The sequence below is a fragment of the Gemmatimonadales bacterium genome (assembly GCA_036265815.1).
In the GTDB taxonomy this organism is placed as follows: domain Bacteria; phylum Gemmatimonadota; class Gemmatimonadetes; order Gemmatimonadales; family GWC2-71-9; genus CAVVWJ01.
Genome location: DATAOI010000052.1, coordinates 225,086 through 281,960 on the forward strand (window position 1 = coordinate 225,086; position 56,875 = coordinate 281,960).

Here is a 56,875-nt window from a genome sequence, read left to right on the forward strand (position 1 = left end):
CAGCTTGAGGCAGAGCTCCTCGATCGAGAGCTTCCCGCCGAGCACGCCATGGGTATAGGTGACCGGGAGCAGCGTCTCGAGTCCCGGCAGGCCCATCGGGATCTTGGTCCAGTCCCCGTTCCACATGGCCTTCTGCTCCCGGTTGAAGGTGCAGGTATCGGTGGAGATGACCGAGACCTCGCCCCCGCGGAGCCCCTTCCACAGGCGCTCGACGTCCTTGGGCTTCTTCACCTGCGGGCAACAGGCGAAGAGGTGCCCGTCCTCCCGCTCGAACACCGAGTCGTCCAGCACCAGGTACTGGGCGCAGGTCTCCGCCACGACCGGCGCGCCGCGGGCCTGCGCCGCGCGCACCAGATCCGCTCCCTCGCCGGTCGACATGTGCACGATGTAGAGCTTGCCGCCGGTCACCTCGCACCACTGGATGGCGCGCTGGATGGCCTCCGCCTCGACGAAGTTGGGCCGGGTCATCGGGTGCAGCCGGGCGCCATAGCGGGCCATCAGCTCCGGCGTGTGGTGCCGTGCGATGAGCTCGTCCAGCACCCGCGCCGACTCCGCGTGCACCAGGAGCATGGTGCCGTACTCCCGCATCAGCTCCAGGGTGCCGAAGAGGGCGCGATCGTCCGACTGCCACCCCTCGGACTCGTAGATCATGAACTCCTTGAAGGTGGTGAACCCGCGCTCCACCATCCCCTTCACCTGGCTCTTATGCTCGGCAAAGCGGGTGATGCAGATGTGGAAGGTGTAGTCCACCAGCGCCTTTCCCTCGGCCTTCCGCATCCAGTTGTCGGCCGCCTGCTCCAGCGACTCGCCGGCGTAGGGGATGGCGAAATCGATCACGGTAGTGACCCCACCCCGGGCACCGGCGCGGGTACCGGTACGGTAGTCGTCGGCGGAGACGGTGCCGCAGAAGGGGAGTTCGAGGTGGACGTGGACGTCGAGCACGCCGGGCAGGACATGGTGCCCGGCGGCCTCGATCACCTGGGTGCGGGCACCCGGCACGAGATCGCTGCCGAGCGCGGCGATCTTCTCGCCCACGATTCCGACGTCCCCGGTGAAGCTCCCGGCGGGCGTCACCACGTTCCCGCCCCGGACGATCCGGTCGAAGTCCATCGGCTACTCGCTGACCGCGGCCTGCGCGGGCGGGGCCGGCGGCGCGTATCCCTCGACCGCCTCGTAGCCGGCGTGATAAGCGGTGGCGTCGGGCCGACGAATCTCCGACTGCGCAACGATCCGGTCGCGCCGGAGCCCGCGGAAGTCCTCGATCCGGGTCCAGCTCTCGGCGGCGTGGCGCAGAAGAAACTCGTCCAGTCCGGCGAGGAGCCGCTTGATCACGTTGGGGCCCACCGCCTGATCCAGCATGGCGGCGGTGCAGACCTGCACTGTCCCGCAGCCGAGCAGGATGTAGGAGAGCGCCTGGCGGAAGTCGGAGATGCCGCCGATCCCGGAGAAGCTCCGGTCGGGGAACGCCTGGGTCATCTGGGCCATCTTGGCGAGCGAGAGCGGGAGGATGGCCGGTCCGCCGAGCCCGCCGCTCGACACCAGCCCATCCACGTTGATCTCGAACTCGAGGGTCTCGGAGTCGATCGGCGGCAGCGACGGGAAGGTGTTGGAGGAGACGATCGCATCCGCCCCGCCCCGGAAACACGCGGCGGCCTCGAGGACGATGTCTGACGTCGCCGGCGTCAGCTTGCACCAGACCGGCACCTTCGCCACCTCCTTCACCGCCTCGGTCACCACCGAGCAGAGCCCCTGATCTTTGCCGATGTTGGAGCCCATATCGCGCCGGTCCATGTGGGGACAGGAGAAGTTGAGCTCCAGTCCGTCCGCGCCCGCGTCCTGGCATTCACGGGCGAGCCGCTGCCAGTTCTGCAGCTCCTTGTCGTTTCCCGAGCCGGCCATGATGGAGGCGATGAGCCTCCGGTCGGGAAACGCCTCCTTGATCCGTCGGAGCCGCGGCAGCCACCAGTCGATGGTCTTGTCGGAGATGAGCTCCCAGTTCCAGGAGGAGTGCAGGGCCGCCCCGGGACGCTTCCGCATCGAGACGAAGGCGTCGTCGGGGGTGGTGCGGAGAAACTTCGCCTTGGCGCCGAGGACGTTGGTGACGGGGTGCAGTCCGATGGTCTTGGTCACCACCCCGGCCCAACCGGCCTCGAAGGCGCGCAGGATGTTGCTCTCCGACTCGGTGGGGGGTGCCGAGGAGAGGAGGAACGGGTTCTCGAAACGAATGCCGGTGAAATCGACTGCGCGATCGAGGGGCATAACGACTCCTGCAGCGTGCGGGGTGATGGTGAAGCATACGCCGCGGGCGGGTGGGGGGCAAACGGCATACGGGCCCCTGAGCGACCCCCGCCCGCTCGGGACGCCTATAATTCTCCTCGATCTCGTTCCGCGGGGACTTCCGTCCACCATACCGTCGACCTGATCCGGCAACCGGTAACTGGACCCAGGCATGAGCCAGACGACAGCCGATGCGTTTCTGGAGCTGGTCAGCAGCAGGCGGGGCCACTTCGAGTTCGAGTCCGGGTATCACGGCGAGCTGTGGCTGGATCTCGACCCACTCTTCGCCCGGCCCAGCCGGGTCGCGCCGCTGATCGCCGGACTCGCCGCCGCGCTCCGTTGCCACGACGTGGAGGGCGTGTGTGGTCCGCTGGTGGGCGGCGCCTTCCTCGCGCAGAGCCTGGCGGCCGCGCTCGACCTGGAGTTTCTCTACACCGAGCCGGTGCCCGCTCCGGCCGGGAGCGGGCTCTACCAGGCCCGCTACCGCCTGCCGGCGGCGCTCTCGCCGCGGGTTCGCGCGAAGCGGATCGCCATCGTCGACGACGTCATCAGCGCCGGCTCCTCGAGCCGTGCGACCTGGGCCGAGCTGCAGACCCACAGGGCCCATCCCGTGGCGGTGGGGACCCTGCTCCTGCTAGGCTCGGCCGGGGCGGATTTCTTTCGCCGGAACGGCCTGGCGGTCGAGGCGGTCTCGTGCCTTCCGTTCGAGCTCTGGACTCCCGCCAGCTGCCCACTCTGCGCCGGGGGCGTGCCCCTGGAGCGCCCCCGTGCAGGCGATCGAGCGATCGAATCCCGGCCCTGACCCTCCGGAGCCAGTTTCGGGCTGGCACTTTGGCCGGCCTGGACTCGTCAGTCTCCGATGCCAGCCGCCATCGAACGGCCGAACCCATCCTGAGGAGAGTGCCATGCGCGTGATTACCCTCATCCTGCTGCTCTCGTCCGCGCCAACGCTGGTCCGCGCTCAGGCCGGGCCGTACCCCGACCTCCAGGCCGACTGGCAGCGCAATCGTACGGCGGTGCTCGCCTACATCGACGCGATGCCGGATTCCGCCACCGGTTTCCGCCCCACGCCGGGCGTCCGGACCTTTGCCCAGCAGTTCGACCACATCGTGACCACCAATCTCGAGGTGGCGGCCATCGCCCTGCGCGGTCTCAAGGCGGCGCCGAGCCTGGGCGACAGCACCGTGTATCTCCGCGACAAAGCCGCCCTCCGTCGGTACGCCACGTCCACCTACGATTACCTGCTCGACGCACTCCGGCATGCCTCACCGGCGCAGCTGCGCCGTCCCGTCGCCATGTACGGTCAGCCCCCGCAGCCCGCCATCCGCCTCGCCGCGCTGTCGTTCGAGCACTCGGTATGGACCTTGGGACAACTGGTGCCCTATCTTCGGCTGAATGGGGTCACCCCACCCGAGTACAGTATGCCGTTCTGAGTCCCGAACGAGGCAGGAGGTCTTTCCCCCATGATCCGCAAACTGGCGTCCGGCGAGTACCGTCTGTATTCCAGGAAGAAGAACCCGAAGACCGGAAAGCGCCGCAACCTGGGCACCTTCAAGACACGGGCGGCCGCGGAGAAGCACGAACGGGCGGTGCAGTACTTCAAGCGTGGCGGCTGACGCCGCCGCCGCTGACGCCTGCCGATCCGCGGTGGATATCGAGCAGACGGCCGTCTGGTCCGGGCCCGCTGGACGGCGTATCTTGAGCCGTCCCCGTCCCGAGCCGTGATGGACTTCGACCTCGACTCCTCGACCACCGTACTCGCGCGCACGCCGGCCACGCTGCAGGCCCTTCTGGCCGACCTGCCCGAGCCGTGGACCCGCGGGCGAGAGGGGCCTGACACCTTCAATCCATTCGATGTCGTCGGTCATCTGATTGACGGCGAGGAGACTGACTGGATTCCCCGCGCGCGGATCATCCTTGCCCGCGGCCCGGACCCGCGCTTCGAGCCGTACGATCGCTTCCGCCATCGGGCTCGCAACGCGGGCCGCTCGCTGAGCGAGCTCCTGAAAGAGTTCGCCCAGCTCAGGACAAGGAACCTCGAGCTGCTGCACTCCTGGCGACTCACCGGTGCGGAGCTCGAGCTCACCGGCATCCACCCGACCTTTGGCCCCGTCACGCTCCGTCAACTGCTCGCCGCCTGGGTCGTCCACGATCTCGGCCACCTGGCGCAGATTGCCCGGGTGATGGCGAAGCAATATGGCGACGCGGTCGGCCCCTGGGTGCCGTTCATGCCTGTGCTCACCGACCGACTCTCGTCATGAGGAGCGCGTTCGGCCTGGCCATGGCGCTCGCATGGCTCGGCCACTCTCCCGGCCGGCTGCAGGGACAGGCGTCCGACACGGCGGCTGTCCACCGTCATGTGGTCATCCGCGCCGCCCGGCTGATCGACGGCCGGGGCGGCCCGCCGCTGCTCCATCCCGTCATCATCATCGACAGCACCCGCATCACCGCGGTCGGCAGCAACCTCGCAGTTCCGCCTGGCACCGAGGTCATCGACCTCGGCCGCGCCACCCTGCTCCCGGGCCTGATCGACTGCCACACCCACATCACCGGCGGCGATCCGGGAGACTACTACCAGAGCCTCTTCCGCCGGAGCCCGATCGACTACGCCGTGGCCGCTCCGACCTTCGCCCGCCGAACCCTGGAGGCCGGCTTCACCAGCGTACGGGACGTCGGGAGCGGCGAGTTCATCGACGTGGCGCTCCGCCGGGCGATCGACTCTGGCCTGGTGGTCGGTCCCCGGATGCAGGTGGCCACGCTCGCGATCGGAGCGACGGGGGGCCACAACGACCTGGTCGGCTTCTCGCCCTACATCAAGTTCGGCCAGTTCTCCGGGGTTGCCGATGGGGTGGACGAGATCCGGAAGCTGATCCGGTTCGAGGTGAAGAACGGGGCCGACGTGATCAAGCTGATCGCGAGCGCGGGCGTGCTCACCGAGGAGCAGTCGGCCGGGGCCCCGCAGTACTCCCAGGAGGAGATGAACGCGGTGGTGCAGGAGGCAGCGGCGTGGGGCCGCAAGGTGGCGGCCCATGCCCACGGGGCCGAGGCCATCAAGCGCGCCGTCCGGGCCGGCGTCGCCTCCATCGAGCACGGCAGCCTGATCGACGACGAGGGGATCCGGCTCATGAAGGAGCGGGGCACCTACCTGGTGGCCGATATCTACAACGACGATTACATCCTGGCCGAGTACAAGCGGCTCGGCTACCCCGACCTCATTCTCGACAAGGAGCGGCAGATCGGCCGCCTGCAACGGGAGAACTTCCGAAAGGCCGTGCGCGCCGGCGTGAAGGTGGCATACGGGACCGACGCCGGGGTTTACCCCCACGGCTGGAACGCGAAACAGTTCGCCTTCATGGTGCGCTACGGGCTCACCCCGATGCAGGCGATCCAGTCGGCCACCACCAGCGCGGCCACCCTGCTCGGCTGGGAGGACCGGGTCGGTGCATTGGCAGCGGGGCTCTATGCGGATATCGTTGCGGTCGATGGCGACCCGCTCCAGGACATCACCCAGCTGGAGCGGGTGACTTTCGTGATGAAGGGTGGCATCGTGTACAAGAACCTTCGCCCGGCGGCCGCGACCAGCCGCTGATCTCCCTCGGACGCACACCTCTGGAGCACCCGATGGCCGCGAAACTCGACAAATCGATCAAACGCGAGCTGGAGTTGGACGGCAAGCTCTACACGGTCACCATCTCGCCGGAAGGCGTGAAGATCACGCCCAAGGGGGCGCGCAAGGGGCCGGAGCTGACCTGGCGGACCCTCCTGGCAGGGGATGCCGAGCTGCACCGCGACCTCAACGTCTCGGTCGACGCCTACAGGACGCCGACGGAGTAGCCCGCCACCCCGTGGGAAGGGCGAGCTACCGGAAGGTTCCGGGACTCACCTCGTAGAGCACGTGATGCACCCCGACCTCGTCCTCGGGCGCCCAGAAGCCGAGCTGCTCGGTCCAGCGGGTGGTCTGCAGCCGCCGGCCCCTGAGCGTGAGAAATCCGCCGGCCCTGGTCGTGACCACGCCCAGGCCACGGAGATCCGACAGGCCCCGGAGGCTGGTGGACGCCCGCTGAGCGACGATGCGACGCGCCGCGAGCGGACCGATGCCTGGCACGCGCACCAGCTCCTCATAGCTCGCGCGGGACACCTCGACCGGGAACCGCTCGGGATGCGCCAGCGCCCAGGCGCTCTTGGGGTCCATCGCGAGCGGGAGATTGCCACCCGGTCCGAACACCACCTCGTCGGCCGCAAAGCCGTAGTCCCGCAGCAGGTACTCCGCCTGATACAGCCGGTGCTCGCGCAGGACGGGAGTGGCCGGCAGGTTTTCCATCGGTGTGTCGGTGATCGGCCGGAAGGCGCTGAAGTGCGCATGATGCAGCCCGCCACCGTGCTGCAACCGGCTCACCGTGTCGAGAATAGTCCGATCGGTGTCCGGCGTGGCGCCGACCACGAACTGCATGGTCATGCCGGAGACCCCGCCCGGGTGGAGCGGGTCGCGGGGCCGGCCGGCGCCCCGCGCCATGCGCTCCTGAAGGACCAGTGCCCGCACCCGCTCCAGATCGCCCAGCGTGACCGGCAGGCTCTTCTCCGGGGCAATCCGCGCGAGCGTGGCGCCACACGGCGCCTCGAGATTGAGCGAGACCCGGCTCGCCAGCGCGGTGAGCCGCTCGATCTGCGACGCCTCCGCCCCGGGCACCAGCTTCACGTGGATGTAACCATCGAACCGGTGCCGCTCCCGCAACAGCTCGAGCGCCTGGATCAGATCGTCCACCACCTTGACGGGCCGGCCGGGGATGCCGGTGGTGATGAACAGCCCTTCGCACCAGCCCCGCCGCCGTGCTTCCAGAAAGATGCGGACCAGCTCCTCCGGCTTGAGCAGCGTGCGCGGCATTTCCCGGTCGCGCCGCATCGGACAGTAGTGGCAGTTGAAGCTGCAGGCGTTGGTCATGAGGACCCGGAGCAGGGATGTCTGCCTGCCCGGTCCGGGCCGGAGATTCCGGATGTTGAGCGGACCCAGCGCCCCCACCTTCTGCGCGTGGCGCAGCCGGGGTGGCGGTCCATCCCGGTCTCCCGCCGCGAGAGCCATCAGGATCTGGAGCTTGCTCTTGAGGTCCAGCACACCCTTCATGGCGGCACCCCCGGTGGTGGTCACCGACACATTACCCGAAGATATCCCGAAGATCAAGAGCGCGCGGCGCCCCGGAATTCATCTCGACCCGTAGTGCCGTGAAGGTGAGCGCCGGCCTCCTGCTCTTTCGCCGGGGAAGCGGGGGTCTCGAGCTGTTTCTCGCCCATCCCGGCGGGCCGTTCTGGTCACAGAAGGATGCCGGCGCCTGGACCATTCCCAAGGGAGTGATCGAGCCGGGCGAAGATCCCCTCGCCGCGGCCTGCCGGGAGTTCGAGGAGGAGACCGGCGTACCACCCCAGGGTCCGTTCCTCCCGCTCGGAAGCATCCGCCAGAAGGCCGGGAAGGAGATCCACGCCTGGGCCTGGGAGGGCGATGCGGACCCCGACCGGGTCCACAGCAATCTGACCCGGATGGAGTGGCCCCGGGGCTCCGGCCGGTGGCTCTCTTTTCCTGAAGTCGATCGCTGCGGCTGGTTCGGTCCGGCCACGGCGCGGAAGAAGATCAACCAGGCGCAGACCGAGCTGATCAGCCGGCTGGAGGCGGCCCTGGGGTAGGCTATCGCCCTGTCCAGATGAGGGCTTACCTTGTTCGAGCACGACCTTGTTCGAGCACCAGCCACGCGGAGCTGACCACCATGCGCACGTCGCTGCCGGGGATCGCCGCCCTCGTCCTGTGCCTGTCCGCACCGGCACTGGCCCAGGATACCGCCGCGATCACCCGTGCCGACACGCTCCGCGGCAGCATCACACCGGAGCGGATCTGGTGGGACGTCACGTTCTACGACCTGCACGTGGCCGTGAGTCCGGCGGACAGCAGCATCCGAGGCTGGAACGGCATCGGGTACCGGGTGGTGGCGGGCGCGCGGGAGATGCAGGTCGATCTGATGACCCCGCTCCAGGTCGACAGCATGGTGCAGGACGGACGCACGCTCTCCTACCGCCGCGATGGCGATGCGTTCTTCGTCACCCTGGCCTCGCCGCAGCGGCAGGGAGACCGGAAGACGCTCACGGTGTACTACCACGGCCGGCCGCGCGTGGCCAAGCACGCACCCTGGGACGGCGGGTTCGTCTGGGGCGCAGACAGCCTGGGCCACCCCTGGATCGCGACCGCCTGCCAGGGCGTGGGCGCCAGCATCTGGTGGCCCAACAAGGACACCCAGGCCGACGAGCCGGATAGCCAGCGGGTGGCGATCACCGTCCCCGATTCGCTGGTCGATGTGTCCAACGGCCGGCTTCGCGGAGTGACCCTCCACCCCGACCGGACCACCACCTACGAGTGGTTCGTGGCCGATCCGATCAACAACTACGACGTGGCCGTCAACGCCGCCAGCTACGCCCATTTCGCCGAGCTCTACCAGGGCGAGGACGGCACGCTGACACTGGACTACTGGCCACTGGCATACAACCTGGACGCCGCCCGCCGGCAGTTTCAGCAGGTCAAGCCGATGCTCAAGTGCTTCGAGCACTGGTTCGGACCGTATCCTTGGTACACCGATGGCTACAAGCTGGTGGAGACCCCGCACCTCGGCATGGAGCATCAGAGCGCCGTCGCCTACGGCAACCACTACCAGAACGGCTACCTGGGACGCGACCTCTCGCGCTCCGGCGTCGGGCTCCGCTGGGACTTCATCATCGTCCACGAGAGCGCCCACGAGTGGTTCGGCAACAGCCTCACCACCGCGGACGTGGCCGACATGTGGGTGCACGAGGGCTTCGCCAATTACTCGGAGAACCTCTTCACCGAATGCCAGCAGGGACGCGAGGCGGGCTCGGCCTACGTGATCGGCAGCCGGAGGAACATCGTGAACGACCGGCCCATCATCGGCCGGTACGGCATCAACCGGGAAGGCTCCAAGGACATGTACTACAAGGGCGGCAACCTGTTGCATACGATCCGGCAGATCGTGGGCGACGACGCCCGGTGGCGGGGCATCCTGCGGGGTCTCACCGCCACCTACCGACACCAGATCGTCACCAGCAACCAGGTCGAGAGCTATATCAGCCGCGAGGCCGGAATCGACCTGAGCAAGGTGTTCGATCAGTACCTGCGCACCGCCCGAGTGCCGGTGCTGGAATACCGGATGGCCGGGGCGACGCTCAGGTACCGCTGGACCGACGTGGTGCCCGGATTCGCCATGCCGCTCAAAGTGACGCTGTCCGACAGTGGGTACGCGCTGATTCATCCTACCGAGGCCTGGCAGAAGACGCGGCTTCGGCTGCGCCGGCGGGCCGACTTCCGGGTCGACCAGAACTTCTACGTTTTCGCCCAGGACGCGGACTCGCTGCCCGGCTCGATCGGCGCGCGGTAGGCCCCGCCGGGTGGTCTTGGGCCCGGCGGCGGTCTAGATTGGTCTTTTCTCCGACCCGCGCAGCATGGTGAGTCCCAGCCTTCAGCAGCAACTCCAGACCTCCCTGGGCGATGCGTACCGGCTCGAGCGCGAGCTCGGCGGGGGCGGCATGTCCCGGGTGTTCGTCGCCCAGGAGCTGGCTCTCGGGCGTGAGGTGGTGGTCAAGGTCCTCCTCCCGGAGCTCGCCGCCGGCGTGAGCGTCAGCCGCTTCCGCCGGGAGATCCAGCTCGCGGCCCGCCTCCAGCATCCCCACATCGTCCCTCTCCTGGCGGCGGGCGAGTCCGACGGGCTGCCCTACTTCATCATGCCGTTCGTGGTCGGCGAATCGCTGCGGGGACGGGTGGCGCGGGAGGGCGAGCTGCCGGTGGGCGAGTCGGTGAGAATCCTGCGCGACGTGGTCTCCGCGCTGGCCTACGCGCACAGCGCCGGCATCATGCACCGCGACATCAAGCCGGACAACGTCCTCCTGTCCGGCGGCGTGGCGGTGGTGACCGACTTCGGCGTGGCCAAGGCAGTCAGCGTCTCGGCCGAAGGTCAGGAGACGGCGGGGCTCACGTCGCTGGGCGTGGCGCTGGGCACGCCGGCCTACATGGCGCCGGAGCAGGCCACCGGAGACCCTCAGATCGACCATCGGGCGGACATCTACTCGCTCGGTGCCATGGCGTACGAGATGCTCACCGGACGCCCACCGTTCATGGGGCGCTCGGCGCAAGCCGTGCTGGCCGCCCAGGTGGTGGAGATGCCGGAGCCGGTGGAGCGCCTCCGGCCCGCCGTTCCATCCGCCCTGGCCACGCTGGTGGCCAGCTGTCTCGCCAAGCGGCCAGCCGACCGGCCGCAGTCGGCACACGAGGTGATGAATCTGCTGGACACGCTGGCCACGCCCAGCGGCGGCATGGCACCGACTCTGGCCACGACTGTGCCGACGATCGCGGCAGTGCCGCCACGCCGCCGGCGCGCTGTCCTGGCCGGTGCTGCCGCGACGTGCGTCCTGTTGCTGCTGCTGGCCGCCACGCTCTGGCTCCGGCCTTCGCCGCCGCCTCGTGGATCTGCGGCTCCAATTACCCCGACCAAAGCCGAGACCACGGCCATGGCGCCCCAGCCGGCCCAACCGGCGGTCCCACCGCCGGCCGCACCGCGGGCCACGGAGCCGACGGTGCCAGTCCGCACGATGGAAACGAAGCCGCCCCGCAAGCGGCAGCCTGCCGTTGCCCCCCAGCCACGTGAGGCGGTTCCGGAGCCGGCCGAGTCGGCTGCGCCGAGCCCAGCATCCGCACCCGCGGTTGTCGTTGCGCCGGCCGCACCGGCGCCGGCGCAGGACACGGTCGAGAGCGTGACGCCATCGCCCAGGCCCGCCCCGGCGCCCACTCCGCCTCCGCCGGTCGATCCCCGTCCGGAGATCCGCCGCGTGGTGGCGGACTATGCCGCAGCGATCGAGTCCCGGAACATCGCCAGTATCCGGCGGGTCTATCCCGGAATGACGCCGGTGCAGGAGCGCGGGTGGGATCAGTTCTTTCAACTGGTCCGCGAGGTCAAGGCGCAGCTGGATGTGAGCCAGCTGGAGACCGCGGGCGGCAACGCCATGGCACGGATTACCGGCAACTACACCTACCGCAACGGCAGCACCGGCCGGACCGAGCGCCAGCCGGTCAGCTTCCAGGCGATCCTCCATCGCACCGACGCCGGGTGGCGCATCGGCGAGGTTCGTTGATCGCCTAGAAATTGTATTCCAATCCGAAGGTCCAGATGAGGTCGGGTCGGAGGCCACCGCGGTTGAGCGGCCATTCGCCGTTGGCGATGGCGATGAGCCCCCGTGCCGCCTCGAGCTTCACGCCCAGGGATGCGTTCACCTGGTCGTCCCGCCGGTCGGGAATCGTGGTCGGCGTGATCACCCTCCGGTAGGGCGACTGGATCACCACCGGGCCGGGGACCTGGAGCGGGCTGTCTCCCACCTGGAGCTCGGTGACGAGGTCGGCCGCGAGGGTGGCCCACGGCGCGAGCAGATGATCGAAGCCGGCCGTGGCGAGCACCTCATCGCTCTCGAACGCGCCGCCCCGGTAGAGGTAGCCCAGGTTGGCGTGGGGGGAGAAATCGCCGAACCGAGCCGAGACGATGCCCAGGCCGCGCACCGCGAAGGAGCCTGAGCCGAGGAGATCTTCGCTGCTGCCGGTGGGGAAACGGGTATCGGCCAGGATCGCGACCGACACCGGCATGCCCCGGCTCAAGTTGATCTTGACCCGGGCGGCGACATCCCCCACACCGGTGGCGGACCCCTCCACGAACCGGGAAGCGCTGAGCACCGGATTCTCCGGTGTGCCACCGAAGAAATGCACCGCCGGCGGCGGACCGAACGGCACGATCTGCGCGTTGCTGGTGCCTTGCAGTGAGGTGGAGACGATCGGGAGGACCACGCCCAGGTCGATCCGATCGGTCAGCCCGTAGCTGAGGAGGAACGAGGTCACCGTCAGCCGGACATCGAGTGCCAGGCTGAGGTCGATCGTCTCGTTCTCTAGCAGCGGCACCCCCAGCAGGGAACAGTCCCCCCCGGCGATCGAGTCACACCCCTCGAAGTCGGAGTTGGCGTGGGTAAAGGTGAACGACAGATTGTCTAGGTCCACCCCCCGCAGCGTCTTGAAGCTGACCCCGGTCCGGGTGAGGCTCGCGAGGATCCGGCCCCGTCCCAGCGTCTGCGCCCGCTCCCCGAAGATGGGACCGGCGGAACTCGAGGTCCGCACCGGTACGCCCCCTTCGAAGCTGAAGGTCGACCCGCCGCTGGCCGCGCTCACCGGGACGTTGGCGACGTTGCTGCCGATGGAGTTGGTGAGGAACGAGATCACCGTGCCGTTGCTGGCCACCGCAGCCGGAACGAAGTGGTTGCCGTGAATGCGGATCGCTTCGGGATTGTTGGGGTCACCGGTGCCGCCGAGAAAAAGCGGCTGGTCGCCCTCGCCGAAGATGAACAGCTGGGAGAGCTCGTGCTGCAGATGCTGGGCCTCGAGGGTACGGGCCGCGCAGCCGAACAGGGCGGCGGCCAGGAGCAGGTGGCGCATGGGAACTCCGGCAAGAGAGTCCCCGACATTGTCGGTGCGTCGGTCGAATTTCGCAACGGCTTGCGCTCCCAACGGGCCGGGTCTTTCTTCTCGCGACTCCGTCTCGTTTCCCGCCGCCACCAGGACGTCCGCATGCCTCGGCGCATCGGTTGGGTCGCTGTCCTCGCTCTCCTGGCGTCCTCCCCGCTCGAGGCCCAGCGCCGGTCAGACCCGGGGCCGGGCTGGTCCGAGTTCACCAGGACGTTTCGCGTCTTTCTTGCGACGGACAGCGTTGTGGGGGCGAGCGCGCTCCTGCTGGGCGACGGTCAACGGCTCGCCCATGTCGAGGCGGGATCTGCCGACCGCGACCTCCGGCAGCGCATCGACGAGCGCACCATCTATCACTACGCCTCGATCACCAAGACGTTGACCGCCGTCGCCATCATGCAGCTGCGCGACCGCCACCGGCTCTCCCTTGACGACCGGGTCACCAGCTACATCCCCGAGCTGCGGCAGATCCACAACCCGTTCGGCTCGATGGATGCCATCACCATCCGGATGCTCCTGTCCCACACTGCGGGGTTCCAGGATCCCACCTGGCCGTACAGGGCGGGGAAGCCGTGGGAGCCGTTCGAGCCCACCCGGTGGGAGCAGCTGGTGGCGATGATGCCGTACCAGGAGATCGCCTTTCCGCCAGGCAGCCGCTTCAGCTACAGCAACCCGGCGTTCATCTATCTCGCGCGCATCATCGAGGCAGTCACCGGCGACCCCTACCCGACCTACATCCAGAAGAACATCTGGACTCCGCTTGGCCTCACCCGCAGCTACTTCGGTGCGACCCCGTACCACCTGGCCGACCAGCGCTCGAACAACTACACCCTGGTCCGGGACAGTACCGGCCGTGAAGCGGTGGTGGCCAACGGGCGGGACTTCGATCCGGGTGTGACCATCCCCAACAGCGGCTGGAACGCGCCGTTGGCCGACCTCGCCACCTGGGCCGATTTCCTGACCGGCGCCCCGCGAGGGGACAGCGCCGCCGCCCGGCGGTACCAGGGGGTGCTCGCCCGGACGTCGTTGCTGGAGATGTGGCGGGCGGTGCGGCCGATCACCGGCGACTCGGCGGGCCGGAAGGCCGTGGGACTCTCGTTCTTCCTGTTCGACGATGGCGGGGCCCCGCTGGTGGGACACACCGGTGATCAGGCGGGCTTTCGCTCGTTCCTTTACCTCAACCCGCGGACCGGCGCCGCGATCCTCGGTGTGATCAACACCGGGAACGACGTCGACCCCGAGGGCACGGCCGCGCGGTGGAACGAGATGAATCGCGCGGCACGAGCGGTCATTGCCCCATAGTGATCACATGTCGATTTCGGCGCGTCCGGTTCGTCGGAGCAGTAGAACCGGAGCTCAGCCGAAAGGAGACACCGCCGAGATGAGGTACCCAACGATCTCGAAAACCGAGTCGAATGCCCTGAAGGTGCCGGGCGCCACGATCTACTATGAAATTCGGGGATCCGGCCCGACGCTGGTGATGATCCCTGGTGGGCCCGTGGACGCCGGTATTTTCGCCGGTCTGGCCCGAAGCCTGGCGGATCGCTATACGGTAGTGGCCTACGACCCGCGCGGAATCTCGCGCAGCACCCTGGACGGCGCGTCCGAGGACCAGCAGGTCGACGTTCTCGGCGATGATGCCGCGCAGCTCATCGAGGCACTGGGCGGCGAGCCGGCCTATGTGCTGGGGACCAGCGGCGGCGGGCAGATCGGGCTCAACCTTGCCGCCCGACATCCCGAGCGGGTGCGCCTCCTCGTGGCCCACGAGCCGCCCTGCGCAACCCTGCTTCCCGACGCTCAGCAAGTGCTGGCTCAAATCGAGGAGGTCTACGCCACCTATCGCCGGGAGGGCGCCAGGCCCGGCATGCGCAAGTTTACCGAGCTCGTCGCATCGGGTGGCACGCAGCAGCGGCAACACCGGTCATCGCGGGTCGAGCCGGCCTCCGAGCTGGGTGAGACGTTTGCCCGGATCGGAGGCAACCTGGACTACTTCCTGGAGCACCTGCTCAGGCCGATCTCGTTCTACCTCCCCGACGTCGAGGCGCTGCGTGGCTTCCCGGAGAAGGTCGTGGTGGGCATCGGCCAGGAGTCGGGGGGACAACTCGCCAGCCGCAGCGCGCTCGCGCTGGCCAGCAGGCTGGGAACCGAGCCGGTCGTCTTCCCCGGCGACCACGGCGGCTACGGCGCTTACCCCGACAGCTTTGCGGAGACCCTGCAGGGCGTGCTTCGCAGCGAGTGATCGCATCGAGGATCTAGCGGGTACGTGATCTTCGGGATATCTTCGGGTGGTCCGGCGCAGTGGCCGGCAGACCGAGGAGTGTCCCCTATGGATGTGGATGTGCGTCAGGCATCGCGGCTGCGCCCCGCCCGCCGAGCCGGCTTGCGGTTGGCCAGCGGGGTGCAGCTCAAGTACTTCCTGCGGTATCAGCGGCTTCCGGCCGGGATGGGCGACCCCCGGATGCAAGTGGTCCAGCGGATCCTGGACTACATCGAGGCGGGCCGGCTGGCAGGTGACCTGGTCGACCGGGCCATCGCCGAGTTCCTGGAGTACCGCAACAAGCGGGTCTACTTGTATCGGGCGGAGCCCTCCGCCCTGGTCCGGATCGATCTGGCGCGCTACCCGCTCCGGATCCGGACCTGGTCGGAGGCGCGTATCGAGTCGCTGCCCGACACGCCACAGGCCAACTACTCCTACATCGATGCCGAGCAGGTTCGGGTCACCTTCAGCGAAACCCATCGCCACCCCACCGTCGACCTCACGGCGGAGCGGGTCGGCTGGCGCCGCGCAGGGAAGATCATCGTGCTCGACGTGGATCGCCGCACCGGCTTCGTCACACTCGCGCTCGATCCGCCGGGCCTGATCCACCCTCACGGCAGCCGGCCGGTCGACTACTACGCCTTCTACGCCGGACAGGCGGAGGTCCTGCTGGGTACCCCGCTGGTCCCTTTCCCACTGCAGGGCCCGCTGTTGCGGCTCGAAGCCGGAAACCTGGTGCGGGTGCAGCAGGGCCGCGGCTCGACCATCGACGGCAGGATCGACATCCTCGCCTCGGGGCCCGACGTCCGTGCCATGCCGGCGTTTCAAGCGGTCCGGCCCAGTATCGCGGTGCGCGACTCGGGCCGATACGTCTGGCTGCCGGGCCACTCGACTCAGAACGGAGCGCCCCGCCTGCTGCGCGAGGTGCCGACCGAAATCCATGCCGGCACCAGCATGGTCCGCTTCACCCGGGACTCGCTGGTGCAGGAGGTGCGGTATGTTCTGGGACAGATTCAGGCGCACAGCTGAGCCCGGGGTCCCCGCCGAGTGGGCGGACGATCTGGCCAAAGTCGAACAGATTATCGAGGGAGCGCCCCGGGGCGCGGCGGTGGACCCCATGATCGTCGCCGCGCTCACCGGGGTGCCGCTTGGCGCGGTCATCGCGCTCCTCCAGGTACTCGCCCGAGGGAAGCGGGGCCGCCTCGAGCTCCGGGTGATCGACGCGCGGGGCCAGGAGGTCGCCGCCTATCCCACTCTCCGTGACATCCCGGCCCAGGTGGAAGATCAGTTCGGCGACCTGACCCGGGTGCATCCCGAGAACGTCGAGCTGGTCTTTCGGGTGCCAGCGTGAACCTCTCTCAGCTTCCCGATCTCCATCGTCTGAGGGCCGACTGCCGGAACGCGCGTCTCAAGGCCTACTATGACGAGGCCATCCGCCAGACGCTCGCCGGGGTGCAGGACGAGCGCCTGCCCCACCATTTCATGCGCGCCGTCCTCTGGGTGCTGCTCGGCTTCTTCGCGGTTTCCGGCGGGATCGGAATTTTGGCAGCCCTCCGGGTCCTCCAGGTCGACCAGCCTGGCATGACCCTCATCTGGCGCACCTTCGTGACCAGCGTGGTCGGCCTCGCGGCGGCCATGATCCGGGCAGCCTTGCCGGGTCGGCCTTAGTTTGCATGGCGGAGAGGGATGGTGGTGCCGCAACCTTTTCCGGCGTCCGCACGTCCAATCGACGGCTGAGTTGCTTCCACGCCTCCTCTGCTCGAGTGCCCCATGGAAACCTTGCTCCAGGACCTCCGGTACAGCCTCCGGCGTCTGATCAAGTCGCCTGGCTTCACCCTCGTGGTCATCCTGACGCTCGCCCTCGGCATCGGCGCCAACACCGCCATCTTCAGCGCGGTGAACGCGGTGCTCCTCAGACCGCTGCCCTACCACGAGCCGGAGCAGCTGGTAACCATCCAGCATTTCTATCCCTCGCTCAACGACCTCAAGGCGCCGGTGTCGGTGCCCGGCTTCCGGGACTACCAGCAGCGGGGACGATCCTTCGCCTCGATGGCGGTGCAGACCAACTGGGCCGTCAACCTGACCGGCGTCGGCGAGCCGGTGCGGCTGCAGGGCGCGCGAGTGACCGGGCGGCTCTTCGCCACCCTCGAGGTCCCGGCGCTGCTGGGCCGCACCATCCAGCCGGGAGAGGACAGCGCCGGACGCGACCGGGTCGTGGTGCTCAGCTACGAACTCTGGCAGCGGCTCTTCGGAGGCGAGCGGAGCGTGGTCGGGCGGAGCCTCTCGCTCAACGGTGAGAACTACCAGGTGATCGGTGTCATGCCCCCTGGATTCCGGGATTTCTTCAATCGGAACGGGGAGATCTGGGCCCCGCTGGTCTTCACTCCGGATCAGTACGCGGACAACGCGCGGACCCAGGAGTATCTCAATCTGACCGGGCGTCTCAAGACCGGCGTTCCCCTTGCCCAGGCCGCATCCGAGATGAAGAGTCTCGCGGAGCGGCTCAAGCGACAGTACCCGGACGTCTATGCCCCCGACTGGAGTCTCACGGTCACGCCGCTCAGTCAGCTGGCCACCGGCGACATCCGGCCGGCCCTGCTGGTCCTGCTCGGCGCGGTCGGGTTCGTGCTGCTCATCGCCTGCGCCAACGTGGCCAACCTGCTGTTGGCGCGCGCGGCGGCGCGGAGCAAGGAGATCGCGGTGCGCACCGCACTCGGCGCCACCCGCGACCGGCTGATTCGCCAGCTGCTGACCGAGAGTGTCCTCCTGGCGCTGGGCGGTGGGGCCGTGGGCCTGGGGCTCGCCTTCTGGGGACTGCGTGCGGTGGTGGCGGTCAACGCGGCCAACCTTCCCCGGGCCGACGAGATCGGCATCGACCTCAAGGTCGCGGGTTTCACCCTCATCGTCTCCCTGGTGACGGGCCTCCTCTTCGGACTCGCGCCGGCGCTGCAGCTCTCGGTCGCGGACCTGCACGGCTCGCTCAAGGAAGGCGGCCGGGGGTCTGCCGGCGACCGCAAGGGCCAGGCTGTCCGCCGGTCACTCGTGGTGGCCGAAGTAGCGCTCGCGCTCACTCTGCTCACCGGCGCGGGGCTCCTGGTGAAGAGCTTCGCCCGGCTGCAGGGCGTCGATCCAGGATTCGCGCCCGACCACCTCCTCACCTTCAACCTTTCGCTCCCCGCCGCGAAATACCCCGCCGACACGCAGCAGATCGCGTTCTTCGATCAGGCGCTGCCCGCCATCGGGCGGATTCCAGGCGTACGCGCCGTGGGTGCGACCTCGGTCATGCCCTTCAGCGGCTCCTGGACGACCGGCAGCTTCCAGGTCGAGGGCTACCAGCCACCCAGGAACCAGCCGGGCCCCTGGGGTGACATCCGGATCGTGAGTCCCGGTTTCTTTCAGACGCTGCGGATCCCACTCATCCGGGGTCGGCTGCTCTCCGACGAGGACCGCGCGGGCTCCCGGCCCGTGGCGGTGATAGACGAGGAGTTCGTCCGGCGCTATTGGCCCCGGGAGGATCCGCTGGGTAAGCGGTTCACCTTCGGGCCGCCCGCCGGCGCGACGGACACTTCCGCGCGGGAGTGGATCGAGGTGGTGGGGGTGGTGGGGCACACCAAGCACGAGGGGCTCGACGCCGAGGCACGGCTGCAGCTCTATCTCCCATACCGGCAGGCGGGGCGGCAAGCCCTCTGGGCCGCTGTGCGGACCGCGGGTGACCCGGAGCGCTACACCAACCTGGTGCGCGCGGCGGTTCGGTCGGTCGACCCGGACCAGCCCATTGCGCTGGTGCGGACCATGGACGACCTGATCGCGTTGTCGGTGGGCCAGCGGCGGCTCTCGATGCTGCTGCTGAGCCTCTTCTCCGGCATCGCCCTGGTGCTGGCATCAGTCGGCATCTACGGAGTGATGAGCTACTCGGTGAGCCAACGCTCCCGCGAGCTGGGCGTCCGGATCGCCCTTGGCGCCGCCCGGCGCGACGTGCTGAGGCTGGTGCTCAGGCAGGGGATGACGCTCGCGGTGCTGGGGATCGGGATCGGAGTTGGGGCGGCTTTCCTGCTGGCCCGGCTGATCCGGAGCCAGCTCTATCAGGTCGGGACGGGCGATCCGCTGACCTTCATCGGCGTGGCGCTCCTGCTGGGCCTCACCGCGCTGGCCGCAAACCTGATTCCGGCGCTGCGGGCCACGCGGGTGGACCCGGCGGTGGTGCTCCGGGAGGAATGAATGCTGATTGTGCATCAGAAACAGCCTGATTTGCGACAGTATTGTGACTTTAGGTAGCAAAATCGCTCGAATCAGCAGGGGTGCTAACGTAATCGTGCATAAAATGCACGATTTGCGTGACAACGCCTTGCGCCTGCCGGTCCGGGGGAGTACAATGCCGTAGGCTCCGCCATCCGGGGCGGGCCGCCACCCCGAACGCACAGGATGCAAGGTGACTCGGATCCCTCTGCTGCTCGCCCTCCAGGATGCCACGCCCGCCGTGGTCCCGGCCGATACCGCCTGGATGCTGGTGTCCACCGCGCTGGTGCTGCTCATGACCCCCGCCCTCGCCTTCTTCTATGGCGGGCTGGTCCGCTCCAAGAACTCGCTCAACACCATGATGATGAGCTTCGCGGCGCTGGGCGTCGTGGGAGTCACCTGGGCGCTGTTGGCCTATACCCTCGCCTTCGCCGACGGCAACGCGCTGATCGGCGGCTGGGGAAACGCGCTCCTGAGCGGCGTCGGGACCGAGGCCAAGGGCACCATTCCGCACGTCCTCTTCATGGCGTTCCAGGGCACCTTCGCCATCATCACGGCGGCGCTCATCTCCGGCGCGGTGGTCGAGCGCATGCGATTCGGGCCCTATCTGGTGTTCATCGCGCTCTGGACGCTGCTGGTCTACGCTCCGGTGGCGCACTGGGTGTGGGGCGGCGGCTGGCTCATGACCCGCGGCGTGCTCGACTTCGCCGGCGGCACGGTCGTGCACATCAACGCCGGCGTCTCCGCGCTGGTGGCGGCGCTCGTTCTGGGAGTCCGGAAGGACTACGCCCGCCAGGCCATCCTCCCCCACAACGTGCCCTTCACCCTGCTGGGCGCAGGGCTGCTCTGGTTTGGCTGGTTCGGCTTCAACGGCGGCAGCGCACTCGCGGCCAACGAGCTGGCCGCGCTGGCGTTCACCAACACCTTTCTGGCCCCGATGGCCACGCTGGTGGTCTGGGTGCTGCTGGACTATTTCCGCACCGGACACGCCACTGCGGTAGGCGGCGCCACCGGGATCGTCATCGGCCTCGTGGCCATCACGCCCGCCGCCGGATTTGTGAGCCCGGCCAGCGCCCTCCTGCTGGGCGCCCTGGCTGCGTTCCCCAGCTACTTCACCATCGTGCTGCGCTCCCGCACCCGGCTGGACGACTCGCTCGACGTGTTCGCCGGACACGGCATCGGCGGCATGACCGGCGCGCTGCTCACCGGTGTGTTCGCCCAGAAGGCCTGGAACGCCGCCGGCGCAGACGGGCTCATCGCCGGCAACGCCGCCCAGCTGGGCATCCAGGCGCTCGGTGTGGTCAGCTCGATCGCCTATTCCGCCATCATGACGTTCGGCATCCTCAAGCTCCTGGCACTTGTCACTGCGCTCCGCACCGAGCCGCGCACCGAAGGCGTAGGTATGGACGTGAGCCAGCACGGCGAAGAAGCGTACAGCAGCGGCGAGGGGTCGATCCTGGTCATTCCCGATGCGGGCGCGGCACCGGCGCCGGCCCGCGCCCTCACCCCGCAGACCGTGGCGCGTTGACGCCGAAAGGACCGTGGCATGAAGCTCATCGTGGCGATCATCAGGCCCGACCGCCTGAATGAGGTGCTCGAGGCGCTCTATCGGGCGGAGGTGAGGGGACTTACTGTTTCGCGGGTGATGGGGCACGGCGGCGAGACCGACCGGGTCGAGACCTATCGCGGCACTACCGTGAAGATGGAGTTGCAGGAGAAGGTGCGGCTCGAGATCGGTGTCTCCGAGCCGTTCGTCGGGGTCACCGTGCGGGCGATTCTTAGCGCCGCCCACACCGGCGAAGTGGGCGATGGCAAGGTCTTCGTCCTCGACGTGGAGCAGGTGCACCGGATCCGCACCGGCGAGCGGGACGAGGGCGCCGTCACGCCGGCCTTGGCGCCGCTTCTCTGAGGTCCGGACGGCTTACTTGAGATCCCCCGGCAGCCGCGGCGAGGCGAGCAGGGCCCCGAAGGCCCGCCACCGCGCCGCGGTCGAGTCGTGGCCCTCCCGCTCCACCCAGGCCGCCACCAGGTCTTTTCCCAGGTTGTAATTGATCACGTAGCTCCGATAGGTCTCGATGAATCGCAGCGTCTTGGCCGCCTGCTCGGGGCTCTGGAGCCAATAGCGCCCCATCGCCGCTGTGGCACCCGCCGAGTCCAGCTCGCCGTTGAGATAGCGGCGGGCCACCTCGTTCCTCGCGTAGTTGAGCCGCTCCATCACTACCCGCACCGCCGCGTTCCGCTCCGCCAGCGCCGGATTGAGCCCCGCCAGCGGAAACAGCGAATTCCGCTCGAAGTTGGTCCGCTCCGCCGCGGGGAAGGCCATGTCGATCCCGAAGTTGGCGCTCCCCTCGGCGATGAGCGACTGAGGGCTGAACAGCGGATACACCGACAGCTCGACCCATCCCCGTCCCCGCTCCAATGCCCGCTCGAGCATCGCGTTGTAGACGTGGTGCCCGGGATATCCCTCGTGACAGGCCAGATCGATGGCACGGTCCACCGCGATCGGAAAGTCCTGGTTCACCTGGATGATGCTGTGGTACCCACCCTTGTACCAGTTGTAGGCGTTCCAGGGCGTGCCCTTGACGTACTCCAGGTCGAAGCGCTCGCCCTCAGGCAGCGTGAGATGCGCCATGGTGCGCGCCCGGCACGCGGCAATGGCGGTCTTGAACACGGTGTCGACCCGTGCCGCGGGAATCAGCGTACTGTCACGGAACAGCGCGTAGCGCCGCGCCAGCGGGGCTCGGCCCGGGAGCAACAAATCCAACCGGGCGAGCAGCGAATCGAAGTGGGCATCGGAGAGATGTGGCGGCCTGGCGTCGTACAGCGCCACGGCTTCCCGGTCGAACTTCAACCGCTTGCCTTCGAGCATCCCCGCCCGGGCCGAAAGCGCGCCGAGCTGGGTGCGGAGATACCGGTGCCGCATCTGGACCAGCGAGTCAGTATAGGCCGGCACGCTGTCGCCCAGGATGGCGATGAGCGAATCCGCCGCCGTGCGGAGCTGCCCGACGGTCAGTGACTCGCGTTCCGCCAGGGTCTTGAGCGAGTCCGGGCCGTAGTACGCATCGACGTAGTTGGGATCGTGCCGGCCGAGGCCGAGGACCAGGGTGACGTAGCGGCGGGCGACCCTGTCGAGCACGACGGGGTCGGCGGCCTTGGGTCCGCGTAGGCACCCGGTCAGAATGGAGAGGAAGAGGATTGGGCCCAGGAACCACCGCATCGAACGACTCCGGTGAAGGTGCTCAATAGTAGCGACCACGGAATGCTTCAGGGATGGAGTGCCCAGGCGAGAAACCGTTCGGTCTGAAACAGCGCGAGCTGGGCGCTCAAGCCGTTGGAGATCGCGTCGAACCCGTGCTCCGCCCAGGGAATCTCCAGCAGGACCGATGTGGTGCCGGTCCTCTTGAGCCGCGCCTGCAGCATCGTCCCGAAGCGGGCCTCCACGATGTTGTCACGCCCCGCGTAGACCAGCAGCGTGGGTGGCAGCGGCCGAGTCACGTAGGTGATCGGCGACGCCTCGCGATACCGCAGCGGCTCTTCCGCCGGGGTCCCGCCGAGGTAGGCTTCCTCGATCGTGCGGACATGCAACGGATCGGGGCGGGGCGGGTGCCGGTACCCTTCGGTGAGATCGACCGGACCGTAGTAGATCACCACTGCCTGGACCGGCGGTGCCCCGGGTTCGTACGCGGCCAGCATCGCGAGCTGACCGCCCGATGACCGGCCCAATAGCGCCAGCCGGGCCGGATCGGCGTCGTAGCGTTGGCCGCTGTCCCGGACCCAGGTGAGCGCCGCCCGCACGTCCTCGATCTGCGCGGGCCACTGCCAGCGGGGCGCGTGACGGTAGTCGACGGCGAAGACGACGTAGCCGTGACCCGCGAGATACCCGGCGAATGCCGCGTTGGCCGACGGCGAGCCGGTCTGCCAGGCACCTCCGTAGATCTGTACCACCCCAGGGTGCCGGCCTGCCTTCGCCGGGCGATACACATCGAGCGTGAGCCGCGCGCCATCGTGTATGGCGAACGGAACGCCCCGAGTGACGCGTGCGTCCGCCCGATCGACCCCCCGCACGAGCTCCGACACGACCAGCGGCGTCCGCCGCATCTCGCTCCGGACGCCGGCCGGTACGTGGGCCAGGTAGTGCTCCCCGAGCGCGGAGCGCATCGCGGCGTCGAACCCTGCGGCCACGCCGGCAAACTGGAGCAGCGGACGGGACGCGAGCGCCAGCGCGAGCAGCGCCAACCCCAGTGCGACGCGTGCCGCCTTCGAGCGGCCCACGTCCATCAGCGCGAGCCCAGCCGCGAGGGTCGCGAGACTCGCCAGCCAAACGCTGACCTCGGGTGCTCCCACTGCCAGGAGCAGCAGCGGGTACGTCGGCGGCGGCAGCACGATCCACGACGCGAGGAACAGCGCGATTGCCGCCAGCCCGAGCTTCACGGCACCTCCTGCGGCAATGGGACGAGCCCGGCCTATATTGTGATCCGAGCCCGGTGCGTGGTGCAACACGGAGGGATGTAACGATGGTCGGCTCGTTCCCCGATCACTTCTCGCGGGTGGCTGGCGGCTACGCGAGCTACCGTCCACGCTACCCGGAGGCGTTGTTCAGCTTCCTGGCCCGGCTGCCCGCGCGCCGCGAGCTGGCCTGGGATTGCGCCGCCGGCAGCGGCCAGGCCACCGTCGGACTCGTTCCCCACTTTGACCGGGTCATTGCCACCGACGCGAGCGCAGCCTTGCTGGCGAGCGCGCCGGCTCATCCCAGAATCGCCTACCGGGTGGCGCCGGCCGAGGCGAGCGGGCTCGAGACCGGCTCGGCTGACCTGATCACGGTGGCCCAGGCGGCGCATTGGTTCGACCTCGCCGCCTTCTACCGGGAAGCCCGTCGGGTGCTCGCGCCGGGAGGCGTATTGGCCCTCTGGACCTATGGAGTGTACCATCTGGACGACCCCGGGGTCGACCGGATACTCCAGTATTTCTACCACGACGTCGTGGGTCCCTACTGGCCCCCGGAGCGCCGCCTGGTGGAGGACGGCTACCGAAGCCTTGCGTTCCCATTCGAAGAGATCACTCCGCCGGAGATCGCCATGACGGCCGACTGGAGCTTGCCCGAGCTACTCGGCTACCTGGGGACCTGGTCCGCCACGACGCGATGCCGTGAGGCGACCGGACGAGATCCCGTCCAGGCGCTCGTGCCCGAGCTCGAGGCGCTCTGGGGACCGGCCGATCTGGTGCGCCGGGTAACCTGGCCCCTCGGTCTCCGGGTGGGCAGCCGCCCATGACCGCATCCATCCTCGGACTGCACCACGTCACCGCCACCGTGGCCGACGCCCAGGACGACCTGGATTTTTCTCTCGGCGCTCTTGGCCTTCGTCTGCTCAAGAAGACGATCAACTTCGACAACCCGAGCGTCTACCACTTCTACTACGGCAGCGAGACCGGCGCGCCGGGCACCATCTGGACGACGTTCCCGTACAAGGGCTGGGGCGTGCCGGTCGGGGCCAAAGGGGCGGGGCAGATCACCGCCACCGGGTTCTCGGTTCCGGCCGGCTCGCTCGGCTTCTGGACCGAGCGGCTCCGCCGGTCCAGCCTGGAGGTGGAGCCGCTCCCGCCTCGCTTCGGCGAGGATCGGATCGGGGTGCGGGATGCCTCGGGGCTCGCCTTCGAGCTGGTGGCCGGTGAGCGCGATCTCCGGCCGCCCTGGAGCCGCGGGGGCGTGGATCCGGCCGCCGCCGTGCGCGGGCTCGCCAGCGTGAGCCTGCTGGTCCGCTCGCCGGATGCGACACTCGAGCTTCTGACCGGGCTCCTCGGGTGGCATGTGGTGGGGGAGGATGAAGAACGCATCCGCGTGGCCGTGGCCGGTGGAGCTCCGGGACAGGTGCTCGACGTGATCGCCGCCGCGGATGCGGCTCCGGGGGTGAACGGTCTCGGAACGGTGCACCACGTGGCGATGGCGGTGTCCGACGGCGCGGAGCAGCGGCGCCTCCGGCAGGAGCTCATCGAGCTGGGATACCGGGTCACCGAGGTGCTCGACCGGAACTACTTCCAGTCGATCTATTTCCGGGAGCCCGGCGGCGTGCTCTTCGAGCTGGCCACGGTCCAGCCGGGGTTCACCGTCGACGAGCCACTCGACCAGCTCGGCAACGCCTTGAAGCTCCCCGCCTGGGAAGAGCCGAATCGGGAGCGGATCGAGGCCGCGCTTCCCCGCATCAGCACTCCTCCGTGATCCGCGCGAGCCGATGGGCCTGATCGCCCGGCTGGGACGCAATCTCACCTTCCGCGTCCTCCTGGCCATCGCCCTGGGCGTGCTGCTCGGCGTGCTCGCGCCCCGCACCGCCACGGCGATGAAGCCGCTGGGCGACACCTTCGTGAACCTGGTGCGGATGGTCATCGCGCCGATCATCTTCCTCAGCATCGTGCTCGGCGTAGCCCACACTACCGACCTCAAGCAGGTGGGACGGGTCGGGCTCAAAGCGTTCGTGTACTTCGAGCTGGTGAGCACCGCCGCGCTCGCCATCGGCCTGATGGTGATGAACGTCGTGCGGCCGGGCGAAGGCATCGACGCATCGCGGATCGCGCGGGGCGACGCGACCGCCTTCACGGCGCCGGGCCAACAGCTCCACTTCGTCGATTTCCTCACCCACGTGGTGCCGTCCAGCGTGGTCGGCGCGTTCGCCCAGGGGGAGATCCTCCAGGTGGTGTTCTTCTCCATCCTGTTCGGCGTCGCCCTCGCGTCGCTCGGCCGGGCGGGCCGGCCAGTCACCCGGATGCTCGACAGCCTGGCCCAGGTGTTCTTCCGGATCGTCGGCATCGTCATGGTCGTGGCGCCGGTCGGCGCCTTCGGGGCCATGGCGTACACCGTCGGCAACTTCGGGGTCCAATCGCTGCTCACGCTGGGCCGGCTGATGGCCTGCGTCTACGCCACCATGGCCCTGTTCATCTTCGGCGTCCTGAACCTGATCGCCCGTGCGTATGGCTTCAGTCTCTGGCGGCTCCTGCGGTACATCAAAGACGAGATCCTGATCGTGCTGGGAACCTCCTCGAGCGAGGCGGTGCTGCCGCGCATGATCGACAAGATGGAGCGCTACGGCTGCGCCCGGCGGGTGGTGGCGCTGGTGATCCCGGCGGGCTACTCCTTCAACCTCGACGGCACCTCGATCTATCTCTCGATGGCCACGCTGTTCATCGCCCAGGCGTACGGGGTCCCGCTCACCCTGGCGCAGCAGCTCGGCGTCCTCGGAATCCTGATGGTCACGTCGAAGGGTGCGGCCGGGGTGACGGGCTCCGGCTTCATCGTGCTCGCGAGCACGCTGGCGGCGCTCCGGGTGGTCCCGGTCGAGGGGGTGGCGCTGGTGCTGGGGGTGGATCGCTTCATGAGCGAGGCCCGCTCCATCACCAACCTCATCGGCAACGCGGTCGCGACGGTGGTGATCGCCAAGAGCGAAGGCGCGTTTCACGCCGTCGGCGCGGAGCTCAGCCGTGGGGTTCGGGGATCGGCCGCGCTCGGTATGGGTACCAGTAGTACTTCCGCTCCATGACGTAGTCGATGTGCACGTGCTTGGGCTCGCGGAAGGCATCGAGGCCCTCCTCGCCCAACTCCCGGCCGACCCCGCTCCAGCGCATCCCGCCGAAGGGGCCGGCATCGTTGTCCGTCAGCGGATCGTTGACCCAGAAGGTGCCCGCCTTGATGTTTTCCATCGCCCGCATGGCGGTCTCCAGACTGGCGGTGAAGATGCTGGCGCCGAGCCCGTACCGGGAGTCGTTGGCCAGCGCGATCGCCTCGTCGGCATCCCGGGCCACGGTGACGGAGAGGACCGGCCCGAAGATCTCCTCGGTGGTCGGCAGGGAGCCCTGGCGCACACCGGTGAGCACGGTCGGCTCCAGGTAGTGGCCCCGGAGTCCGCCCGGCTGGATCCGCCGCCCGCCCAGTGCCACGGTGGCGCCCTGCCGGACCGATTCGGCGAGCTGTCGCTCCACCCGCGCCAGCGCCTCCTCGGAGATGAGCGGACCCACGTCGGTGGCCGGGTCCATCGGATCGCCCACCACCACGCTCTTCACGAAGTCGATCAGTCTCCGGGTGAACTCCTCCGCGATCGAGGCCTCCACGTAGATCCGCTTCGACGAGGTGCAGACCTGCCCCGCGTTGAGCAGCCGGGCCCAGGCGGTGCCCGGTACCGCGGCATCCAGGTCCGCGTCGGCAAAGACGATCAGCGGATCCACGCTGCCGAGCTCGAGATTGATCTTCTTGAGCGCGGCGCCAGCCCGGGCGGCGATCTGCCGGCCCGCATCCACCGAGCCGGTGAATGCGATCAGGTCCACCCCCGGATGCTCCACCAGCTGCTCGCCGGTTTCGGGGCCGCCGGTGATCACGTTGACCACGCCTGGCGGCAGGCCGTCGTAGGAGCGCGCCATCAGCAGGTTGGACAGCGGGTTCTGATGGGGCGGCTTGCAGACCAGCGTGTTCCCCGCCATCAAGGCGGGCGCCACCTTCCAGGCCATGAGCAGCAGCGGGAAGTTGAACGGGACGATTGCCGCCACGACGCCGTAGGGCTCCTTCACGGTGAAGTTGATCTGGTGCGGGAGCACCGGCGGCATCGAGTTCCCCCAGCTCCGCCGGCCTACCTCCGCGTAGTAGTCGAAGCACGCCGCCACCCAGTCGATGCAGTCGATCGCCTCGATCAGCGGCTTGCCGGTCTCCCGGGCCATGAGCGTCGAGAGCGCCCGCTCGCCGGCCCTGAGCTTGGCGGCGATCTCGTGGAGATGCCGGGCCTTCTCGATGCCCGGGAGCTTCCACCAACCGTGCTGGGCGCGGGAGGCGGCCCGAACCGCCGCGTCGACATCCTCAGCCGCGGCGTCGGTTACGCTGTCGATGCATTCGAGGGTCGCGGGATTCCGGATGTCGCGGGTCCGCGATCCCCGGCTCGGCACCCAGGCGCCGTCGATCAGGATAGGCTGTGGCATGGGTCGAGAACTTAGAGGCCCGCGAGGACGGTCGCAACGCGCATGGCCGATCAGGAGCCTCGAGTCCGCGCGGTACGCTCGATCCATGAGGCCGTGCGAGGAGCACACATCGGCGGTGTCGCGGCCGACCTCGGGACCGCCGCCGGCTGCGACGGGCTCATCAACGAAGTGCTCACCGTGGACATCCTGGTCAACAACGTGGGGATCTTCGAGCCCAAACCTTCGAGGAGATCGCCGACCACGATTGGCTGCGATTCTTCGAGGTCAACGTGATGAGCGGGGTGAGGGAGGGTGGGCAAGGTGGGCAAGGTGGGGCAACGTGAGGCAGGGTGAAAAACACGCCCCCTCACGACCCCCACCTTGCCCACCTTGCCCCACCTTGCCCCACCCTCCCTCACCCTCCCCCATACCCCGGGGGCGGAGTCATCGTACTGTCTTTCGTGCTGTCCGACGAGGCCGGTTGACTGTTCGGCGCGCTGTAGCTGCCGCATCCCAGCGCTCCCAGCAGCGCAGCCAGTGCGGCGCTTGCGGCAATCAGGTGAATACGCATGTGACCTCCTGCGTCGTGCGTCGTCGGGGAAGTCCCGCAGTGACCCCGGTGGACTGCTGATCCGGTCAGCCTACCAGGTTCCGCGCCAAGGGGTCGGTGAGCCCAGTCACGTCTGTTGTAACAGATGAATGAAGGGGAGTCAAAGGTGGGGCAGGGTGGGGCAGGGTGGGGCAGGGTGGGGCAAGGTAGCTCCCAGTTGCTTATGTTTCCCCCACCTTGCCCCACATTGCCTCACCCTGCCCCACCTTGCCCCCTTCCCCGAGGTCCCGTGCCGTTCGCTGAACTCAAGCTGCATCCAAATCTCCTCAAAGGCATCCGGGAGCTCGGCTTCGCCCGCCCGACACCGATCCAGGCCGATGCCATCCCGCCGGCCCTGGCCGGGCGGGACGTGCTGGCCTGCGCCATGACCGGGAGCGGCAAGACCGCAGCCTTCCTGCTGCCGATCCTGCACCGGCTGATCGACCAGACTCGCCGCACGACGCGTGCCCTAGTACTCACGCCCACCCGTGAGCTCGCCGCCCAGATCCTGGAGGATCTCAACGATCTCGCGGTGCACACGCCGGTCACCGCCGCGGCCGTGTTCGGCGGGGTCGGCATGGGTCCCCAGGAGCACGCCTTCCGCAGCGGGGTCGACGTGCTCATCGCCACGCCGGGTCGCCTGCTCGACCATTTCAAGGCGCCGTACGCCAAGCTCCCCGGCATCGAGTACCTGGTGCTCGACGAGGCCGACCGGATGCTCGACATGGGCTTCCTGCCGGACATCCGCCGAGTGCTGCGCCACCTGCCCTCGCGCCGCCAGACCTTCTTCTTCAGCGCGACGATGCCGCCGCCGATCCTGGCGCTCACCCGGGAGATGCTACGCGACCCCGCCATGATCCAGCTGGAACGGAAGGCGGCGCCGGCCGTGGGGATCACCCAGGCCGTGTACCCCGTCCACCAGGAGCTCAAGTCCGCCCTCCTCCTGACCCTGCTCAACCGGGGGGAGATGCAGGACGTCCTGGTCTTCACCCGCACCAAGCACCGAACCAACCGGCTGGCGGAGTACTTGGTGCGTCACGGCATCAAGGCGGAGCGAATCCACGGGAACCGATCGCAGACCCAGCGGACCGAGGCGCTCGCCGGGTTCAAGAGCGGGAAGCACCGGGTGCTGGTGGCCACCGACATCGCGGCGCGCGGCATCGACGTGGTGGAGCTGGGCCACGTGGTGAACTTCGACGTGCCCACGGTGCCGGAAGACTACATCCACCGGGTGGGTCGCACCGCCCGGGCGGAGGCCATCGGGGACGCCTTCACCTTCGTCTCGCCGGAGGAGGAGGGAGACCTGAGAAACATCGAGCGCGCCGTGGGCAAACGACTCCCGCGAGTGACCGTTCCCGACTTCGATTACAGCGCCAAGCCGGAGGGAAGATTCGAGGTCCCCCTGGCCGAGCGGATCGCGGGGATCAGGGCCAAGAAGGCGGAGGACCGCGCCCGCGCCAAGGCCAAGGCCGAGCGGCGCGAGGGTCAGCGGCTGGCGGAGCGCAGCCGGCGCGGCCCGCCGCGGGGACCCGCGGGACGCGGCCGGGGGCACTGAGCCCACGCGCTCACGCGCCGATCGCCGGGAGCGAGTGGCTCACCATCACTCCGCAGAGCCCGCCGTGCTGCGCCACGTTCACCACCTGCTTCTGGGACGCCCGGGCCAGGATCGCCACACCCTCCTGGTTCGCCGCGAAGCCCATCACCGTATAGAACGGCTCGGCGTGCACCGTGCCGTCGCCCCCTAGGATGGGGAACTCCCGCACCGGAATGGTCGCGAGCTGCTGGGCCACCCAGCGCTCGTGGGGATCGGCCAGCGCGGCCTCCAGCGCGGCTTCCCATTCGCCGGAGGTAACCGCTGGCCCGATGACGATCCCCTCGCCCCCGTACGACCGGTTGGGCTTGAGGACCAGCTGCTCGTGGCAACTCCTGGTGTACTCCAGCAGATCGCCCACCCGGCCGTCGGGGAGCATCGTCCGGCGGTCGGAGAGCACCCGGGTCCAGAGGATGTGCCGCTGGAACAGTTGCCGCTCGTCGGGGCTGAAGTAGCGCCGGCAGAGATCGGGGTCGGTGAGCACTTCCCAGCAGCTCTTCTGATCGAGGTCGGCCGCGATCGAGGAGATGAGCCGGTTCTCCCGCAGCAGTACGCGCATCGGCTCGACGTCCACGCCCTCCGCCTCGAGCTCCAGCAGATCGGTGACTCCGTAGTCCCGGTAGCCGAGGTCGACGTTGGTCCCCTGGTACGCCACTCGCCCGTGGTACAGCTCCAGCTCCGATGGATCCGCGTGATCCACCGACAGGCCGTGGCGGTCGCGCAGATAGCGCGCGATCTCCTCCTGCTCGTCGGGACCGGTCCCGGAATACTTGGGCTCGATGAAACAGAGATGGGGGCCACAGCCGATGGCGGCCATGTGATCCAAGATCTCCCGGGTGAGCAGCTCCCGCATGTCATGACCCAGCCGGAGGTCGAGCTCTGGATCCCGCTCCCGGAGCGCCGGCACCACGATGTCGGCCAGGAGCCGCTCGGCGGTCGGCACCATGTGGAGGCCGCCGATGCCGCTCAGGTTGGGCTCGACGAACCGGAGCGACTCCTTCCACATCGGACTGGTGAAGTCGATCAGCGCGTCCAGCCGTCCGAAGATCGGATTGTGCAGCTCCTGGCTCGGCCCCCAGCATTCGCGCAGCCAGCGCTCTTCCTCCGCCGGCAGCCGGAGGATTTCCCGCACCGCGGGGTCGCTGAAATAGAGGGGCGCCAGCCGTTTGAGCGCGTTCTGGACGCTGAGAGTGATATGGTGGATGTACGCGAGCTGGTCGGGCACCACGGTGATGGGGCAGGGCAGGATGCGGACGGGGTCGATGGTGCCGTCGTGGAGATAGATGACGTGCCGCTCGATCGCGCCCTGCCGCAGCCGCTCGATCAGCTGCAGCAGCTCGGGCTCGGGAAGGCCGTAGAGCGCGCGCTGCACCCGGCTGCTCAAAGCCAGTCCGCCGAGGCCCAGCTCTTCGGCAGCGGTCAGCATGATCGTCTCGGGGCTGGTGTCGGCTCGGTCGGGGCGTGAACGTGTATGTTACTGCCTGACCCTTGACCACGGGAGATCATGCGCGGGGACAAGGCCTACGACGAGCTGATCCGCCGAGTGCGGGAGGAGGCCCTCCTCACCACCATCGACGCCTTGCTCGAGTGGGACGAGGAGACGTACATGCCGGCCGGGGGGGTGGAGAATCGTAGCGAGCAGATGGCCCTGGTGGCCGGCCTGCTGCACGAGCGCGGCACCGATCCGCGGGTTGGCGAGCTGCTGGCTGAGCTGGAGGGGTCCGACCTGCTGGCCGACCCGGCTTCGCCTCCCGCGGTGAACGTGCGCGCGCTCCGCCGGGAGTACGACCGCTACGTTCGGCTCCCTCGTCGCCTGGTCGAGGACGTCGCCCGCACCACGGCCCTGGCCCAGAAAGCGTGGGCTGGGGCCCGGCAGAATGCGGAGTTCGGCCGCTTCCGCCCGTGGCTCGAGCGCATCGTCTCGCTCAAGCGCGCCGAGGCGGAGTGCGTGGGCTATGAGAGCGAGCCGTATGACGCGCTGATCGAAGACTACGAGCCGGGTCTCAGCAGCGCCGTGGTGGCCCGCCTCTTCGATGCGCTCCGGCGGGACCTCGTCCCCCTGGCGGCCCGGATCGCCGGGGCCACCCGCCAGCCCGACCGCTCCATTCTCCGGCGGCCGTTTCCCCGCGACCGGCAGCGCCGCTTCGGTGAGACCGTCGCCGCGGCGGTGGGCTTCGACTTCAGCCGCGGGCGGATGGACCTGGGGGTGCATCCCTCCTGCACCAGCATCGGCTCGGGTGACTGCCGGATCTCGGTGCGGTACGACGAGCGCGATTTCGCGTCCGGGCTGTTCACCATTCTCCACGAGGTGGGGCACGGACTCTACGAGCAGGGCCTCGATCCGGCCCATTACGCCACCCCGATGGGGGAGGCGGCGTCGGTAGGAATGGACGAGTCGCAGGCCCGGTTCTGGGAGAATCGGGTGGGACGGAGCCGGAGCTTCTGGGAGCACTTCTTCCCCGCCGCTCGCCGGCTCTTTCCCGAGAGCCTGGGCGACGTCGAGCTGGACCAGCTGCACTTCGCGGTGAATGGCGTCTCCCCTTCGCTCATCCGGGTGAACGCCGACGAGGTGACCTACAACCTCCACACGCTGGTGCGCTTCGACCTGGAGCGGGCACTCATTTCCGGCAAGCTCGCCGCCGCCGACGTTCCCGACGCCTGGAGCGACGGCTACCGGCACCACCTCGGCGTCACCCCCGAGAACGACGCGGAAGGCTGCCTCCAGGATGGCCACTGGGCGGACGGCCTGATCGGCTATTTCCCGACCTACACCCTGGGCGATGTGTTCGGGGCCCAGCTCTTTGCCAGGGCGGCGGCGGAGCTGGGTGATCTGGACGAGCAGTTCGCCCGGGGAGAATTCGCCGAGCTGGTGCGCTGGCTCGGCGAACGGGTGTATCGCCAGGGTGGGCGGCATCCGTCGACGCGATTGATCGAGGTGGTGACGGGATCGGCGCCGGACCACCGGCCCCTGGTGGACGCGCTCGCTGCCAAGTACGGCGCACTCTACGATCTCTAGGTTCCGGAGCTTCGGCCCACTGGTGCGCCTCTCCCTCAAGCCGGTCGAGCACTTCGTCCGACGGCGCCTGCTCCGGAGCGGGCGGCGGCAATTCACCGGAGCGATGGCGACCGGGGCGGAAGACCTGCTGCGGCTCCCCGCCGCACCGGCCATTCTGCTGATGCGGCAGGAGCGGATCGGAGACGTGCTGGTGGGAATTCCGGTGCTGCGGGCGCTCCGGCAGCGTTACCCGGCCGGCCGGATCCATCTGCTGGTCAGCCGCAACAACTACGCGGCGCGGGACGCCGTGGCGCCGTTCGTGGATCGGGTCTGGCGCTACGACAAGACGCTCCCGAGCGCCCTGGCCCTCCTGCGCGCGCTGCGTCGGGAGCGGTACGACGTGGTGGTCGATCTGGTCGACAACCCGTCGGCCATCTCCCGGGTGGTGATCGGCTGGTGCGGCGCGCGCCTCGCGGTGGGACTGGCGCACGCCGATGCCGGCTACTATTCCCACGCGGCTCCACTGCTGGACCGGGCGACCGTGCACCCTGTCGAGCGCCTGGCGCAGCTGCTGCTGCCCTTCGGCATCGACCCGGCCACGGTGCCCCTCGACCTGGAGTACCGCCTGAGCGAGGCGGACCAGCGGCGCGCGCGCGAGCTGCTCGGCCCTCGCAGCCGGCCGCTCCGGCTGGGCGTCAACATCTCGGGCCGCGGCCCCGAACGATACTGGGGACGGGACAACTTCGTCGCGCTGATCCGGCATCTGGCCGCCACTGACGAGCGCTTCGAGGTCAGCGTCTGCGGCGCGCCCCGAGACGCCGAGGAGGTCGCGGCGGTCGCGGCGGCCACGGGGCTCGAGCCGGTGCCACCGCTGACATCGCTCCACGAGTTCGCCGCGGTGATCCACGAGTTCGATCTGGTGCTCACGCCCGACACGGCGGTGGTGCATCTGGCCGCGGCGTGGAAGATCCCCACGGTGGGCCTGTACCACGGGCAGCCGGGGATCATGCCGTGGCTGCCGTACCGCTCGCCCCACCGCTCGGTCATCGACGATCGCGGGATCGGGTGGATCCCGCTCGACGAGGTGACCGCCGCACTGGACCAGCTCAAATCGGAGAAGTTCGGCTAGCCTACGCGCCACGACGGGAGACGCCATGCCGCTGGAGATGCGGAGTCAATGCGAGAAGTGCCAGCGATCGTTGGAGCACGAGGACCTGGCCTTCATCTGCAGCTACGAGTGCACCTTCTGCCCCGGGTGCTCGGTGGCCATGGAGCAGCGCTGCCCCAATTGCGGCGGCGAGCTGGTGCGGCGTCCGCGCCGGGTGGCCGGCTGAGCCCGCAGATGCTCGCGTTCACCCGCGAGGTCAGCCCCGCTATCGCCGATTGCGAGCTGACCCATCTGGTCCGCCAGCCGATCGACGTGAAGACGGCCGCGCGGCAGCACGAGAGTTACGAGCGCTGCCTCACCGAGCTGGGCTGCCGGGTGTGCCGGGTGCCCGGCGGCAGGGACAAGGCGGATGGCGTCTTCATCGAAGACACGGCCGTAGTGCTCGACGAGCTGGCGGTGATCACCCGGCCAGGCGCCGAGTCGCGCCGAGCGGAGACGGCGGACGTGGCGGACGCGTTGCGGCTGCACCGGCCGCTGCTCAGCATCGAGCCGCCGGGCACTCTCGACGGGGGAGACGTGCTGCGGGTCGGACGCTCGGTCTATGTGGGCCTCTCCTCCCGCACTAACCTGGACGGGATCCGCCAGCTGGCCCGTCACCTGGCGCCGTTGGGCTATGGGGTGTCTACGGTCGAAGTATCGGGCGCTCTCCATCTCAAGTCGGCCGTCAGCGAGGTCGCCGAGCGGACGCTCCTGATCAACCGGGATTGGGTACGGCCGGAGACCTTTCCGGGGCTGGAGCTCATCCCAGTCGATCCAGCCGAGCCGTTCGGAGGGAATGCGCTCCAGATCGGCGGGACCGTGATCTACCCGTCGGCGTTTCCTCGAACTCGAACCACGCTTGAGTCCCGCGGCATTTCCGTCCGAACGGTGGACGCGTCGGAGCTCGCCAAGGCGGAAGGCGGCGTCACCTGCTGCAGCCTGATCCTTCGGGAAGCAAGCGAGCGATGAGCCCCGGACGCAGTGGCACGCCGCACTACGCCTGGCTCGTCCTCGGCGTCACTTTCGTGGTGCTGCTCGCCGCCGCCGGCGTCCGGGCCACGCCTGCGGTGCTGATCATCCCGCTGGAGCAGGAGTTCGGCTGGTCGCGCTCGACCATCGCGCTCGCCATCTCGGTGAACATCCTGCTGTACGGGCTCATGGGACCGTTCGCCGGCGCGCTCATGCAGCGGCTGGGCATCCGGCGGACGACCCTGGTCGCGCTCGCCCTGCTCGCACTCGGCGTGAGTCTCTCCACCCTGGTGAGCCAGCCGTGGCAGCTGGTGCTGCTGTGGGGCGTGGTAGTGGGCATCGGCAGCGGGATGGCGGCGCTGGTCCTCGGGGCCACCGTGGCGAACCGCTGGTTCCGTGCACGGCGGGGCCTCGCGATGGGACTGCTCACGGCCAGCGCGGCGACGGGACAGCTCGTCTTCCTGCCGCTCCTCGCCTCGATCATCCAGCACTACGGCTGGCGACCAGCGGTGCTCACGGTGGCAGGCGCCGTGGCGCTCGCGGCGCCCCTGGTGGCCCTGTTCCTCCGGGAGCGTCCGCGTGACCTGGGCCTGGCCCCCTACGGCGCCTCGGCGCTGGACCCGCAGCCGGCGTCGAGCGGCAACCCCGCGCGCGCGGCGGTCATGGCCCTGGCCCAAGGCGCCCGTTCCCGGGACTTCTGGCTGCTCTTCGCGACCTTCTTCATCTGCGGGGCCTCGACCAACGGACTCATCGGCACCCACCTGATCCCCGCGGCGCACGACCACGGCATCCCCGAAGTCCGGGCGGCGAGCATGCTGGCGCTGATGGGAATGTTCGACCTGGTAGGAACGACCGGCGCGGGCTGGCTGTCCGACCGCTGGAGCAGCCGGCACCTGCTCGCCTGGTACTACGGGTTGCGCGGGCTGTCGCTCTTCTATTTGCCGTTCGCGCTGGCGGGCCATGACGCGGGGATCTGGGTCTTTGCGGTGTGGTACGGCCTGGACTGGATCGCCACGGTGCCGCCCACGCTCCGGCTCGCAACCGACGCGTTCGGAGCGGAGCGCGCTCCCGTCATGTTCGGCTGGATCGCGGCGGGACATCAGGTCGGAGCCGCCCTCACCGCCTATTCCGCCGCCTGGGTGCGGACCACGGTGGGCGACTATCGTCCGGCGTTCTGGGCATCCGCCGGCCTCTGCCTGGTGGCCGCGGCTCTGGCCCTCCGGGTGGGCACGACGGCGGGCGGCCGCCGTGGGTACCGGGTCGCGCCGGAGCCCGCAGCCGTACCCGAGCTGTGAAACCTCAGCCCGCCAGCGCCGGCATCCGCTCCTCCGGAACTTCCGCCCTGGGCGCCTCATCGCGCCGCTTCCGTCCGCTGGCCCACGACTGGAACGCGTCGAGATAGGTGTACACCACCGGCGTGATGTACAGCGTGATGATCTGCGAAAAGGCGAGTCCGCCCACTACCGCCACGCCAAGGGGCCGCCGCGACTCGGCACCCGCGCCGGCGCCCAGCGCGATGGGCAAGGTGCCCATGAGCGCGGCACAAGTGGTCATCATGATCGGCCGGAATCGCACGCTCGCCGCTTCCAGGATGGCCGCGCGGGCACTCTTGTGCTCCTGGCGCTCCGCCTCGATGGCGAAGTCGATCATCATGATCGCGTTCTTCTTGACCAGCCCGATGAGCATGATGATGCCCACGAACGCGTAGACGCTGAGGTCGAGCTGAAAGATGACCAGCACGAGCAGGGCGCCGAACCCCGCGAAGGGAAGCCCCGAGAGAATCGTGAGCGGGTGGACGAAGCTCTCGTAGAGAATGCCGAGGACGAGGTAGATCACCACGATCGCGAGCACCAGCAGGATCAGCAGCCCCTGCTGGGCCGACTGGAAGGCCTGGGCGGTTCCCGAGAAGCTGGTGCCGATGCTCGCGGGCAGCGACTGGCGGGCCAGCCGATCCACCTGGCTCACCGCCGCGCCCAGCGATGTGCCGGGCGCGAGATTGAACGAGAGCGTCACCGACGGAAGCTGCCCCGAATGGTTTACCGTCAGCGGACCGGTGGAGGGGGTCACCTGCGCCAGGCTCCCCAGCGGCACCGGAACGCCGTTCCGCCCGGTGATGTGCAGCAGGTTGAGGGCCGACAGGTCGCGCTGGTATTGCGGCAGCAGCTCCATCACCACCCAGTACTGGTCGTTGGGGGTGAAGATGGTGCTCACCTGCCGGGCGCCATAGGCGTCGTACAGCGCGCTCTCGATGGTGTTCACGTCGATGCCGAGGGCGGCGGCGCGGTCGCGGGCGATGGTCACCTGCACCTGGGGGTTCTTGACCTGCAGATCGCTGGTGATGTCGGTCAGCCCGTTCACCTCGTGGAGCTTCTGCTCCATGGTGCCGGCCGCCTGGTACAGCGTGCCGATATCCGACCCCTGCAGGGTGAACTGATACTGACTCTTGGAGGAGCGCCCGCCGATATTGATCACCGGCGGATTGGTGAGGTAGACCCGCATCCCCGGCACCGCGGCGAGCTTCTGTGTCAGTGACCGGGCCACCGCGTCCGCGTCCATCGAACGCTGGGCGCGCGGCTTGAGGTGGATCAGCAGGCGGCCCTGGTTGGTGGTGGTGTTTCGCCCGCCACCGCCCACCGCCGACATGAAGCCCTCGACGTTGCGATCCTCCTTCACGATCGCGGCCGCGGCCCGCTGGTGCTGCACCATGTTGTCGAAGCTGGTGCCTTCGGCCGTCTCCGTGGTCCCGAACAGCTGGCCCTGGTCCTCGCTGGGGATGAACCCCTTGGGCACCACGAGCCCCAGGAGCACCGTCCCCACCAGGATGAGCCCGCTGAATGCCATCGCCAGTCCCCGCCGGTCCATCACCCAGGCGAGGCTCCGCTCATACCCGGAGAGCGCCCCCTCCCAGACCCGCTCGCTCATCTGGTAGAGTCGGCCGTGCCGCTCGTTCGCCTCCGCCGGCTTGAGCCAGCGGCTGCAGAGCATCGGGGTGAGGGTGAGCGAGACGAAGCCGGAGACCAGGATGGCCACCGCGATGGTGACCGCGAACTCCTGGAACAGCCGCCCGATCAGCCCGCCGAGAAACAGCACCGGGATGAACACGGCCACCAGCGAGAGGGTCATCGAGATCACGGTGAAGCCGATCTCCCGGCTGCCGGCCAGCGCCGCCTCCATCACGCTCTCCCCCCGCTCGATGTGACGCACGATGTTCTCCAGCACCACGATCGCGTCGTCCACTACGAAGCCCACGGCCAGCGTGAGCGCCATCAGCGAGAGGTTGTCGAGGCTGTAGTCCAGCAGGTACATCACCGCGAAGGTGCCCACCAGCGACATCGGCAGGGCCAGGCTGGGGATGATCGTGGCCCGGAGGTTCCGGAGAAAGAGGAAGATCACCAGCACCACCAGGCAGAGCGCGAGGAAGAGGGTGAACTTGACGTCGCTCACCGACTGCTCGATGGATTGGGACCGGTCGTACAGCGTGGAGACGTCCACCGACGCCGGCAGATCCGGCCGGAGCTTGGCCAGCTCGGCTTTCACCCGCTGCGCCACGGCCACGGTGTTGGTGCCGGGCTGGCGCTGAATGGCGAGCACGATGGCCCGGTCGCCGTTGAACCAGCTTGCCTGCTTGGTATCCTGGACGCTGTCCACCACCCGGCCCAGGTCCCTGAGCCGGACCGGCGCGCCATCGCGATAGGCCACCGCCAGCGCGCCGAAGTCCGCCGCGTTGTTGAGCTGCCCGTTGGACTCGACGGAATAGGCCTTATCCGTACCCCAGAGCGTGCCGGTCGGCAGGTTCACGTTCCCGTTCTGTACCGCCAGGGAGACCTCGTCGATGCCGATGCCACGGGCCGCGAGCGCCTGGGGGTCGAGCTGGATGCGCACTGCGTATTTCTGCGACCCGTAGACCTGCACCTGAGCCACCCCGTCGATGGTGGACAGGCGCTGGGCCAGGGTGTTCTCCGCGTACTCGTCGAGCTGGGAGAGCGAAAGCGTTGTGGTGCGGAGCGCGAAATACAGGATCGGGCTGGCAGAGGGGTCGACCTTCTGGTAGCTCGGCGGCAGCATGTCCTGGGGCAGGGTGCGCTGGGTCTTGGAGATGGCGGATTGAACGTCCTGCGCCGCATCGTCGATATTGCGGCTCAGGGCGAACTGCAGGGTGATCGACGTGCTCCCCTGACTGCTGGTGGAGGTCATCGCGGTGACCCCGGGGATGGTCGAGAACTGTTTCTCCAGCGGCGTGGCCACCGAGGCGGCCATCGTTTCCGGACTCGCCCCCGGCAGGCTGGCGCTCACCGACACCGTGGGGTAGTCCACGGTGGGAAGGTCGCTCACCGGCAGCAGCCGGTACGCGACGATGCCGAAGATCAGGATGCCCGCCATGACCAGCGTGGTCATGACCGGCCGACGAATGAAGAGTCCGGTGAAGTTCATGATGCTCCTGCCCCCGACCGGACGCTGTCGCCCGGACTGTTGATCTGTACCTTCGACCCCACCCGCAGGCGGAGCTGGCCGTCCGTGACCACCTGGTCCCCCGGCTGCACTTCTCCGCTCACCACGCTCACGTCCCCCGCCGAGCGCTCCACCTTCAGCTTCCTGGTGCCGGCGGTCCCGTTCGGCTGGATCACGAACGCATAGGTGCCCTGTTGCCCGGAGACGACCGCGGACGACGGGACCACCAGCGCGTTCTCCTCGGTATAGAGCCTGAGCCGCACGTTGACGAACTCGCCCGGCCAGAGGGCGCCGTCCCCGTTGGCGAACGTCCCCTTGAGCAGGATCGTGCCGGTAGCCGTGTCGACGGCGTTATCGACGAAGGAGAGCCGGCCCTCGCTGCCGGCTTCGCCCCCGGTCGGCTCCGCCCGGATCACCAGGTCTTTCTGCGCCCGCGATTGGATCACGCCGAGATTCGACGCCGGCACGGCGAAGCGCACCAGGATCGGGCGGATCTGGTTGATGGTCACCAGCGGCGCATCGTCGGTGGTCCGCACCAGGTTTCCCTGCCGGACCCTGAGACTGCCGGTCCGCCCGGCGATCGGCGCCCGGATGGTGGCGTACTGCAGGTTGAGCCGGGCCTGCTCGACCGCGGCCTGGCTCCCGGCCAGGGTGGCGCGGGCGGCCGCGTCGGTGGTGCGGGCCTGATCGTACTGCTGCGTCGTCACGTACTCCTTCTCCGAGAGTGAGGCGTAGCGCTTCGCGTCCTGCTCGGCGTTGGTGGCCTGCGCCCGGTCGCGATCCAGGGCCGCCTGGGCCTGGTCCAGGGCGGCCTTGAACGGCCGCGGGTCGATCTGGAAGAGAACCTGCCCTTTTTCGACCTCCTGGCCCTCGGAGAAGGCGATCCGGACCAGCGGACCGCTCACCTGCGGCAGCACGGCCACCGTCTGGAGTGGCTCGACGCTTCCGGTGGCAGCCAGGTCGAAGGGTACCGGCCGCCGCTCGGCTCTGGCGACGGTCACCGGGACGCTCGCGGGCGGCGGGGCCTGTGTCTTCCGGCAGCCTGCCAACGTGACCAGCACGAGCGCGGCATGGAGCCGCATGGAGGGGAAGGTCGTCATCGCGGTTCCCGGCCCGTGGTGTCGGTGGTCAGGCGAAGCGGGTTGCCGCCTCGCGGGTCGAGCACGCCGGAATCGTGCGCCAGCTGGGCGAGTGCCACACTCCAGGCCAGCCGGGCGTCGACATGCTGGGCTCGCGCGCCGGCCAGCGCCGTCTGCGCCTGGAGCAGGTCGAGCACGCTTCCCACGCCTCCCTTGTAGCGCCCCAGTGCGACCTCATTGGACTGCTGCGCGCTGGCCACCAGGTCCTCGGCGGTGCGAACCCGGCGGGTGGCGGTCTGCAGCGCGTAGTAGGAGCTGAAGACCTGATAGACCACCTGCTGGCGAAGCGACTCGGTCTGCGCCGACGCGGCTTCGGCCTGGAACCGGGCGGCACGGACGTCGTATTGCCGGGAGAACCCGTTGAACAGCGGGATGCTGAGCCCCAGGCTCACGTTGTAGCTGTTGGCGCCGTTGGGAATGCTGCCGGCGTAGGTCCGGCCCCCGGTCGCCGACAGGTTGAGTGAAGGGAGCAGGTTGGCCCGGCTTTCCGAGATGCCCGCCCGGGCTGCCTCGGCCTCCGCCCGGGCCGCGGCGAGGTCGGGGCGGCCCTGCAAGGCTGTCGCGATGAGCGCGTTCACGCTGTCGGTCAGCGCTGCCACCGGCACCGCCGCCGCGGTCGAATCGACGTCGTACGGCAGGTTGGCGGGGAGGCCCAGCGAGAGCGCGAGGGCGCCGCGAGCGGTCTGCAGGTCTCCCTCGGTGGTCTGCAGGTTGAGCTGCGCCTGGCTCGCAGCCGTCCGCGCCTGGAGCACGTCCGCGATGGTGGCCACACCCACCCGGCGCCGCTCCTCCGCGGCCGCGAGATTGGCCTGGGCTTCCTCCAGCGAGGTCCGCTGCGCACCCAGCAGGGAGCGGCTGGCCAGATACTGGAAATAGGCGACCTCGATCTGCAGCACCACCGATTGAATGGTCGCGTTGTGGGTGAATCCCGCGGAGTAGAGCCGCTGCCGCGCGCCTTCGATCCGGCCGGTGCGCCCGCCGAAATCGAGCAGCAGGTAGGACAGCGTGAGACTCGGCGTCAGGACCGACTGCTCCACCGAGATCCGGCCCGAGGTGGCGACGGTCTTGATCCGGGAAGCGCTCACGTCCGCATCGAGTGTGGGCAGCCACGCTCCCCGCTCCGAGCCGTAGGTGGCGGCAGCCGTCTGGGCGTTGGCCCAGGCGAGGCGGGTCGCCGCGTTGTTGCTGAGTCCCAGGTCCACGATTTCGGCCAGCGTGAGCCTGGTGATTCGAGCGGCCAGCCCCGCGGGCAGCGCGGCACGGGCAGCGGTGTCCGCCGGGTGGATGGGACGGGTAATCGCGGTGGGCGGAGTCCAGGGCACCTGCGGTGCCGGGGAGGCGGCGGGCACCCCCGCCACGCGCGGGGTGCCCACACAGCTGGACAGCAGCAGGATGGTCGTGCCCGCCAAGCCTCGCGGGAAGCGGCGCGCGAGCGTGCGGCCCATCCGATCGATCCACCGAGCGGTCGGTGCGTCCATGGTTCTCCGTTTCGATTTCCGCCCACGCATTTAGCCCGGGGGCACTGTCTCAATAGTAGTGGGGTGCTCGTCACGGTTGTGTGATGCCCGTGCGATCTCCTATCTTCGATCGACTCTCCACATCTGGGACAGGAGGCGGCATGCGGCTCCGATGGGCGGCCCCGGCGCTGGCGGGCGTGGCCTTGCTCCTGCTGCTGCTCGCCGGGCCGGCCGTGCGCCTCCGGCTCTGGGACTTCGGAACCGGTTTCAGCCTGCTCCGCTGGTCGGCCTACATCGGACTCGCCGCAGTAGCCGCGGCGCTGGTGAGCCTGCTGACCCGGACGGGTCGGCGGTCCGTCCTGCTTCAGGCAGCGGCACTGATCGTCGGTGGCGGCGTGGCTTACGTGCCGTGGCACTGGCTCCAGCAAGCGCGCCGGGTGCCGCCCATCCACGACATCACCACCGACCTGGAGCATCCGCCGGAGTTCGTGGCGGTTCTGCCGCTGCGGGCCGGCGCCCCGAATCCCGCCGCTTACGGCGGTCCCGAGGTCGCGGCGGCTCAGCGCAAAGGGTATCCCGATCTCCATCCCCTGCTGGTACACCTCGCCCCCGGTCCCGCGTTTGTCCGAGCCCTCGCCACCGCACGGGCGATGGGGTGGGAGCTGGTGGCTGCGGACTCGACCGCGCACCGCATCGAGGCTACCGCTACGACCCCCTGGTTCGGCTTCAAGGACGACGTCGTGATTCGGATCGAGCCGGATCCGGCCGGGAGCAGAGTGGACGTGCGGTCGGTCTCGCGGGTTGGAGGAAGCGACGTCGGCACCAATGCCCGGCGGATCCGGGCGTATCTGGCACGGCTCGCCGCCCCTGCCAGCGGGTGAGCCGGAACCATCCCTGACCCACTCTCCCTTTCCGGAGGCGGCCCATGGCATCCCGCAAGCGGTATCAGCTTGACCGAGTGGCGGTGAAGGCGGGTGAGTCGCGCGCCGCGACCTGGACCTTCGCGGGCGAGGCGGTCTCCGGCACCGAGCAGAGCTACGCGGTGACCGACGGCAACTTCGCCAACCGCAACGAGTGGGAATTCGTGGTGCGGGTGCCCAAGGTCAGGGGCCAGCGGCTGGAAGTGCGGCCCCGCACGACCCCCAACCTCAAGGTGTGGGCCGAGCTGACCGATCGCTCCCTCACGTTCGCCCGGGCTACCAAGGGAGAGGCGCGCGGCAGGTGGTACTGCCAGGTGGCTCTGGCCGACCCCAGTGGCGCCCGCACCAAGGACGTGGTGCGGGGTGAGGAGCGGAACGACCTGCCCGCCTGGTTCGACGCGCTGCGTGGCCGGATGCGTCTCAAGCAGAACGTGCGTCCGACCAAGGGCACCGATGGCCAGGCGCTGGTCGTGCTGGTGACCGCCGCCGACTACCGGTCAATGATCCGTCTGTTCTTCGCGACCAAGGTCTGGGTCCTCAAGGAGGGGATCTCGCTGGCCTGAGTCGCCCGTGGAGATCAAGCGATGCGTTGCGCGGGCTCTTGCCTGCTGATCTTGGCGCTCGCCTGCGGAGGGGCCGGCCCCCCGCGGACACCGGACAGGGTGGCGCCCTGGCTGCGGGCGGACCCGCACCGGTGTCTGCTCACGCGTGACCTGCGGGAGGGCATGGAGATCATGGCGCGCCACTGCGCCGAGCAGTTCGTGCTGGAGAACGGCTACACCGACCGGCCGGCGGCGGATGACTCGACCCGCTGGGTAGAGGAAGCGGGCGACCGGAGGACCTGGCCGCAGGTGCTCTCGACCCGAAGCGGCACCCTCGAGGGAAGCGCGGCCACCGTCCAGTGCAGCGTGCGCAACTGTACCGTGCTGTTCCGTGCCCGCCGGTCGGTGCTGGCCTGCGCCTACCGATCGGTGACCATGACACAGGTGTTCACCCACCTGCGGCTCGAGCCCGGGCTCATCAACGTGCGCTGCGACGAGCGGAGCAGCTGATGGTCGACGCTCCCGAGCTGGCAAGGATCGGCAGAACACCGGTTTAGGGCAGAAGCCAAAAAATCGCGCAAGTTGCTCGACGAATATTGTTGCGCGCTCGTGCAACGGCCCGCATGGGCGCGCACCGGGTGAGCCGCGGTGGCCGAGTTCAATGAAATCGATGCATTACGGGAATCGATGCATCACGGGAAGAGACGGGATCGGGGGAAAAAAGAGAGGTAGTTCCCGGAGCCGTACTGCCTTGGCCGCGACCCCGGGAACCGGGTACTGCGGGGATGCTGCAAGGATTTGGATGCGGGAGCGATGACAATGGTTGCGCGCTGACGCGCCCGCACCGGAGAAGAGCTAGATTTGGGCCATGCGAGAGGCCCGGCTGCGCCCGGAGTTTGCCCACCTGTATCCCGCGCTCACGCCCGGCGAATGGGAACCAGCAGCCCGAATAGCGGAAGCGGTGCTGGCCAACCTTCTTCTCCAAAAGATGACCGACTCACCCTCGCCCGACCGGCTGCTGCCGGAGGCCCACTTCGAGTTCCGTGGCGGTGCCCGCCAGGAACGCGACGACCTCCGGGAGCGGGTGGACGATGGCGAGTAGCCCGCCAGGACAGGCAGCACCGGAGAGCATGCCCGATCTACGATACCCCATCGGCCGGTTCAAGTTCGAGACCCTGACCGAGCGCGGGCGAGCGGAGTGTGTAGCCCGGATCGCGGGGGCACCTGGGCGGATGCGCGCGGCCGTTGTGGGGCTCAGCGACGACCAGCTCGACACGCCGTATCGTCCCGGCGGGTGGACCGTCCGGCAGGTGGTCCACCATGTCCCCGACAGTCACCTCAACGCCTATACCCGGATGCGCCTGGCGCTCACCGAGCCGGCGCCGACCATCAAGCCCTACGAGGAGGCGCGCTGGGCCGAGCTGCCCGACGCCCGGACCGCCCCGATCGAGATCTCGCTGGCGTTGCTGGAGGCGCTGCATGCGCGCTGGCATCTCCTGCTCAGACAGTTGACGCCAACCGACGGGGCGCGAACCTTTCGGCATCCCGAGCACGGCCGGGATTTCACTGTCGACGAGGTGATCGCGATGTACGCCTGGCATGGTGAGCACCACGCCGCGCACATCACCTCGTTGCGCGGCCGCATGGGTTGGTGAGGCGCATCGGAGACGCGGCGGTGCGCGCGCGCACCGGGAAGAGCTGGGCGGAGTGGTTCGCCATCCTCGACCGGGCCAGCGCCGCCAGCAAGAGCCACAGGGAGATCGTCGCCCTGCTCATCGCCCGCTACGAGCTCGCCTCGTGGTGGCGGCAGACGATCACGGTCACCTATGAGGAGGAGCGCGGGCTTCGGAAGCGCCACCAGAGGAGCGACGGCTACGAGATCACCCGCAGCAAGGTGGTCCCCGCATCGCTGGTCACTCTCTACCGCGCGTGGACGGATGGCCGGCAGCGGGCCCGCTGGCTGTCGGGAGTTGCCTTCCGGGTCAGCACGACAACCCGGGGAAAGTCGCTCCGTATGGTGTGGGAGGATGGCAGCCGGGTCGATGCCGGGTTTGCCTCCAAGGGGCCGGGCAGGAGCCGGGTCAGCGTCCGGCATCGGAAGCTCGCCAGCGCCGCGGATGCCACCCGGGCCAAGCGATACTGGACCGAGCGGCTGGCCGTGCTGGCGGACGTCCTGGCAGTCGTCACTTGAATCAGCCGCAGAGAGTCAGTGACCGGTCCGTTTCGGACCACTGGAGACCGCATGCCGGAGCCTGGCACGCCGCTGGAGATGTCATCCGAGGAGTTCCGCCGGGCCGGGCGCGAGCTGGTCGACCGGATCGCCGACTTTCTCGGCTCCTTGCCGGAGCGCCCGCTCACCCTGGGCGAGACCCCGACGGAGATCCGTGCGCTGCTGGGCCGGAGGCCGGTTCCCCGGAAGGGCAGCGAGCCCGCGGCACTCCTGCGGGAGACGGCGGACCTCCTGTTCGGCCACTCGCTGTTCAGCGGCCATTCCCGGTTCATGGGGTACATCACCTCGTCCGCCGCGCCGATCGGGGCGCTGGCTGACCTGCTCGCCGCCGCCATCAACCCCAACGTCGGCGGCTGGGAGCTCTCGCCCATTGCCTCGGAGATCGAGGCCGAGTCGGTGCGCTGGATCGCCGAGCTGGTGGGGTATCCCAGTGACTGCGGTGGCCTGCTGGTGAGCGGGGGCAACATGGCCAACTTCGGCTGCTTCCTGGCCGGACGCCGGGCCATGCTGGGTGAGGAGGTGCGGCGGGCCGGCCTGGCCGGCGCCGACGCCGCCCGGGCCCGGGTCTACGTCTCCCAGGGCACCCACACCTGGATTCAGAAGGCCGCGGACCTCTTCGGGCTCGGCACCGACGCGGTCCGGTGGATCCCCACGGACGCGCGGCAGCGCATGCTGCTCGCTCCGCTCCGGGAGCAGATCCGGCAGGACATCGCCGCCGGCGACCGGCCGATCATGGTGGTGGGCGCCGCCGGCACGGTGAGCACCGGCGCCATCGATCCGCTCCGCGAGCTGGCGGCCATCTGCCGGGAGCACGGCCTCTGGTTCCACGTGGACGGCGCCTACGGGGCGCCGGCGGCAGTGCTCTCCGATGCACCGGACGACCTCAGGGCGCTCTCCCTCGCCGACTCCCTGGCGGTCGATCCCCACAAGTGGCTCTACGCGCCGCTCGAGGCCGGATGCGTCCTGGTGCGGGAGGCCCACCGCCTGAGTGACGCGTATTCCTACTCGCCCGCCTACTACCGTTTCGACACCGAAGGCGAGGAGCCGCCGATCAATTATCACGAGCTCGGCCTGCAGAACTCGCGTGGATTCCGGGCGCTCAAGGTCTGGCTCGGAATCCGCCAGGCCGGACGGGACGGCCTTGCCCAGATGATCGGGCACGACTGCCGGATGGCGGAGGCACTGTACCGCGGCGCCGAAGCCCATCCGGAGCTCGAGGCGGTGACCCTCGGCCTCAGCATTGCGACCTTCCGCTACGTGCCGGCCGACCTCGCGCCGGGGACCCCGTCCGTCCAGGCGTACCTCAACGCCCTGAACGAAGCGCTGCTCGCCCGGCTCAAGCGGTCGGGCGACCTCTTCGTCACCAACGCGGTGCTGGACGGGACCTTCCTGCTCCGGGCCTGCATCGTCAACTTCCGGACGTCCGAGGCCGACGTGAGCGCGATCCCTGAGATCGTGGCCCGAGCCGGGCGGACACTCGATGCCGAGCTGCGGCCCCACGCGCTGCAGCCCGCGTGAACACCTGATCTGGCGGAGGGCTCATCCGGAACGATATCGTCGCCCGAGCCGCGGTACTCCTGGTGTGCTCCAACGTCTTCATGACGTTCGCCTGGTACGCCCATCTGAAGAATCTGGCGGACCGGCCGTGGTACATCGCCGCCGCCGTGAGCTGGGGTATCGCGCTCTTCGAGTATCTGCTTCAGGTCCCGGCCAACCGCATCGGATACACCTCGCTCTCGCTGGCGCAGCTCAAGATCATGCAGGAAGTGATCACCCTGGCCGTGTTCGTCCCGTTCGCCGTGATCTACATGCGCCAGACCCTCAAGCTGGACTATCTCTGGGCCGCGCTCTGCATCGTGGGCGCGGTCTATTTCATCTTCCGCTCGCCGGCCACGCCCTGATCCGACGACTCAGCCTGACCCTGCTGTTGCTGGCCGCCGGCGGGGACGCCGCGGCGCAGGGCCGTCCCGAGCGGGCGCGCGACATCGGTATCCCCCTGGACGGCAGCCCCGGGGCGCTCGACGCCATCACCGACGTGGCGGGCGTGACCGTGGGCCATTCCACCATCATTCGGGGCGAAGGCAGGCTCCGCGTGGGAGAAGGTCCGGTGCGTACCGGCGTCACCGTGCTCTTCCCCCGGGGGCGCGACGACCTGGCGCCGGTCTTCGCCGGCTGGTTCAGTCTCAACGGCAACGGCGAGATGACCGGCACCGCCTGGATCGACGACTACGGGATCCTGGCGTATCCGGTTGCGCTCACCAATACCAACAGCGTCGGCACCGTGCGGGACGGCCTGATCGAGTGGGCCCGCGAGCGTCTGGGCGACGCGTTCTACTGCTGCCTGCCGGTGGTGGCGGAGACGTTCGACGGCGACCTCAACGACATCTTCGGCTTCCACGTCCACAAGGAGCACCTGCTCGCCGCCATCAAAGCGGCCGCCGCGGGACCAGTGGCCGAGGGGAATGTCGGCGGTGGGACCGGGATGACCTGCCTGGGCTTCAAGGGTGGCATCGGAACCGCCAGCCGCCGGCTGCCGGCCAGCCAGGGAGGCTACACCGTCGGGGCGCTGGTCCAGTGCAACTTCGGCCTCCGGCGGCAGCTCCGGATCGCGGGGGTGCCGGTGGGGGAGGAGATGCCCGATCCGGCGGCGTGCTACGCTACCAGTGCGCCGCTCGATTCGGCACGCGCACGGGAGCGCTGCGCGCGGGAGCCGCGGTCGACCATCGCGCCGAAGGCGCGCGAGCGCGGCTCTATCATCGTGCTCCTGGCTACCGACGCGCCGCTGCTGCCGCACCAGCTCCGCCGGATCGCGCGGCACGCGGCGCTGGGCCTTGGCCGCATGGGAAGCGTGGCCGGCGCGGGCTCCGGCGATCTCTTCCTCGCCTTTTCCACCGCGCCCACCGGCATCGCCGATAGCACGCGAGTGGCCACCGTCCGGATGGTGAGCGAGGATCGGATCGATCCGCTCTACGAGGCCACGGTGCAGGCGACCGAAGAGGCGATCATCAACGCCATGCTGGCCGCCCGGACCATGACCGGCGCCGACTGGTACCGGGTGCCGGCGTTGCCCCACGATCGGCTCCGGGCCGTGCTGGCGGCGCACGGGCGGCTGGTCGGTCCGTAGGAGCCGTCCCGGGCCCCGATCTGGTCATCGCGGCGCTCCTCGGCGGCCATCTTCTCCAGCCCCCTGCTCACCCCCGCAGCCCCGCCGCCCGCCCGTCCTCCCAACTGCCCGCCGTCAGCGGATGGAACCCACGCCAGATCGCAGCGTAAGGCTCCATCATGAGGCGGATGAACCGCTCCAGCGCCGCCGGAAAGGGAAACCGGCTGCGGAATTCCAGCGCGGTCACGCCCAGCATGGCGCGGAGATGCCGGCCGAAGCTCTGGGGCGACGAGTACTCCAGCCGATAGGCAACGTCGGCCACCGAGAGTCCCGCCATCTCGAACAGATGGGCCGCGTGCAGCAGCCGGATGGCGGCCAGATAGTTCTTGGGCGACGGCAGCCCCGACCGGGCAAAACGCGACATCAGCGTGCTCGGTCGTACGCTGAGCTGGTCTGCCAGCCGGGTGACGGTGGGAACCTCCGGGGCCAGGCGGATCATCGCCTCGAGAAACAGCCGGGCATCCGGCGGCGCCTGGGCGACGCTGTCGAGAATCGGCCCCTGGATCCGAGCCACGGCCCGGGTGGCCGGTTGCCCCACCACCTGCCGGAGCCGGCTCCACCCGGAAGGCGACGTGACGTCCACCACCTGGCGGACCCCGGACGCGCCCAGGCGGAGAAGCATTTCGCTGGAGCCGGCGTCGTGTTGGGAGAGGAGCGCGACCGTAGGGATGCCGGGGAACTTGCGCACCAGATGCCCCAGCACCTCCATCTGATCCGGACCGCAGCGGTGGACCGAGACCAGCACCGCATCCACCGGCCGCTCCCGAACCGCCCGCATGGCATCGGGAATCGAGTCCCGGTGAAGGACCGCGAAGCAGCCGCTGCCCGCCGCATCGACCCGGAGACGCTCCCCCGGTAGCAGGACGGCCGCCACCGTGGCGGCTGATTGGTCGGCTCCGTATGACACCCCGTTCCCCCGGCGATATGGTGCATGAGGATGGGAGTGGCACGTCAACCTGGATTCAACCTGACACACCCCGAAAGCGCGCCCCGCGCAACCATATTCGCGGGGCACGCATCCAACCGGACACCCGGTCGGCCCGTGTGCCGCGCGCGAGGATCGGGTATATTGCTGGTCCGGTTTCCCATGCCGGTTGGACCATGAACAACTCGACTCTCGATCTCTTCGCCGCGCTTCAGGCCGCCCTGGGGCCGCAATACCGACTCGAGCGCGAGCTGGGCCGCGGTGGCATGGGAGCCGTCTTCCTCGCCACCGATGCCACGTTGGACCGCCGGGTCGCCATCAAGGTGGTCCACCCCGAGCTCACCGCTCACCCTTCGATCGCCCGCCGCTTTCTGGCCGAAGCGCGAACCATCGCCCGGCTGCGGCATCCCAACGTCGTCGCGGTGCACACCGCGGGCAGCACCGACGGTCTGCTCTACTATGTGATGGACGAGGTGGCGGGCGAGAGCCTGCGCCAGCGGCTCACCCGTGAGCCCCGCCTGGATCCGGCACTGGTGGGCCGGATCGTGGCCGACGTGGCAGCCGCCCTGGACGCCGCCTCGCGGGCCGGCATCGTGCACCGGGACGTCAAGCCGGAGAACGTGCTGCTGGAGGAGGCGAGCGGGCGCGCCATGCTCGCCGACTTCGGCATCGCCCGGGCAATGCTGGGCGACGGGTCGGGACCGACCACGGGTCAGGGGGTGGCGGTGGGAACCCCGGCCTACATGAGCCCGGAGCAGGCCGCAGGTGAGGAGGTCGACGGCCGCAGCGATCTCTACGCGCTGGGCGTCGTTGCCTACGAGATGCTGGCGGGGCACCCGCCGTTCCAGGGACCCAACCGGGTGGTTGTCTCCAAGCATATCGCCGAACGCCCCGTACCGATCGAGCGGGTGCGCCCCGACGCTCCCCGCCGCCTGGCGGCGAGCGTCATGAAAGCGCTGGAAAAGCATCCGGCCGAACGGTGGCAGAGCGGGGAGGAGCTCCGCCAGGCGCTGAGCGGGGAGCGCCCCGTCGAGTCCCCGGCCAGGCGTCGCCGTCGGCCGCTTCTCACGGCAGTCGGCGTCGGCCTGGCGGCGCTCGCGGCCGGCATTGGCCTGATTCACCGGTCGCCCGGGCCGCCGGCGGGCGTGAACCCCCGCCATTCGATCCTGGTGCTCCCCTTCGACAACCTGCGGGACGATCGCTCGGTCGACTGGCTGCGCGACGCCAGCCCCAGCATGCTGGGGCTCAACCTCTCGCAGTGGAACGACCTGTCGGTGGTCGATCACGAGCGGCTGCACGATCTGCTGAGCCGGCACCGGCTGCGGCGGGGCGCGGATATCGGCCTGGACATGGCACGCCGGCTGGCCCGGGAGGCCGGGGTCTGGACCGTGGTCCTGGGCGACTTCTCCCAGGCGGGCGACTCCCTCCATCTGGCCGCGCGAGTCTACGACGTGGCCAGCGGCGCACGGGTGGACATCGCCCGGGTGGACGACCGGACCGGCGCCGACGTGCGGCCGCTGTTCGACGAGCTCGCGGCCAAGCTGCTCGACCTGTCGGGCGCGCCGAACGAGGTCCGCATCGGCCTGGCCCGGTCCACCACCGCCTCGCTTGAGGCATACCGGGCGTACCTCACCGGCGTGGAGCAGCTCAATCGTTGGGATCTGGCCGGCGCGGAACGAGAGTTTCAGCGCGCCAGCACCATCGACACGACTTTTGGTCTGGCGTACTACAAGCTCGCGCTCACCCGGGGCTGGCTGGTCGGCATCAAGGATTCGACGGCCGATCGCGCCATCGTGCGTGCCACCACGTACTCATCCAATCTGCCCATTCATGAGCGCACCATCATCAATGCGTATGGAGCGTTTCTGGCGGGGGAATTTCCCCAGGCCCGGGGCCTGTACCAGCAGCTCATTCGCCGCGACTCGACCGACGCGGATGCCTGGTACGGACTGGGCGAGGCATGGTTCCACGATACCGCCGGAGTCGATGAGGCGCCCTACTGGACGCAGGCGATGCGGGGCTTCAAGCATGCGTTGACCCTGGACCCGGATTACGCCCTGGCCTACGAGCACGTGCAGGCCATGTTGGGCCTGGCCGCCGGCGCCCGGCCGTCCGTGGCACTGGTCGCCCCCGACTCGTTCGCTCCGGCACGGGGTCGCGAGGGCCAATCGCTGATCGACAGCACCACGCTGGCCGCCGCGCTGCGCCGGGCCAGGACCGAGGTGCAGGCCAGCGCCCGGACCTGGGTCACCATCCAGCCCACCACCTTGCGGGCGCACGGCGCCATGGTCGACGCCTACCTGGCCGCTCGCAACTATCCCGCGGCGTTCGCCGAGGTCGACCGCTTCAAGCAGACCTCACCAGAGCATCCGGAGTCGCCCTTCGTCGAGGCGCGGATCCGTTTCGCCTCCGGCGAGGTGGACCGGGCGGCCGCCGAGCTCAAGACCACGCTCGATTCGGTCGCGCCGCAGGATTTTCGCCGCTACGAGGGGGTACCGACCGTGGTGCAGGACATCGCCGCGGCGGCCAATGTCTTCGCCTATCAGGGCGACCTGGCGAGCGCGGCCAAGGCGATCGACCTCGCCGATCAGGTGCGGCGCGAGGTCATCCAGCACCCGGGGAGTCCCACCGACGGCCCGTTCAACTCCTCCTGGCGGCGGATGGCGCTGGGCGACCTCTATTACGCCACGGGCGGCCCCGCGGCATCTCTCCGCCAGGTCTGGCAGAGCGCGGCGGAGGCGGGGCGGGTGGCACCGACGGACCAGCGCCGGCACTTCGCCCACACCGGCGCCTCCGCGGCCATCGGCCTCTTCACCGGCCTGGCGGCGGACACCACCGCGCTCACCGAATACCGAGCGATGACCGATGAGCCCCTGGGCCGCGAGGTCCGGGCACTCCTGGCGCTGAGCCGCGGCGACTCGACCGGAGCGCGCCGCACCCTGGCCGAGCCGGACACGGCCGACAAGTCGGAACACATGTACATGGACTTTCGCCGGCCCCTCGCCGCCCAAGCCTATTACCTGCTCGGCGACTATCAAGCGACCTTGAGGGCCCTCAAGGATTTCGAGCCCGATGCGTTCTGGACCCACGGATTCGACGCCCGTTGGGGCATGCTGGGCCGGGTCCGCCTGCTCCGCGCCGCCGCCTACGAACAGCTCGGCCGCCGAGCCGAGGCAAGGCTGGAGTACCATCAGGTGTTGACCCAGTGGCGGTCGGCCGACGAGGCGCTCCGCCCGTTCGTGCGCCAAGCAGAGCAGGGCCTGGCGCGGCTGGGGGCGGCCGGCTGAGCCGGCCGGCCGCTTACCCTAACGCTGTGCCCCGGTTACATTTGAGGTGCCTCTGGTCGGGCGTGATGGTCGCGGGCGTCGCAAGGCGCTCCGAGGAAAGTCCGAGCTCCACAGGGTAGACTGCCAGGTAACGCCTGGGCGCCGAAAGGCGACGGACAGGGCCACAGAGAATAGACCGCCTCGAGCCCCCGCAAGCGGGTAGAGGTAAGGGTGAAACGGTGGGGTAAGAGCCCACCGCGGCGCTGGTAACAGCGGCGGCACGGTAACCCCCAGTCGGAGCAAGGCCAAATAAGCGGCGTGGTGTGACCCACACCGACAATACAAGCCGCGGGTAGGCTGCTAGAGGTGGCCGGCGACGGCCATCCCAGACAGATGACCATCCCCCGCGTTCCGAGCGCAATCGGCTCAGAGGCGGGGAACAGAACTCGGCTTACGGCCCGACCAGCGGCGGCCCTCCGGACCCGGTTCGGAGGGCCGCTCGCATGCTGAGAGCCGTCCCGAATCCACGGCCCTCGGGTTACCTTTGCTTCCGAACCTTGAGGGGGAAACCCGATGCTCGCACAGTCCGCCGCGGTGACGATCCTGGCAACCCTGCTGGCCGTCCACGCCGGCACCGAGGCGCCGCTCACGGCCAAGTACCGGGTCGATCAGACTCTGACCCAGGAGATCGACGCCACCTCGGCGGGGAAGGGAAAGCAGAGCCTTTCGTTCACCACCTCGAGCTTTCTCACGCTGACCCTGACCGACAGCGTCGGCGGCAAGGCCGTCAAGGTCGTGGTCGACTCGATGCGGGCGGACAGCACCGCGCCGATACCCGCCAACGTCTTCGACAGTGCGCGGGGATCGGAGTATCATGGCTTCCTGAGCGCAGCGGGAAAGCTTTCCGAGCTCGAGCTGGTGAGCTCGTCGGCGGCGGCCGCCAAGGTTCAGGGATTCCTCTCCGATTTCTTCCCCTGGGTCAAGGCAGGCGTGAAAGTGGGCGAGCATTGGGCGGATACCAGCTCCAAGACTACCGCGAACGGCTCCGATAGCGTCGTGGTCAAACGGATCGTGGCCTACCACGCGATGGGCAACGAGACCCGCAACGCACGCAAGGCGGTCCGCATCGCCAGCCAGTACAGCTCTAATGTGCTGGGTACCCAGCCGACGCCGAACGGCCCGGCAAAGATCGAAGGTACGGGCAGCGGCACGGGCGTCTACTTCGTGAGCCCTGACGGCACCTATCTCGGCGGCGACTGGCGCCTGCAGTCCGCCCTCAAGATCTCGGGCGCCTTCGCGGACAATCCCCTTCCTATCACGATCACGCAGACGACCAAAGTCACGGCGCTCAAATGAAACGGAGCCGCCCATGAAAGCGGGACGGCTCCTGGCCACGGGTCTGCTGCTGGCCGGGTGCAGCTCCAGCACCAGCGGCAAAGAGGCCGGCGCGCCCGCGCCCGCTCCGGGGCCGCCGCGCGCGGGTGCGGTGACGCCGACCGCGGGTGGCAAGGGTCCAGCGGTCACCTACCGTCCCGCGCGGAGCGTGGGATATCGGCTGGAGCGGCACGACAGCCTCACGCTGCAGTACCCCGGCGGCGCCACCCAGGAGCAGATACGCGATCGGATCGCGCACCTCCACCTGACGGTGGCCGAATCGGGCACCCCTGGCGCTTATCAGGTGGTCATCGTGCTGGATTCGCTGCAGGCGCTGGAGAATGGTGTTCCGGTCCCGCCCGATTCCGTTGCCGCGGCCAGCGGCGCACGCTGGACCGGCAGCTTGACGCCCAACGGCGATCTCTCGCCGCTCAAGGCCGACCGCCCGGGCACTCTCACGGATGAGCTGACCGGAAGGCTGCAGCTGCTGTTCCCCAGGCTCCCCGCGGGCGGGGTGCGCGACGGCATGGAGTGGACCGACAGCACCAGCTACAAGCTCGTGGCCGATGCGTTTCCCGGCACCGAACACGTCATCACCAGGTATCGTGCCGCCGGTGGGGCCACCGAGGGGAAAACGGTCACACTCCAGAGTGCCGGGTCCTACAGCAGGTCGGGGACACGGCTACAGGGTGATCAGGAGCTGCAGATGACGGCCACGGGCGCGCGTCACGGGGCGCAGCAGATCGGATTTGACGGCATCATGCTCTCCTCCCGGGGCAACGACGCCGGCGACATGACCATCACAGTGCCCGCCGTCGGTCAGACGGTCCCGGTCAAGCAGTCGGGCAGCTATTCGATCGTCTCCACCACCTCCCACTGAGCCGGCGGCAGCCGCCTGATGTCAGTGCACCGGCTCGAACGGTCGCTCGGATTCCCGGGCGGCCGGTTGACGGGCAGCGATGTCGTCGATCTCGGTTTGGGCCGCGTCCCGACTCGCCAGCGGCCGGAGGAACGCGCCCAGTCCGCCACCCACCACCAGGCCAATCAGGGCGTACAGGCGCTTCTCCCGGCGTTCGCGGGTCCGCCGTCGGTGCACCTCGCGCTGGATACGGGCCACCGTCTTGGCGGCACCGCCCCGGAGCTCCTCCAGCTCGCGGCCGAGGCGTTGACGGGTCTTGGTGCCTTCCGCCGGGGCGAAGAGCAGAGCCGACCCCGCGCCCAGCGCAAGCGCGATCAGGGCCAGCGTGAAAAATCCTCCGCCCCCCTCCGCCTCCGGGGGCTCGAGGTCGAAATCGTTGGTATCCATTGGCATATGAACTCCCAGACCGAACTGATGGTTCGCATCGGACCTAACCCGCCGGAAAATAAATGTGCCCGCAGCGTCCTGCTGCGGGCACCGTCACCTCGTGCCGCTCGGCTCAATCCACCAGCCTCAGTGGCATGACCAGCGTCAGATAGCTCGACGGATCGTCCCAGCCCACCGGCTCGCAGGTGGCCGCGCGCTCCGGTGCCTTGAAGGTGAGGCGGACCTCGTCGGTGGGAATGTACTTGAGGATCTCGAGCAGATACGCCGCGTTGAAGCCGATCTCCAGCGGGTCGCCCTCGTAGCTCACCGTCAACTCCTCCTGGGCCTCGCCCAGGTCCGGCGTCTGGACCGAGAGCTTGCAGGACCCGTTGGCGAAGGCCATCCGGATCCGGTGGGTCTGGTCGCTCGCGACGATGCTCATCCGCCGGAGCGCGGACGCGAACGCCGCCTTGTCGGCCGTGGCGGACTTGTCGTTCTCCCGCGGGATCACCTGCTCGTAGTTGGGATACGGCCCCTCGATGAGCCGGGTGAAGATCTGGGTGCTGCTGGAGCGGAAGCCGAGGTGGTTCTCGCTC

The 56,875-nt window shown here is 69.0% G+C and carries 53 protein-coding genes and 1 other RNA gene (2 of these 54 cut by a window edge); 40 read left to right on the top strand and 14 right to left on the bottom strand.

All coding sequences use genetic code 11. From position 1 onward, the window contains the following. On the bottom strand, positions 1 to 1,110 hold the 5' portion of the coding sequence (hydA, locus tag VHR41_12080) for a dihydropyrimidinase (GenBank protein HEX3234930.1). Its footprint begins 276 nt before the window's first position; 1,110 of the gene's 1,386 nt are visible here — the first part of the coding sequence; its start codon is at positions 1,108 to 1,110; its stop codon lies off the left edge, out of view. Between the two features lie 3 nt (positions 1,111 to 1,113). Continuing rightward, positions 1,114 to 2,259, bottom strand: coding sequence for a hypothetical protein (locus VHR41_12085; GenBank protein ID HEX3234931.1), 1,146 nt, complete (start codon positions 2,257 to 2,259; stop codon positions 1,114 to 1,116). Positions 2,260 to 2,449: 190 nt separating this feature from the next. Here VHR41_12085 and VHR41_12090 point away from each other — a divergent pair, with 190 nt between their 5' ends. From VHR41_12090 to VHR41_12115, 6 genes are all read left to right on the top strand, one after another. Next, positions 2,450 to 3,079, top strand: a complete 630-nt coding sequence (locus VHR41_12090) for a phosphoribosyltransferase family protein (GenBank protein HEX3234932.1) — start codon at positions 2,450 to 2,452, stop codon at positions 3,077 to 3,079. A gap of 103 nt (positions 3,080 to 3,182) precedes the next feature. Further along, positions 3,183 to 3,710 (top strand): DinB family protein, encoded by a 528-nt coding sequence (locus VHR41_12095; protein ID HEX3234933.1) that lies wholly within the window; start codon positions 3,183 to 3,185, stop codon positions 3,708 to 3,710. 30 nt (positions 3,711 to 3,740) lie between these two features. Continuing rightward, the gene (locus VHR41_12100; protein HEX3234934.1) at positions 3,741 to 3,893 is read left to right on the top strand and encodes a hypothetical protein; all 153 of its coding nucleotides are present in this window, start codon (positions 3,741 to 3,743) and stop codon (positions 3,891 to 3,893) included. A 108-nt stretch (positions 3,894 to 4,001) separates the two neighbouring features. After that, the gene (locus VHR41_12105) at positions 4,002 to 4,538 is read left to right on the top strand and encodes a DinB family protein (protein HEX3234935.1); all 537 of its coding nucleotides are present in this window, start codon (positions 4,002 to 4,004) and stop codon (positions 4,536 to 4,538) included. Further along, the gene (locus tag VHR41_12110) at positions 4,535 to 5,866 is read left to right on the top strand and encodes an amidohydrolase family protein (GenBank protein ID HEX3234936.1); all 1,332 of its coding nucleotides are present in this window, start codon (positions 4,535 to 4,537) and stop codon (positions 5,864 to 5,866) included. The genes VHR41_12105 and VHR41_12110 overlap by 4 nt, the downstream gene beginning before the upstream one ends. A gap of 32 nt (positions 5,867 to 5,898) precedes the next feature. Continuing rightward, complete coding sequence (locus tag VHR41_12115; GenBank protein HEX3234937.1) at positions 5,899 to 6,111, top strand: hypothetical protein; 213 nt, start codon at positions 5,899 to 5,901, stop codon at positions 6,109 to 6,111. A 25-nt stretch (positions 6,112 to 6,136) separates the two neighbouring features. Here VHR41_12115 and VHR41_12120 read toward each other — a convergent pair whose 3' ends face one another. Continuing rightward, positions 6,137 to 7,420, bottom strand: a complete 1,284-nt coding sequence (locus VHR41_12120; protein ID HEX3234938.1) for a radical SAM protein — start codon at positions 7,418 to 7,420, stop codon at positions 6,137 to 6,139. 80 nt (positions 7,421 to 7,500) lie between these two features. On the opposite strand from VHR41_12120, the gene VHR41_12125 reads away from it, so the two are divergent. The 3 genes from VHR41_12125 (at position 7,501) to VHR41_12135 (ending at position 11,451) form a co-directional block, all read left to right on the top strand. After that, on the top strand, positions 7,501 to 7,950 hold the full coding sequence (locus tag VHR41_12125) for an NUDIX domain-containing protein (GenBank protein ID HEX3234939.1): 450 nt from the start codon (positions 7,501 to 7,503) through the stop codon (positions 7,948 to 7,950). A gap of 80 nt (positions 7,951 to 8,030) precedes the next feature. Beyond that, positions 8,031 to 9,704, top strand: a complete 1,674-nt coding sequence (locus VHR41_12130) for a M1 family metallopeptidase (protein HEX3234940.1) — start codon at positions 8,031 to 8,033, stop codon at positions 9,702 to 9,704. Between the two features lie 64 nt (positions 9,705 to 9,768). Continuing rightward, complete coding sequence (locus VHR41_12135) at positions 9,769 to 11,451, top strand: serine/threonine-protein kinase (protein HEX3234941.1); 1,683 nt, start codon at positions 9,769 to 9,771, stop codon at positions 11,449 to 11,451. A 4-nt stretch (positions 11,452 to 11,455) separates the two neighbouring features. Here the strand turns inward: VHR41_12135 and VHR41_12140 are convergent, their stop codons facing one another. Beyond that, positions 11,456 to 12,790, bottom strand: a complete 1,335-nt coding sequence (locus VHR41_12140) for a hypothetical protein (protein ID HEX3234942.1) — start codon at positions 12,788 to 12,790, stop codon at positions 11,456 to 11,458. Between the two features lie 132 nt (positions 12,791 to 12,922). Here VHR41_12140 and VHR41_12145 point away from each other — a divergent pair, with 132 nt between their 5' ends. From VHR41_12145 to VHR41_12180, 8 genes are all read left to right on the top strand, one after another. Further along, entirely contained in the window at positions 12,923 to 14,119 is a 1,197-nt protein-coding gene (locus tag VHR41_12145; GenBank protein ID HEX3234943.1) for a serine hydrolase domain-containing protein, read from the top strand. A 79-nt stretch (positions 14,120 to 14,198) separates the two neighbouring features. After that, the gene (locus VHR41_12150) at positions 14,199 to 15,056 is read left to right on the top strand and encodes an alpha/beta fold hydrolase (GenBank protein HEX3234944.1); all 858 of its coding nucleotides are present in this window, start codon (positions 14,199 to 14,201) and stop codon (positions 15,054 to 15,056) included. Between the two features lie 99 nt (positions 15,057 to 15,155). Next, complete coding sequence (locus VHR41_12155) at positions 15,156 to 16,103, top strand: hypothetical protein (GenBank protein HEX3234945.1); 948 nt, start codon at positions 15,156 to 15,158, stop codon at positions 16,101 to 16,103. After that, on the top strand, positions 16,072 to 16,425 hold the full coding sequence (locus VHR41_12160; GenBank protein ID HEX3234946.1) for a hypothetical protein: 354 nt from the start codon (positions 16,072 to 16,074) through the stop codon (positions 16,423 to 16,425). The genes VHR41_12155 and VHR41_12160 overlap by 32 nt, the downstream gene beginning before the upstream one ends. Then, complete coding sequence (locus VHR41_12165) at positions 16,422 to 16,742, top strand: hypothetical protein (protein HEX3234947.1); 321 nt, start codon at positions 16,422 to 16,424, stop codon at positions 16,740 to 16,742. The genes VHR41_12160 and VHR41_12165 overlap by 4 nt, the downstream gene beginning before the upstream one ends. A gap of 102 nt (positions 16,743 to 16,844) precedes the next feature. Beyond that, positions 16,845 to 19,292, top strand: a complete 2,448-nt coding sequence (locus tag VHR41_12170) for an ABC transporter permease (protein HEX3234948.1) — start codon at positions 16,845 to 16,847, stop codon at positions 19,290 to 19,292. A gap of 211 nt (positions 19,293 to 19,503) precedes the next feature. Further along, the gene (locus VHR41_12175) at positions 19,504 to 20,838 is read left to right on the top strand and encodes an ammonium transporter (GenBank protein ID HEX3234949.1); all 1,335 of its coding nucleotides are present in this window, start codon (positions 19,504 to 19,506) and stop codon (positions 20,836 to 20,838) included. An 18-nt stretch (positions 20,839 to 20,856) separates the two neighbouring features. Next, on the top strand, positions 20,857 to 21,219 hold the full coding sequence (locus VHR41_12180) for a P-II family nitrogen regulator (GenBank protein HEX3234950.1): 363 nt from the start codon (positions 20,857 to 20,859) through the stop codon (positions 21,217 to 21,219). A gap of 12 nt (positions 21,220 to 21,231) precedes the next feature. Here the strand turns inward: VHR41_12180 and VHR41_12185 are convergent, their stop codons facing one another. Continuing rightward, complete coding sequence (locus VHR41_12185) at positions 21,232 to 22,527, bottom strand: hypothetical protein (GenBank protein ID HEX3234951.1); 1,296 nt, start codon at positions 22,525 to 22,527, stop codon at positions 21,232 to 21,234. Between the two features lie 47 nt (positions 22,528 to 22,574). Further along, complete coding sequence (locus VHR41_12190) at positions 22,575 to 23,741, bottom strand: alpha/beta hydrolase (GenBank protein HEX3234952.1); 1,167 nt, start codon at positions 23,739 to 23,741, stop codon at positions 22,575 to 22,577. A gap of 83 nt (positions 23,742 to 23,824) precedes the next feature. Here VHR41_12190 and VHR41_12195 point away from each other — a divergent pair, with 83 nt between their 5' ends. Genes VHR41_12195 through dctA form a run of 3 tightly spaced genes read left to right on the top strand, consistent with a single transcriptional unit; the run spans position 23,825 to position 26,836 of the window. Next, the gene (locus VHR41_12195; GenBank protein HEX3234953.1) at positions 23,825 to 24,580 is read left to right on the top strand and encodes a class I SAM-dependent methyltransferase; all 756 of its coding nucleotides are present in this window, start codon (positions 23,825 to 23,827) and stop codon (positions 24,578 to 24,580) included. Then, on the top strand, positions 24,577 to 25,524 hold the full coding sequence (locus VHR41_12200) for a ring-cleaving dioxygenase (GenBank protein ID HEX3234954.1): 948 nt from the start codon (positions 24,577 to 24,579) through the stop codon (positions 25,522 to 25,524). The genes VHR41_12195 and VHR41_12200 overlap by 4 nt, the downstream gene beginning before the upstream one ends. A gap of 13 nt (positions 25,525 to 25,537) precedes the next feature. Beyond that, positions 25,538 to 26,836 (top strand): C4-dicarboxylate transporter DctA, encoded by a 1,299-nt coding sequence (gene dctA / locus VHR41_12205; GenBank protein ID HEX3234955.1) that lies wholly within the window; start codon positions 25,538 to 25,540, stop codon positions 26,834 to 26,836. Here dctA and VHR41_12210 read toward each other — a convergent pair. After that, positions 26,772 to 28,259 (bottom strand): aldehyde dehydrogenase family protein, encoded by a 1,488-nt coding sequence (locus tag VHR41_12210; GenBank protein ID HEX3234956.1) that lies wholly within the window; start codon positions 28,257 to 28,259, stop codon positions 26,772 to 26,774. The genes dctA and VHR41_12210 overlap by 65 nt on opposite strands. Before the next feature lie 42 nt (positions 28,260 to 28,301). On the opposite strand from VHR41_12210, the gene VHR41_12215 reads away from it, so the two are divergent. Then, positions 28,302 to 28,532: a hypothetical protein gene (locus VHR41_12215; protein ID HEX3234957.1), complete on the top strand. Its 231-nt coding sequence runs from the start codon at positions 28,302 to 28,304 to the stop codon at positions 28,530 to 28,532. 545 nt (positions 28,533 to 29,077) lie between these two features. Continuing rightward, complete coding sequence (locus VHR41_12220) at positions 29,078 to 30,382, top strand: DEAD/DEAH box helicase (protein ID HEX3234958.1); 1,305 nt, start codon at positions 29,078 to 29,080, stop codon at positions 30,380 to 30,382. 10 nt (positions 30,383 to 30,392) lie between these two features. Here the strand turns inward: VHR41_12220 and VHR41_12225 are convergent, their stop codons facing one another. Next, positions 30,393 to 31,844, bottom strand: a complete 1,452-nt coding sequence (locus VHR41_12225) for a hypothetical protein (protein HEX3234959.1) — start codon at positions 31,842 to 31,844, stop codon at positions 30,393 to 30,395. A gap of 78 nt (positions 31,845 to 31,922) precedes the next feature. Between VHR41_12225 and VHR41_12230 the strand changes: the two genes are divergently transcribed. Genes VHR41_12230 through VHR41_12250 form a run of 5 tightly spaced genes read left to right on the top strand, consistent with a single transcriptional unit; the run spans position 31,923 to position 36,824 of the window. Beyond that, positions 31,923 to 33,434 carry a carboxypeptidase M32 gene (locus VHR41_12230; GenBank protein HEX3234960.1) on the top strand — a complete coding sequence of 504 codons (1,512 nt, stop codon included), beginning with the start codon at positions 31,923 to 31,925 and terminating at the stop codon, positions 33,432 to 33,434. A gap of 22 nt (positions 33,435 to 33,456) precedes the next feature. After that, positions 33,457 to 34,542 (top strand): glycosyltransferase family 9 protein, encoded by a 1,086-nt coding sequence (locus tag VHR41_12235; GenBank protein ID HEX3234961.1) that lies wholly within the window; start codon positions 33,457 to 33,459, stop codon positions 34,540 to 34,542. Between the two features lie 25 nt (positions 34,543 to 34,567). Next, positions 34,568 to 34,747, top strand: coding sequence for a DUF1272 domain-containing protein (locus VHR41_12240; protein ID HEX3234962.1), 180 nt, complete (start codon positions 34,568 to 34,570; stop codon positions 34,745 to 34,747). 8 nt (positions 34,748 to 34,755) lie between these two features. Next, the gene (locus tag VHR41_12245; GenBank protein HEX3234963.1) at positions 34,756 to 35,529 is read left to right on the top strand and encodes a N(G),N(G)-dimethylarginine dimethylaminohydrolase; all 774 of its coding nucleotides are present in this window, start codon (positions 34,756 to 34,758) and stop codon (positions 35,527 to 35,529) included. After that, positions 35,526 to 36,824 (top strand): MFS transporter, encoded by a 1,299-nt coding sequence (locus VHR41_12250; protein HEX3234964.1) that lies wholly within the window; start codon positions 35,526 to 35,528, stop codon positions 36,822 to 36,824. Before VHR41_12245 ends, VHR41_12250 begins: the two co-directional genes overlap by 4 nt. 4 nt (positions 36,825 to 36,828) lie before the next feature. Here the strand turns inward: VHR41_12250 and VHR41_12255 are convergent, their stop codons facing one another. From VHR41_12255 to VHR41_12265, 3 genes are read right to left on the bottom strand one after another with little or no spacing between them, the layout of a single operon-like run. Continuing rightward, positions 36,829 to 39,960, bottom strand: coding sequence for an efflux RND transporter permease subunit (locus VHR41_12255; protein HEX3234965.1), 3,132 nt, complete (start codon positions 39,958 to 39,960; stop codon positions 36,829 to 36,831). Then, positions 39,957 to 41,078 (bottom strand): efflux RND transporter periplasmic adaptor subunit, encoded by a 1,122-nt coding sequence (locus VHR41_12260; protein ID HEX3234966.1) that lies wholly within the window; start codon positions 41,076 to 41,078, stop codon positions 39,957 to 39,959. The genes VHR41_12255 and VHR41_12260 overlap by 4 nt, the downstream gene beginning before the upstream one ends. Continuing rightward, entirely contained in the window at positions 41,075 to 42,595 is a 1,521-nt protein-coding gene (locus VHR41_12265; GenBank protein HEX3234967.1) for a TolC family protein, read from the bottom strand. Before VHR41_12265 ends, VHR41_12260 begins: the two co-directional genes overlap by 4 nt. Positions 42,596 to 42,735: 140 nt before the next feature. On the opposite strand from VHR41_12265, the gene VHR41_12270 reads away from it, so the two are divergent. From VHR41_12270 to VHR41_12310, 9 genes are all read left to right on the top strand, one after another. Then, positions 42,736 to 43,455 (top strand): DUF1499 domain-containing protein, encoded by a 720-nt coding sequence (locus VHR41_12270; protein ID HEX3234968.1) that lies wholly within the window; start codon positions 42,736 to 42,738, stop codon positions 43,453 to 43,455. A 44-nt stretch (positions 43,456 to 43,499) separates the two neighbouring features. Next, the gene (locus VHR41_12275) at positions 43,500 to 44,057 is read left to right on the top strand and encodes a hypothetical protein (GenBank protein HEX3234969.1); all 558 of its coding nucleotides are present in this window, start codon (positions 43,500 to 43,502) and stop codon (positions 44,055 to 44,057) included. Positions 44,058 to 44,156: 99 nt separating this feature from the next. Beyond that, positions 44,157 to 44,546, top strand: coding sequence for a hypothetical protein (locus VHR41_12280; protein HEX3234970.1), 390 nt, complete (start codon positions 44,157 to 44,159; stop codon positions 44,544 to 44,546). 358 nt (positions 44,547 to 44,904) lie between these two features. After that, positions 44,905 to 45,138 (top strand): hypothetical protein, encoded by a 234-nt coding sequence (locus VHR41_12285; GenBank protein HEX3234971.1) that lies wholly within the window; start codon positions 44,905 to 44,907, stop codon positions 45,136 to 45,138. A gap of 28 nt (positions 45,139 to 45,166) precedes the next feature. Continuing rightward, positions 45,167 to 45,691: a putative metal-dependent hydrolase gene (locus VHR41_12290; protein ID HEX3234972.1), complete on the top strand. Its 525-nt coding sequence runs from the start codon at positions 45,167 to 45,169 to the stop codon at positions 45,689 to 45,691. Then, positions 45,688 to 46,227 carry a hypothetical protein gene (locus VHR41_12295; protein HEX3234973.1) on the top strand — a complete coding sequence of 180 codons (540 nt, stop codon included), beginning with the start codon at positions 45,688 to 45,690 and terminating at the stop codon, positions 46,225 to 46,227. The genes VHR41_12290 and VHR41_12295 overlap by 4 nt, the downstream gene beginning before the upstream one ends. A 51-nt stretch (positions 46,228 to 46,278) precedes the next feature. Continuing rightward, positions 46,279 to 47,784 carry an aminotransferase class V-fold PLP-dependent enzyme gene (locus VHR41_12300; GenBank protein HEX3234974.1) on the top strand — a complete coding sequence of 502 codons (1,506 nt, stop codon included), beginning with the start codon at positions 46,279 to 46,281 and terminating at the stop codon, positions 47,782 to 47,784. 62 nt (positions 47,785 to 47,846) lie between these two features. Next, positions 47,847 to 48,167 carry a DMT family protein gene (locus VHR41_12305; GenBank protein ID HEX3234975.1) on the top strand — a complete coding sequence of 107 codons (321 nt, stop codon included), beginning with the start codon at positions 47,847 to 47,849 and terminating at the stop codon, positions 48,165 to 48,167. 26 nt (positions 48,168 to 48,193) lie between these two features. Next, entirely contained in the window at positions 48,194 to 49,390 is a 1,197-nt protein-coding gene (locus VHR41_12310; protein ID HEX3234976.1) for a P1 family peptidase, read from the top strand. A gap of 67 nt (positions 49,391 to 49,457) precedes the next feature. Here the strand turns inward: VHR41_12310 and VHR41_12315 are convergent, their stop codons facing one another. Next, positions 49,458 to 50,336 (bottom strand): helix-turn-helix transcriptional regulator, encoded by an 879-nt coding sequence (locus VHR41_12315; GenBank protein ID HEX3234977.1) that lies wholly within the window; start codon positions 50,334 to 50,336, stop codon positions 49,458 to 49,460. Between the two features lie 194 nt (positions 50,337 to 50,530). Here VHR41_12315 and VHR41_12320 point away from each other — a divergent pair, with 194 nt between their 5' ends. From VHR41_12320 to VHR41_12335, 4 genes are all read left to right on the top strand, one after another. Then, the gene (locus tag VHR41_12320) at positions 50,531 to 53,641 is read left to right on the top strand and encodes a protein kinase (protein ID HEX3234978.1); all 3,111 of its coding nucleotides are present in this window, start codon (positions 50,531 to 50,533) and stop codon (positions 53,639 to 53,641) included. Between the two features lie 52 nt (positions 53,642 to 53,693). Continuing rightward, positions 53,694 to 54,090, top strand: an RNA gene (rnpB, locus tag VHR41_12325) — RNase P RNA component class A. A 103-nt stretch (positions 54,091 to 54,193) separates the two neighbouring features. Beyond that, positions 54,194 to 54,976, top strand: a complete 783-nt coding sequence (locus VHR41_12330; protein ID HEX3234979.1) for a hypothetical protein — start codon at positions 54,194 to 54,196, stop codon at positions 54,974 to 54,976. Between the two features lie 13 nt (positions 54,977 to 54,989). Beyond that, positions 54,990 to 55,874, top strand: a complete 885-nt coding sequence (locus VHR41_12335; GenBank protein ID HEX3234980.1) for a hypothetical protein — start codon at positions 54,990 to 54,992, stop codon at positions 55,872 to 55,874. 21 nt (positions 55,875 to 55,895) lie between these two features. On the opposite strand, the gene VHR41_12340 is transcribed toward VHR41_12335, so the two are convergent. Together VHR41_12340 and dnaN are read right to left on the bottom strand one after the other, a co-directional pair. Continuing rightward, positions 55,896 to 56,306 (bottom strand): hypothetical protein, encoded by a 411-nt coding sequence (locus VHR41_12340; protein ID HEX3234981.1) that lies wholly within the window; start codon positions 56,304 to 56,306, stop codon positions 55,896 to 55,898. Between the two features lie 106 nt (positions 56,307 to 56,412). After that, positions 56,413 to 56,875: the final stretch of a DNA polymerase III subunit beta gene (gene dnaN, locus VHR41_12345; protein HEX3234982.1), read on the bottom strand. It continues 653 nt past the right edge of the window; the window shows 463 of its 1,116 coding nt (coding positions 654–1,116); its start codon lies off the right edge, out of view; the stop codon is at positions 56,413 to 56,415.

Coding starts and splice junctions, on each gene's coding strand:
- VHR41_12135 (HEX3234941.1), top strand. CDS start 9,769: ATGGTGAGTCCCAGCCTTCAGCAGCAACTCCAGACCTCCCTGGGCGAT.
- VHR41_12145 (HEX3234943.1), top strand. CDS start 12,923: ATGCCTCGGCGCATCGGTTGGGTCGCTGTCCTCGCTCTCCTGGCGTCC.
- VHR41_12115 (HEX3234937.1), top strand. CDS start 5,899: ATGGCCGCGAAACTCGACAAATCGATCAAACGCGAGCTGGAGTTGGAC.
- VHR41_12230 (HEX3234960.1), top strand. CDS start 31,923: ATGCGCGGGGACAAGGCCTACGACGAGCTGATCCGCCGAGTGCGGGAG.
- VHR41_12335 (HEX3234980.1), top strand. CDS start 54,990: ATGAAAGCGGGACGGCTCCTGGCCACGGGTCTGCTGCTGGCCGGGTGC.
- VHR41_12225 (HEX3234959.1), bottom strand. CDS start 31,844: ATGCTGACCGCTGCCGAAGAGCTGGGCCTCGGCGGACTGGCTTTGAGC.
- VHR41_12255 (HEX3234965.1), bottom strand. CDS start 39,960: ATGAACTTCACCGGACTCTTCATTCGTCGGCCGGTCATGACCACGCTG.
- VHR41_12260 (HEX3234966.1), bottom strand. CDS start 41,078: ATGACGACCTTCCCCTCCATGCGGCTCCATGCCGCGCTCGTGCTGGTC.
- VHR41_12340 (HEX3234981.1), bottom strand. CDS start 56,306: ATGCCAATGGATACCAACGATTTCGACCTCGAGCCCCCGGAGGCGGAG.
- VHR41_12285 (HEX3234971.1), top strand. CDS start 44,905: ATGCGAGAGGCCCGGCTGCGCCCGGAGTTTGCCCACCTGTATCCCGCG.
- VHR41_12245 (HEX3234963.1), top strand. CDS start 34,756: ATGCTCGCGTTCACCCGCGAGGTCAGCCCCGCTATCGCCGATTGCGAG.
- VHR41_12130 (HEX3234940.1), top strand. CDS start 8,031: ATGCGCACGTCGCTGCCGGGGATCGCCGCCCTCGTCCTGTGCCTGTCC.
- VHR41_12185 (HEX3234951.1), bottom strand. CDS start 22,527: ATGCGGTGGTTCCTGGGCCCAATCCTCTTCCTCTCCATTCTGACCGGG.
- VHR41_12270 (HEX3234968.1), top strand. CDS start 42,736: ATGCGGCTCCGATGGGCGGCCCCGGCGCTGGCGGGCGTGGCCTTGCTC.
- VHR41_12170 (HEX3234948.1), top strand. CDS start 16,845: ATGGAAACCTTGCTCCAGGACCTCCGGTACAGCCTCCGGCGTCTGATC.
- VHR41_12265 (HEX3234967.1), bottom strand. CDS start 42,595: ATGGACGCACCGACCGCTCGGTGGATCGATCGGATGGGCCGCACGCTC.
- VHR41_12320 (HEX3234978.1), top strand. CDS start 50,531: ATGAACAACTCGACTCTCGATCTCTTCGCCGCGCTTCAGGCCGCCCTG.
- VHR41_12215 (HEX3234957.1), top strand. CDS start 28,302: ATGGCCGATCAGGAGCCTCGAGTCCGCGCGGTACGCTCGATCCATGAG.
- VHR41_12210 (HEX3234956.1), bottom strand. CDS start 28,259: ATGCCACAGCCTATCCTGATCGACGGCGCCTGGGTGCCGAGCCGGGGA.
- VHR41_12090 (HEX3234932.1), top strand. CDS start 2,450: ATGAGCCAGACGACAGCCGATGCGTTTCTGGAGCTGGTCAGCAGCAGG.
- VHR41_12240 (HEX3234962.1), top strand. CDS start 34,568: ATGCCGCTGGAGATGCGGAGTCAATGCGAGAAGTGCCAGCGATCGTTG.
- VHR41_12330 (HEX3234979.1), top strand. CDS start 54,194: ATGCTCGCACAGTCCGCCGCGGTGACGATCCTGGCAACCCTGCTGGCC.
- VHR41_12160 (HEX3234946.1), top strand. CDS start 16,072: ATGTTCTGGGACAGATTCAGGCGCACAGCTGAGCCCGGGGTCCCCGCC.
- dctA (HEX3234955.1), top strand. CDS start 25,538: ATGGGCCTGATCGCCCGGCTGGGACGCAATCTCACCTTCCGCGTCCTC.
- VHR41_12085 (HEX3234931.1), bottom strand. CDS start 2,259: ATGCCCCTCGATCGCGCAGTCGATTTCACCGGCATTCGTTTCGAGAAC.
- VHR41_12300 (HEX3234974.1), top strand. CDS start 46,279: ATGCCGGAGCCTGGCACGCCGCTGGAGATGTCATCCGAGGAGTTCCGC.
- VHR41_12180 (HEX3234950.1), top strand. CDS start 20,857: ATGAAGCTCATCGTGGCGATCATCAGGCCCGACCGCCTGAATGAGGTG.
- VHR41_12150 (HEX3234944.1), top strand. CDS start 14,199: ATGAGGTACCCAACGATCTCGAAAACCGAGTCGAATGCCCTGAAGGTG.
- VHR41_12140 (HEX3234942.1), bottom strand. CDS start 12,790: ATGCGCCACCTGCTCCTGGCCGCCGCCCTGTTCGGCTGCGCGGCCCGT.
- VHR41_12100 (HEX3234934.1), top strand. CDS start 3,741: ATGATCCGCAAACTGGCGTCCGGCGAGTACCGTCTGTATTCCAGGAAG.
- VHR41_12110 (HEX3234936.1), top strand. CDS start 4,535: ATGAGGAGCGCGTTCGGCCTGGCCATGGCGCTCGCATGGCTCGGCCAC.
- VHR41_12195 (HEX3234953.1), top strand. CDS start 23,825: ATGGTCGGCTCGTTCCCCGATCACTTCTCGCGGGTGGCTGGCGGCTAC.
- VHR41_12290 (HEX3234972.1), top strand. CDS start 45,167: ATGCCCGATCTACGATACCCCATCGGCCGGTTCAAGTTCGAGACCCTG.
- VHR41_12105 (HEX3234935.1), top strand. CDS start 4,002: ATGGACTTCGACCTCGACTCCTCGACCACCGTACTCGCGCGCACGCCG.
- VHR41_12200 (HEX3234954.1), top strand. CDS start 24,577: ATGACCGCATCCATCCTCGGACTGCACCACGTCACCGCCACCGTGGCC.
- VHR41_12250 (HEX3234964.1), top strand. CDS start 35,526: ATGAGCCCCGGACGCAGTGGCACGCCGCACTACGCCTGGCTCGTCCTC.
- VHR41_12275 (HEX3234969.1), top strand. CDS start 43,500: ATGGCATCCCGCAAGCGGTATCAGCTTGACCGAGTGGCGGTGAAGGCG.
- VHR41_12095 (HEX3234933.1), top strand. CDS start 3,183: ATGCGCGTGATTACCCTCATCCTGCTGCTCTCGTCCGCGCCAACGCTG.